The 56,119-nt window shown below is 57.1% G+C and carries 59 protein-coding genes and 1 tRNA gene (2 of these 60 cut by a window edge); 14 read left to right on the top strand and 46 right to left on the bottom strand.

Annotation, left to right across the window (positions count from 1 at the left end; translation table 11 throughout):
• The 3 genes from HMPREF3169_RS09450 to HMPREF3169_RS09460 all read left to right on the top strand — a co-directional run.
• Positions 1-773 carry the 3' portion of a class II fumarate hydratase gene (locus HMPREF3169_RS09450; protein ID WP_070456253.1) on the top strand. It extends 628 nt beyond the left edge of the window, so 773 of the gene's 1,401 nt are visible here — the last part of the coding sequence; the start codon falls outside the window, past its left edge; its stop codon occupies positions 771-773.
• 207 nt (positions 774-980) lie between these two features.
• Positions 981-1,604 (top strand): TetR family transcriptional regulator, encoded by a 624-nt coding sequence (locus HMPREF3169_RS09455; RefSeq protein WP_061921879.1) that lies wholly within the window; start codon positions 981-983, stop codon positions 1,602-1,604.
• Positions 1,598-3,199, top strand: a complete 1,602-nt coding sequence (locus HMPREF3169_RS09460; protein WP_070456255.1) for an MDR family MFS transporter — start codon at positions 1,598-1,600, stop codon at positions 3,197-3,199. Before HMPREF3169_RS09455 ends, HMPREF3169_RS09460 begins: the two co-directional genes overlap by 7 nt.
• Before the next feature lie 458 nt (positions 3,200-3,657).
• On the opposite strand, the gene HMPREF3169_RS09465 is transcribed toward HMPREF3169_RS09460, so the two are convergent.
• The 4 genes from HMPREF3169_RS09465 to HMPREF3169_RS09480 all read right to left on the bottom strand — a co-directional run bounded on the left by HMPREF3169_RS09465 (position 3,658) and on the right by HMPREF3169_RS09480 (position 7,457).
• Positions 3,658-4,218, bottom strand: a complete 561-nt coding sequence (locus HMPREF3169_RS09465; protein ID WP_201040681.1) for a GNAT family N-acetyltransferase — start codon at positions 4,216-4,218, stop codon at positions 3,658-3,660.
• An 87-nt stretch (positions 4,219-4,305) separates the two neighbouring features.
• Entirely contained in the window at positions 4,306-5,664 is a 1,359-nt protein-coding gene (locus tag HMPREF3169_RS09470; RefSeq protein WP_062041396.1) for a PhoH family protein, read from the bottom strand.
• 215 nt (positions 5,665-5,879) lie between these two features.
• Positions 5,880-6,542 carry an LGFP repeat-containing protein gene (locus HMPREF3169_RS09475; RefSeq protein WP_070433417.1) on the bottom strand — a complete coding sequence of 221 codons (663 nt, stop codon included), beginning with the start codon at positions 6,540-6,542 and terminating at the stop codon, positions 5,880-5,882.
• A 120-nt stretch (positions 6,543-6,662) separates the two neighbouring features.
• Entirely contained in the window at positions 6,663-7,457 is a 795-nt protein-coding gene (locus tag HMPREF3169_RS09480; RefSeq protein ID WP_070456257.1) for a LysR family transcriptional regulator substrate-binding protein, read from the bottom strand.
• A gap of 101 nt (positions 7,458-7,558) precedes the next feature.
• Here HMPREF3169_RS09480 and HMPREF3169_RS09485 point away from each other — a divergent pair, with 101 nt between their 5' ends.
• Positions 7,559-7,945, top strand: coding sequence for a DUF5997 family protein (locus tag HMPREF3169_RS09485; RefSeq protein ID WP_210386662.1), 387 nt, complete (start codon positions 7,559-7,561; stop codon positions 7,943-7,945).
• A 45-nt stretch (positions 7,946-7,990) separates the two neighbouring features.
• On the opposite strand, the gene HMPREF3169_RS09490 is transcribed toward HMPREF3169_RS09485, so the two are convergent.
• From HMPREF3169_RS09490 to glyA, 3 genes are read right to left on the bottom strand one after another with little or no spacing between them, the layout of a single operon-like run.
• Positions 7,991-8,674: an aminotransferase class IV gene (locus HMPREF3169_RS09490; protein ID WP_070456261.1), complete on the bottom strand. Its 684-nt coding sequence runs from the start codon at positions 8,672-8,674 to the stop codon at positions 7,991-7,993.
• Complete coding sequence (locus tag HMPREF3169_RS09495; protein ID WP_070456263.1) at positions 8,661-10,613, bottom strand: chorismate-binding protein; 1,953 nt, start codon at positions 10,611-10,613, stop codon at positions 8,661-8,663. Before HMPREF3169_RS09495 ends, HMPREF3169_RS09490 begins: the two co-directional genes overlap by 14 nt.
• A gap of 48 nt (positions 10,614-10,661) precedes the next feature.
• Complete coding sequence (gene glyA / locus HMPREF3169_RS09500; RefSeq protein ID WP_061921596.1) at positions 10,662-11,963, bottom strand: serine hydroxymethyltransferase; 1,302 nt, start codon at positions 11,961-11,963, stop codon at positions 10,662-10,664.
• A 148-nt stretch (positions 11,964-12,111) separates the two neighbouring features.
• Between glyA and coaA the strand changes: the two genes are divergently transcribed.
• On the top strand, positions 12,112-13,038 hold the full coding sequence (gene coaA / locus HMPREF3169_RS09505; RefSeq protein ID WP_070456265.1) for a type I pantothenate kinase: 927 nt from the start codon (positions 12,112-12,114) through the stop codon (positions 13,036-13,038).
• Positions 13,039-13,071: 33 nt separating this feature from the next.
• Here coaA and HMPREF3169_RS09510 read toward each other — a convergent pair whose 3' ends face one another.
• Genes HMPREF3169_RS09510 through mca form a run of 3 tightly spaced genes read right to left on the bottom strand, consistent with a single transcriptional unit; the run spans position 13,072 to position 15,104 of the window.
• Positions 13,072-13,842 carry an isoprenyl transferase gene (locus HMPREF3169_RS09510; protein ID WP_062035523.1) on the bottom strand — a complete coding sequence of 257 codons (771 nt, stop codon included), beginning with the start codon at positions 13,840-13,842 and terminating at the stop codon, positions 13,072-13,074.
• Between the two features lie 49 nt (positions 13,843-13,891).
• On the bottom strand, positions 13,892-14,206 hold the full coding sequence (locus HMPREF3169_RS09515; protein ID WP_061921590.1) for a hypothetical protein: 315 nt from the start codon (positions 14,204-14,206) through the stop codon (positions 13,892-13,894).
• A gap of 4 nt (positions 14,207-14,210) precedes the next feature.
• The gene (gene mca, locus HMPREF3169_RS09520) at positions 14,211-15,104 is read right to left on the bottom strand and encodes a mycothiol conjugate amidase Mca (protein ID WP_062041415.1); all 894 of its coding nucleotides are present in this window, start codon (positions 15,102-15,104) and stop codon (positions 14,211-14,213) included.
• A 94-nt stretch (positions 15,105-15,198) separates the two neighbouring features.
• Between mca and HMPREF3169_RS09525 the strand changes: the two genes are divergently transcribed.
• From HMPREF3169_RS09525 to HMPREF3169_RS09535, 3 genes are all read left to right on the top strand, one after another.
• Positions 15,199-15,684, top strand: coding sequence for a DUF4307 domain-containing protein (locus tag HMPREF3169_RS09525; RefSeq protein WP_061921584.1), 486 nt, complete (start codon positions 15,199-15,201; stop codon positions 15,682-15,684).
• A gap of 267 nt (positions 15,685-15,951) precedes the next feature.
• Complete coding sequence (gene greA / locus HMPREF3169_RS09530) at positions 15,952-16,473, top strand: transcription elongation factor GreA (RefSeq protein WP_061921580.1); 522 nt, start codon at positions 15,952-15,954, stop codon at positions 16,471-16,473.
• Positions 16,474-16,517: 44 nt separating this feature from the next.
• On the top strand, positions 16,518-16,823 hold the full coding sequence (locus tag HMPREF3169_RS09535; protein ID WP_070433411.1) for a hypothetical protein: 306 nt from the start codon (positions 16,518-16,520) through the stop codon (positions 16,821-16,823).
• Between the two features lie 103 nt (positions 16,824-16,926).
• Here the strand turns inward: HMPREF3169_RS09535 and HMPREF3169_RS09540 are convergent, their stop codons facing one another.
• From HMPREF3169_RS09540 to HMPREF3169_RS09555, 4 genes are all read right to left on the bottom strand, one after another.
• The gene (locus tag HMPREF3169_RS09540) at positions 16,927-18,675 is read right to left on the bottom strand and encodes a hypothetical protein (RefSeq protein ID WP_246815624.1); all 1,749 of its coding nucleotides are present in this window, start codon (positions 18,673-18,675) and stop codon (positions 16,927-16,929) included.
• A 135-nt stretch (positions 18,676-18,810) separates the two neighbouring features.
• On the bottom strand, positions 18,811-19,533 hold the full coding sequence (locus HMPREF3169_RS09545) for a DUF3558 domain-containing protein (protein WP_070456267.1): 723 nt from the start codon (positions 19,531-19,533) through the stop codon (positions 18,811-18,813).
• Positions 19,534-19,932: 399 nt separating this feature from the next.
• Complete coding sequence (locus HMPREF3169_RS09550) at positions 19,933-20,760, bottom strand: Bax inhibitor-1/YccA family protein (protein ID WP_061921565.1); 828 nt, start codon at positions 20,758-20,760, stop codon at positions 19,933-19,935.
• 226 nt (positions 20,761-20,986) lie between these two features.
• Complete coding sequence (locus tag HMPREF3169_RS09555) at positions 20,987-21,361, bottom strand: PH domain-containing protein (protein ID WP_061921563.1); 375 nt, start codon at positions 21,359-21,361, stop codon at positions 20,987-20,989.
• A gap of 571 nt (positions 21,362-21,932) precedes the next feature.
• Between HMPREF3169_RS09555 and HMPREF3169_RS09560 the strand changes: the two genes are divergently transcribed.
• Complete coding sequence (locus HMPREF3169_RS09560) at positions 21,933-22,214, top strand: hypothetical protein (RefSeq protein ID WP_061921560.1); 282 nt, start codon at positions 21,933-21,935, stop codon at positions 22,212-22,214.
• Between the two features lie 297 nt (positions 22,215-22,511).
• Here the strand turns inward: HMPREF3169_RS09560 and HMPREF3169_RS09565 are convergent.
• The 6 genes from HMPREF3169_RS09565 to HMPREF3169_RS09590 form a co-directional block, all read right to left on the bottom strand.
• Positions 22,512-22,585 (bottom strand) — tRNA-Leu (locus HMPREF3169_RS09565).
• 69 nt (positions 22,586-22,654) lie between these two features.
• Entirely contained in the window at positions 22,655-23,611 is a 957-nt protein-coding gene (locus tag HMPREF3169_RS09570) for a Ppx/GppA phosphatase family protein (RefSeq protein WP_061921557.1), read from the bottom strand.
• A 40-nt stretch (positions 23,612-23,651) separates the two neighbouring features.
• Positions 23,652-24,200, bottom strand: a complete 549-nt coding sequence (locus HMPREF3169_RS09575) for a DUF501 domain-containing protein (protein WP_061921554.1) — start codon at positions 24,198-24,200, stop codon at positions 23,652-23,654.
• 93 nt (positions 24,201-24,293) lie between these two features.
• Positions 24,294-24,887: a septum formation initiator family protein gene (locus HMPREF3169_RS09580; RefSeq protein WP_070432742.1), complete on the bottom strand. Its 594-nt coding sequence runs from the start codon at positions 24,885-24,887 to the stop codon at positions 24,294-24,296.
• A 176-nt stretch (positions 24,888-25,063) separates the two neighbouring features.
• On the bottom strand, positions 25,064-26,341 hold the full coding sequence (gene eno, locus HMPREF3169_RS09585; RefSeq protein WP_061921551.1) for a phosphopyruvate hydratase: 1,278 nt from the start codon (positions 26,339-26,341) through the stop codon (positions 25,064-25,066).
• A gap of 142 nt (positions 26,342-26,483) precedes the next feature.
• On the bottom strand, positions 26,484-27,275 hold the full coding sequence (locus HMPREF3169_RS09590; RefSeq protein ID WP_061921548.1) for a lysozyme family protein: 792 nt from the start codon (positions 27,273-27,275) through the stop codon (positions 26,484-26,486).
• A 203-nt stretch (positions 27,276-27,478) separates the two neighbouring features.
• Here HMPREF3169_RS09590 and HMPREF3169_RS09595 point away from each other — a divergent pair, with 203 nt between their 5' ends.
• Positions 27,479-27,922: a hypothetical protein gene (locus HMPREF3169_RS09595; RefSeq protein WP_070456269.1), complete on the top strand. Its 444-nt coding sequence runs from the start codon at positions 27,479-27,481 to the stop codon at positions 27,920-27,922.
• Positions 27,923-27,944: 22 nt separating this feature from the next.
• Here the strand turns inward: HMPREF3169_RS09595 and HMPREF3169_RS09600 are convergent, their stop codons facing one another.
• Entirely contained in the window at positions 27,945-28,571 is a 627-nt protein-coding gene (locus HMPREF3169_RS09600) for a MazG nucleotide pyrophosphohydrolase domain-containing protein (protein ID WP_070456271.1), read from the bottom strand.
• An 82-nt stretch (positions 28,572-28,653) separates the two neighbouring features.
• Between HMPREF3169_RS09600 and HMPREF3169_RS09605 the strand changes: the two genes are divergently transcribed.
• Positions 28,654-30,153, top strand: coding sequence for an amino acid permease (locus tag HMPREF3169_RS09605; protein ID WP_061921540.1), 1,500 nt, complete (start codon positions 28,654-28,656; stop codon positions 30,151-30,153).
• A 102-nt stretch (positions 30,154-30,255) separates the two neighbouring features.
• On the opposite strand, the gene mfd is transcribed toward HMPREF3169_RS09605, so the two are convergent.
• Both mfd and HMPREF3169_RS09615 read right to left on the bottom strand, forming a co-directional pair.
• Entirely contained in the window at positions 30,256-33,900 is a 3,645-nt protein-coding gene (gene mfd / locus HMPREF3169_RS09610) for a transcription-repair coupling factor (protein ID WP_061921568.1), read from the bottom strand.
• Between the two features lie 12 nt (positions 33,901-33,912).
• Positions 33,913-34,521, bottom strand: coding sequence for a TetR/AcrR family transcriptional regulator (locus tag HMPREF3169_RS09615; protein WP_061921571.1), 609 nt, complete (start codon positions 34,519-34,521; stop codon positions 33,913-33,915).
• 453 nt (positions 34,522-34,974) lie between these two features.
• Here HMPREF3169_RS09615 and HMPREF3169_RS09620 point away from each other — a divergent pair, with 453 nt between their 5' ends.
• Genes HMPREF3169_RS09620 through HMPREF3169_RS13620 form a run of 3 tightly spaced genes read left to right on the top strand, consistent with a single transcriptional unit; the run spans position 34,975 to position 36,403 of the window.
• Positions 34,975-35,316, top strand: a complete 342-nt coding sequence (locus HMPREF3169_RS09620) for a hypothetical protein (protein ID WP_070456273.1) — start codon at positions 34,975-34,977, stop codon at positions 35,314-35,316.
• Between the two features lie 32 nt (positions 35,317-35,348).
• Positions 35,349-35,753: a hypothetical protein gene (locus HMPREF3169_RS09625; protein WP_070456275.1), complete on the top strand. Its 405-nt coding sequence runs from the start codon at positions 35,349-35,351 to the stop codon at positions 35,751-35,753.
• On the top strand, positions 35,750-36,403 hold the full coding sequence (locus tag HMPREF3169_RS13620) for a MucR family transcriptional regulator (protein WP_070456277.1): 654 nt from the start codon (positions 35,750-35,752) through the stop codon (positions 36,401-36,403). Before HMPREF3169_RS09625 ends, HMPREF3169_RS13620 begins: the two co-directional genes overlap by 4 nt.
• A 41-nt stretch (positions 36,404-36,444) precedes the next feature.
• Here the strand turns inward: HMPREF3169_RS13620 and HMPREF3169_RS09635 are convergent, their stop codons facing one another.
• The 23 genes from HMPREF3169_RS09635 to HMPREF3169_RS09740 all read right to left on the bottom strand — a co-directional run.
• Entirely contained in the window at positions 36,445-36,789 is a 345-nt protein-coding gene (locus tag HMPREF3169_RS09635; RefSeq protein WP_061921527.1) for a hypothetical protein, read from the bottom strand.
• Between the two features lie 4 nt (positions 36,790-36,793).
• Positions 36,794-37,201: a hypothetical protein gene (locus tag HMPREF3169_RS09640; RefSeq protein WP_141741005.1), complete on the bottom strand. Its 408-nt coding sequence runs from the start codon at positions 37,199-37,201 to the stop codon at positions 36,794-36,796.
• The gene (locus HMPREF3169_RS09645) at positions 37,198-37,569 is read right to left on the bottom strand and encodes a hypothetical protein (RefSeq protein ID WP_070456279.1); all 372 of its coding nucleotides are present in this window, start codon (positions 37,567-37,569) and stop codon (positions 37,198-37,200) included. Before HMPREF3169_RS09645 ends, HMPREF3169_RS09640 begins: the two co-directional genes overlap by 4 nt.
• Positions 37,570-39,051 (bottom strand): peptidoglycan DD-metalloendopeptidase family protein, encoded by a 1,482-nt coding sequence (locus HMPREF3169_RS09650; RefSeq protein WP_083286109.1) that lies wholly within the window; start codon positions 39,049-39,051, stop codon positions 37,570-37,572. It lies immediately after the preceding gene.
• Positions 39,052-39,123: 72 nt separating this feature from the next.
• Positions 39,124-39,696 (bottom strand): hypothetical protein, encoded by a 573-nt coding sequence (locus HMPREF3169_RS09655; RefSeq protein WP_070456281.1) that lies wholly within the window; start codon positions 39,694-39,696, stop codon positions 39,124-39,126.
• A 334-nt stretch (positions 39,697-40,030) separates the two neighbouring features.
• Positions 40,031-40,300, bottom strand: a complete 270-nt coding sequence (locus tag HMPREF3169_RS09660) for a hypothetical protein (protein WP_070456283.1) — start codon at positions 40,298-40,300, stop codon at positions 40,031-40,033.
• Between the two features lie 51 nt (positions 40,301-40,351).
• Complete coding sequence (locus tag HMPREF3169_RS09665; protein WP_070456285.1) at positions 40,352-41,179, bottom strand: hypothetical protein; 828 nt, start codon at positions 41,177-41,179, stop codon at positions 40,352-40,354.
• Positions 41,180-41,188: 9 nt separating this feature from the next.
• Positions 41,189-43,171, bottom strand: coding sequence for a hypothetical protein (locus HMPREF3169_RS09670; protein WP_070456287.1), 1,983 nt, complete (start codon positions 43,169-43,171; stop codon positions 41,189-41,191).
• 1 nt (position 43,172) lies between these two features.
• Positions 43,173-44,048, bottom strand: a complete 876-nt coding sequence (locus tag HMPREF3169_RS09675) for a hypothetical protein (RefSeq protein ID WP_070456289.1) — start codon at positions 44,046-44,048, stop codon at positions 43,173-43,175.
• Positions 44,039-44,773 carry a hypothetical protein gene (locus HMPREF3169_RS09680; protein ID WP_070456291.1) on the bottom strand — a complete coding sequence of 245 codons (735 nt, stop codon included), beginning with the start codon at positions 44,771-44,773 and terminating at the stop codon, positions 44,039-44,041. The genes HMPREF3169_RS09675 and HMPREF3169_RS09680 overlap by 10 nt, the downstream gene beginning before the upstream one ends.
• Positions 44,774-44,790: 17 nt before the next feature.
• A complete protein-coding gene (locus HMPREF3169_RS09685; RefSeq protein ID WP_070456292.1) occupies positions 44,791-50,499 on the bottom strand; it encodes a phage tail protein in 5,709 nt (1,902 codons plus the stop codon).
• A 25-nt stretch (positions 50,500-50,524) separates the two neighbouring features.
• Positions 50,525-50,851 (bottom strand): hypothetical protein, encoded by a 327-nt coding sequence (locus HMPREF3169_RS09690; protein WP_148132118.1) that lies wholly within the window; start codon positions 50,849-50,851, stop codon positions 50,525-50,527.
• Between the two features lie 104 nt (positions 50,852-50,955).
• Complete coding sequence (locus HMPREF3169_RS09695; RefSeq protein WP_070456297.1) at positions 50,956-51,252, bottom strand: hypothetical protein; 297 nt, start codon at positions 51,250-51,252, stop codon at positions 50,956-50,958.
• 94 nt (positions 51,253-51,346) lie between these two features.
• Positions 51,347-51,973 (bottom strand): phage tail tube protein, encoded by a 627-nt coding sequence (locus HMPREF3169_RS09700; protein ID WP_070456299.1) that lies wholly within the window; start codon positions 51,971-51,973, stop codon positions 51,347-51,349.
• 50 nt (positions 51,974-52,023) lie between these two features.
• Positions 52,024-52,305, bottom strand: coding sequence for a hypothetical protein (locus HMPREF3169_RS09705; RefSeq protein WP_148132119.1), 282 nt, complete (start codon positions 52,303-52,305; stop codon positions 52,024-52,026).
• Positions 52,306-52,394: 89 nt separating this feature from the next.
• A complete protein-coding gene (locus HMPREF3169_RS09710) occupies positions 52,395-52,670 on the bottom strand; it encodes a hypothetical protein (protein WP_070456304.1) in 276 nt (91 codons plus the stop codon).
• The gene (locus HMPREF3169_RS09715) at positions 52,671-53,015 is read right to left on the bottom strand and encodes a hypothetical protein (protein WP_070456306.1); all 345 of its coding nucleotides are present in this window, start codon (positions 53,013-53,015) and stop codon (positions 52,671-52,673) included.
• A 9-nt stretch (positions 53,016-53,024) separates the two neighbouring features.
• Positions 53,025-53,396 (bottom strand): hypothetical protein, encoded by a 372-nt coding sequence (locus HMPREF3169_RS09720; RefSeq protein ID WP_083286110.1) that lies wholly within the window; start codon positions 53,394-53,396, stop codon positions 53,025-53,027.
• On the bottom strand, positions 53,338-53,532 hold the full coding sequence (locus HMPREF3169_RS13175; protein WP_168162632.1) for a hypothetical protein: 195 nt from the start codon (positions 53,530-53,532) through the stop codon (positions 53,338-53,340). The genes HMPREF3169_RS09720 and HMPREF3169_RS13175 overlap by 59 nt, the downstream gene beginning before the upstream one ends.
• Positions 53,522-54,544 carry a major capsid protein gene (locus HMPREF3169_RS09725; protein WP_070456307.1) on the bottom strand — a complete coding sequence of 341 codons (1,023 nt, stop codon included), beginning with the start codon at positions 54,542-54,544 and terminating at the stop codon, positions 53,522-53,524. The genes HMPREF3169_RS13175 and HMPREF3169_RS09725 overlap by 11 nt, the downstream gene beginning before the upstream one ends.
• A 3-nt stretch (positions 54,545-54,547) precedes the next feature.
• Complete coding sequence (locus HMPREF3169_RS09730) at positions 54,548-54,925, bottom strand: hypothetical protein (protein ID WP_070456309.1); 378 nt, start codon at positions 54,923-54,925, stop codon at positions 54,548-54,550.
• A 5-nt stretch (positions 54,926-54,930) separates the two neighbouring features.
• Positions 54,931-55,506 (bottom strand): hypothetical protein, encoded by a 576-nt coding sequence (locus tag HMPREF3169_RS09735; protein WP_070456311.1) that lies wholly within the window; start codon positions 55,504-55,506, stop codon positions 54,931-54,933.
• A gap of 101 nt (positions 55,507-55,607) precedes the next feature.
• Positions 55,608-56,119: the 3' portion of a VG15 protein gene (locus tag HMPREF3169_RS09740; RefSeq protein WP_083286111.1), read on the bottom strand. The gene runs 298 nt beyond the window's last position; only the last 512 of its 810 coding nucleotides appear in the window; its start codon lies beyond the right edge, outside the window; its stop codon occupies positions 55,608-55,610.

A 56,119-nucleotide genomic window follows, 5' to 3' on the forward strand; every position in this document is an offset into this window, starting at 1 on the left:
CCACCCTGCCACGCCTGGGCGAGCTGGCTATCGGCGGCACCGCAACCGGCACCGGCCTGAACACCTCCGCTGACTTCGGTGCAAAGGTCACCGAAGAGCTCAAGAAGCTCACCGGCGTTGAGCAGCTCAAGGAAGCAGAGAACCACTTCGAGGCTCAGGCGGCGCGCGACGGACTCGTTGAGTTCTCCGGAGCAATGCGCACCGTTGCGGTATCCCTGAACAAGATTGCCAATGATATCCGCATGATGGGCTCCGGCCCACTGACCGGCCTGGCAGAAATCCACCTGAAGGATCTGCAGCCAGGTTCCTCCATCATGCCGGGCAAGGTTAACCCGGTTCTGTGCGAGGCAGCCACCATGGTTTCCGCACAGGTCATCGGCAACGACGCTGCCGTTGCATTCGGCGGCGCCAACGGCCACTTCGAGCTGAACGTGTTCATCCCGGTCATGGCACGCAACGTCCTTGAGTCCGCTCGCCTGCTGGCTAACGTCTCCCGCATCTTCGCTGAGAAGTGCGTCGACGGCATCGAGGCTAACGAGGAGCGCATGAAGAAGTTTGCTGAGTCCTCTACCTCCATCGTTACCCCGCTGAATTCCAAGATCGGCTACGAGAATGCAGCAAAGGCTGCTAAGCACGCACTGCACGAGAAGATCACCGTCCGCGAGGCCGTCATTGACCTGGGCTTCGTCGACGGCGAGAACCTCACCGAGGAAGAGCTGGATGAGCGCCTCAACGTCTTGTCCATGACCAACCGCGAGCGTGATAGCTTCTAAGCTTTCTACCTAGCGGTACTTTCAAGCAGCACTTTTCAGCCTCCCACTGCCTTGCCGCTCGGGCACCCACCCGAGTGCATGACAGCGGGAGGCTTTTCGCTACCCCAAAAGCATTTGTGACCAAGCGCACTGAAGGTACCTCAGGGACTCAAAAATCACGAAGTTTGCACTTGGTGCAAACTTGCACCGGGTGTAATGTTGCACAGCGTGCAAGAAGAAATGTCACTACGCGAGCAGAAGCGACTCAAGACGCGACTGCGTATCGAAGACGCCGCCACTTCCCTAGTGGACAAGCGAGGCTTCGCCGCAGTCACCATTGAGGAGATCTGCGAAAAAGCCGGGATTTCAAGGCGCACATTCTTTAACTACTTCGATTCCAAAGACTCCGCAGTCTTAGGCGCCCCTAGCGCACTATTTTCCCAAGACCAACGAGCATATTTCCTTGACACTCCAACTGAAAACCTCCTGCGTTTGACCGTGGAACTCGTCATTTCCCATTTGGACGGGCACCACGCCGACAAAACAATTGCAGCAAGGCGGCGCCGCATAGCAAGCGACCCAGATGCTGCCGCGGCGTCGTTTAGCCGCAAACGCGCAAAGTCAACCGAGATTGCAGAACTCATTACGCTTCGCCTCAAGCAAGAACCGCAGCTCCAGCTCATGCCAGAAGTTGCGCCAGAGACAGAAGCATTACTCATCGGAGCCACCGTTAGAGAAGCGCTTTGGATTGCCACCGCTTCCCCCGAAATCAGCTGCGAACAACCATTTGAGCAAAAGTTCAATGATGCACTCGCACTCGTTATCACTTTCACGAAAGGACTAAAATGGTAGATACCGCCAAGTCGCCGACGAACAACGTCGGCGAGGCGCAGCCAGCGCAAGCTGGCGGAAACGAAAAGAAAGAAAACAACGTAGCTCTCGTTTTCTCCGCCCTCGTTCTCACCATGTTGATGAGCTCCTTGGGCCAAATGATTTTCTCTTCGGCCCTGCCTACTATCGTGGGCGAGCTCGGCGGCGTCGACCACATGAGCTGGGTTATCTCCGCTTTCTTGGTCACCATGACCATCGCTATGCCAATCTCTGGCAAGCTGGGCGACATGATGGGCCGCAAGTGGCTCTACATCGGCGGCATCGCAGTCTTCGTCGTCGGCTCTGCCATCGGTGGCTTCGCAAATGACATGAACTGGCTCATTTTGGGCCGCGCTGTCCAGGGCTTCGGCGCTGGCTTCATGATGATTTCCTCCCAGTCCATCATCGCGGAGGTCACCACTGCTCGTGAGCGCGGCAAGTTCATGGGCATCATGGGCGGCGTCTTCGGCCTTTCTTCCGTTCTCGGCCCAGTCCTCGGCGGCTGGTTCACCGACGGCCCGGGCTGGCGCTGGGGTCTGTGGATTAATATTCCACTTGGTATGCTCGCCATTACCGTGTGCACCATCGTGCTGCACCTGCGCGTTGGCGATACTGACCTGCGTAAGTTCGACGCTCTTGGCGCTACTTTCATCGCTATCACCACCGCTTCCCTCATCCTCATGACTACTTGGGGCGGCACGCAGTACGAGTGGTCTGACCCAATCATCATTGGCTTGGGCATCACCGTTGTCGTCGGCGCTATTATCACCGTGATCGTCGAGGCAAAGGCCAAGGAGCCGCTGATTCCGGTTCACCTCTTTAAGAACCGCAACATGGTTCTGACCACCGCAGCCGGTACTGTCCTCGGTCTGGCAATGTTCGGTGTGCTTGGCTACATGCCAACCTACCTGCAGATGGTTCATACCTTGACCCCAACCAAGGCGGGCCTCATGATGATTCCGATGATGGTAGGCCTCATCGGCACCTCGACTGCTGTTGGCTTCATCATCGCCCGCACGGGCCATTACAAGATTTACCCAATCATCGGCCTTATCATCACCGCCGGTGCTTTGTTCTGGATGTCCAAGCTGACCGTGGATACAACCCTAGTTCAGCTCGGTGCTGAGTTCTTCGTCTTCGGCGTGGGCCTGGGTTTTGTGCAGCAGGTTCTGGTTCTCATCGTGCAAAACTCCTTCCCTATCGCGCTGGTCGGTACCGCAACGGCTGCCAACAACTTCTTCCGCCAGATTGGTTCCGCAGTGGGCGCTTCCCTCGTTGGATCCCTGTTCATCCACAACATGAAGGATGAGATGGCAGCCAACATGCCAGCTGCAATCAAGGCCATGGGCCCTGAGGGCGCGCAGTACGCTGAGCAGTTCGCTTCCGCAACGGGCGGTTCTTCCCGCCTGACCCCGAACATGGTTGCGCACCTTCCGGATGCAATTCAGTCCGTCATCCTCAACGCCTACAACGATGGCCTCACCCCAGTCATCCTGCTGATGGTTCCTATGGCCACCGTTGCCCTTCTTTTGGTTCTTCCCGTCACGGAAGAGCACCTTAAGGAAGAGATCTCTTAAATATCACTCACCAGACAAAGAATCGAAGGCTACTAGCGAGGAGCGCTGTGAGCTCCAGTCCCGCATTGCGCTAGACGACGCCACCATAGAGAACAACCTTGTCTATCCCCCCGGGCTTGCTCAAGGAAGTCTTGGCTCTAAATGTTAACTCGGTCGACGTGTGGCGCACTCGCGACTATCTGGTCGCACTCGCTGAGAAAGAAGGAATTGAAATTCCAGCTTTTATCCGCCTTTTGCTCTATCTCTCAGGGTTCCATCATCAATGATACCGGCGGCAATTGTCAGCATAGAAAATTCCCGGTCTGAAATAGGAAGCGATTTCAGACCGGGAGTTCTCTTATGTCTTCAGCAATTGCGCCAACCTCAACGCCGCGACATTGACGAGGTCATGAGGACAATAATGCGCGGTACATTCCCCGCCGCCGAGTTTTTCTAGCTCTATTGCCTAGCTAAAAGTCCTAATTATTGTTGCCTCGCTCCCGCTCATCGGGCTTCGGAAGCAGTAGCTCGTAGACGTCGGTGTCGCGCCACTGACCAGCCATCTCGCCGTAGGTCATCTTCGCCATGTGGGAGTAGGTACCGACCTTGACGAAGCCGCGAGACTTATGCAGGCCTGCGGAACCCTGGTTTTCTGGGAAGATCCACGCGTGGATTGCCCATTTGTGGAGGTCCTTGCAGGTTTCGATGAGCTTATCGAGCAGGGCACCGGCGATGCCACGGCCTTGAGCCTCCGCGCTGATGTAGATGGAATCTTCCACCACACCATGGAAGACTGAGCGGGAGGAAATCTGCGCTGCAGAAACCCAGCCCAATACCTTGGAATCATCGTCTTCCTCAACCGCAACGAAGACCGAGGACATGATCTTTGCACGGGTAAACTGCTCCAGCGTCAAAGAACGCGTTTCATACGTGGCGTGACCGGTGTTTAGGCCCTCTTCATAAATTGTCCGCATCTGGGGATAGTCGGCCGTAACAAAAGGTCGAATCTTAAAGTTCTTCGCGGGTTTGTTTTCTGCCATGTGATTCATTATTACAAGACAACTACCTGTACGGCTATATAAACCGGAAAAAGTTAGCTAGCCGCGATCAAGGAAGACGGTTTAACCTTAAGCCTCGCTTTCGAGTAAGTCCGTGACAAGCTCGGCGATTGCAGAACGCTCTGAGCGCTGGAGGGTCACGTGTGCAAATAGCTCATGCCCTTTGAGCTTTTCAATGACAGCCTGCACACCGTCATGGCGGCCCACGCGCAGATTGTCACGCTGGGCGACGTCGTGCGTCAACACCACGCGCGAGCCCTTGCCCAAGCGAGACAGGACGGTGAGCAAGACGTTGCGCTCAAGCGACTGCGCTTCATCGACGATGACGAAGGAATCATGCAAGCTCCGACCACGGATGTGGGTCAGCGGCAGAACCTCAAGGAGGCCGCGGTCATGGACTTCCTCCATGACGTTGTCAGAGACAAGGCCTTCGAGGGTATCGAAGACGGCCTGGGCCCAGGGATTCATCTTCTCGGACTCGCTACCTGGAAGGTATCCCAGCGACTGCCCGCCCACTGCATACATGGGGCGGAAAACCACGATGCGGCGGTGCTCACCGCGCTCCAGGACTGCTTCAAGGCCCGCGCACAGCGCCAGCGCAGACTTACCAGTGCCGGCACGGCCGCCCAGGGACATGATGCCCACGGAGGGATCTGACAAAAGGTCAAGTGCCACGCGCTGCTCCGCGGAACGGCCCTGCAGTCCAAACGCATTGACATCACCGCGTACGAGCTGGATGGTGCCCTCTGCCGTCATGCGGCCAAGCGCGGACTGCCCTGCCGCGTCCAGCTTGATGCCGCAGTGAACTGGAAGCTCTTCGATAGCAGTGCCATCTTCAGTCAGTACGCCGTCTACCATGACTTCCCCATCACGGTAGAGAGCATCGATGACTTCAGCAGAAGTATGAACCACAGCCATGCCGGTATAGCCGGTAAGAACTACGTCCTGCGCGTGGTACTCGTCGGCTTGCAAGCCAACTGCACCAGCCTTGACACGCAGTGGGACATCCTTAGTCACAAGCACGGTGTCTTTGCCCTCATGCGCCAGGTTGAGTGCGCAAGCGAGAATGCGGTGGTCACCTTCGGGACCCCGGAAGGAGGATGGCAGCAAAGACTGATCCTGATGATTTAGCTCAACGCGTAAGGTTCCGCCCTCAACGTTGACCGGAACCGCTTGGTCTAGGCCGTCGTATGCACCACGCAGGTCCTCCAAAAAGCGAAGAGCTTGGCGGGCGAACCAGCCAAGCTCAGGGTGATGACGTTTTCCTTCCAATTCGGAGATGACGACGATGGGAAGGATGACCTCGTGCTCTGCGAACTTGCGCAGGGCCCATGGGTCAGAAAGGAGGACTGAGGTATCAATAACGTAGGTCTTAGTGGCCACTGCACTGGGGCTCATAGGCTCGGTCAGAACAGAAGGATTGGTCATGATTGCGGGGTTCTCCCTTTAGATCGTGTTGCTTGATCTCTTCCCAAGCTAAGCGCCAAAGGTTGAAATTACATGGGTGAAAGATGAACATTGCGAAAACGCAAGGTTCATACCAGCCAAAAGCTCGTGAATTGGTACTGCGACCATGAGGACCACCAGTGATCACAAAAGCGGGCTAGGTAGAAACCTAGCCCGCTTTATTAAATTAGCGAGATTTACTCAACGGTAGCCTCGTACTGGCCGGACTCACCCTTCATCCACTTGATGGTGCCGTTGGTGAACTCCTGAACCCAGCCGTTACCTTCAGCCTGCTCTGGAGCGGAAGGCAGGCCAACCTTATTTGCCAGGCCGCCCTCGCCCTTCCAGGTCTCAGCGATCTTGCCAATGATTGGCTGTGCGCCAGACTCTTCGTTGAAGGCAAGCAGCTTGTCCTCAGCGAAGGTAGCCAGGAAGCCATTCTCGGAGTTTTCTACATCCTGAACGTCGCCCCACTCAGCGGACTTCTCGTCGATTGCGGAAGCCAGAGCGGCCGGAACCTCAACCTCGCCAGCTGCGGTATTAATCTTCTTCATCTCACCGGAAGCTGCGCCGTCCTTGGAATTATCGGAGCTCATCTTATCGGAAGCATCAGCGGCAGTATCGCCGGCCTTGTCCTTGGCATCGTTGGCAGCGTCGCCAGCTTTGTCGGTAGCCTCGCCGGCCTTATCCTTGGCGTCCTTAGCAGCGTCACCGGCCTTGTCGGTTGCCTGGCTTGCTGCGTCCTTTGCGGCATCGCCAGCGTTGTTTGCTGCATCCTCAGCGTCGGAGCAAGCAACAACTGCCAGGGACAGGGAAGCTGCGGTCAGGCCAGCGGCGAAACGACGGGAAATCTTGTTCATGATTAATAATCCTTTTCTAAATATGTGAATTTCTTCTGCCTTGCGGCAACTCAATTAACGCTATAGACGGATCACTCACAGCAGCCACCCAGTTTTCAACAATTTAGGCGAAAAATATCGTTATTTGCGTCGTTTTCCCCGCTGAGAGGATTTCTTACTTTTTGGTAACGGATTGGTTTTTCGGCCTTGAACAGCCCGCTTGTTACCGGACCGTGACCTAGAACTTGTCGTTTTCTGGCCACTTTGCTGACCTTTTCCTTGGCCACCTTGGCCCTTGGCCGCGGCTTCCCGGCGCGCTTGCTTAGCCTTAGATTTCTCGCGGGCGCTAAGCTTCACCGCAGTACCGCGGGAGGAGTTTTTGGTTCGTCCTTTAGCTACCCCGACAAATGCTTGGATGTCCTCGCCATCGCGGTCCTTTCGCCAGACCAAAGCAATGGCAGTGCGCGCCACTGTCGGATCATTGAACGCCAAAGGCACTACTTGCTTTTTGCTGAGCACCTTCAGCAATGGGCGCGGGGCAATGACAATACCCACGTTGGCGCCCACCACCTGAAGACCTGTACGCACTGCTTCGACGTCGACCTGGGCGTCATCGCCAATGCGGTAGTTCAGATGCTCCTCAGAAACATCGGAGGGCTCAATCTCTTCGCCTACCTCTGCATAAACAGAATCCTTGGGAACGGCAATTCCCGGGGCTTCTTCATATAGACGCACTAGATGGAAGGAATCATCGATGCGCGGATCCGCGCCCTCTGCGGGGATTCGGGTCAAGGCAAGGTCGGCTTCGCCTTCGAGCAAAGTTGCAAGAGTATCATCAGCGTCTAAAGTGACTAGCTCCCCATAATCCGGGTTGGAGCGGTATCGTTCAAACCATTTTCCTGGTTCGGTGCCCGTGGCAAAGACTAGTCGCAGCATGCAGCCAATAGTACTGTCTTGCTTGCTCAGTACTAGTTCCTGCACTTTATGGGCAGTGACACCTCCCCCGCCGTGCTGCTACCGTAGGGAGAGTGAATGAGATGAATAAACAGCCTTCTGGCACCGCGATGCGTGCGCAAACCGCAGCGAAGAAGCTCGGCATCTACTTGCCCGCTACCCCGGAGGAATTCCAGAACTCCGCTGTCAGCCATGCAGAGCTACGCGAGCTGCAAGACAACCCACCACAGTGGTTGGTCGACCTGCGCCTGAACGGCCCACACCCACGCCCCGTCGTGGCACAGAAGCTCGGTATCTCCGTTACTTCTCTAAAGAAGAACGAACTTGACCGCCCGATGACCACTCCAGAGATCAAGGAACTCTTGGTAGAAATGCCGGAGTGGCTGGCTGCTGCGCGCAAGGCACATGCCGAAAACCGTGACGGCAATGGGCAGCCTGCCTATGAAGACTCTCCTGCTAACGAGTCTTAAATCTTAAGGCCCTAGCGCCACCTCAGAACCAAGGGCTGAGAAAATCTAGGAATAGTCTTCTGCCAGTGGCACGGCGGACTGCCACAACTGTTCGTTGAGCTCCGCAGCGCTTTGACATTGTTTGCCCAATGCTGGGTGCTCTGCTCCGGCAAGCGTTTCACCGCCGATGAGCCACTTCGTTACCGGCGTCCAACCATGCAGTGCACTGGCACACCAGGCTGGCAGCTGAAGAGCTTCCTCCACTGAAAGTTCCACTCGGCGCGGTTGATCAATAAGCCCCGCCTCGACGGTGGCGCGCACGGTGGTCGAGAGCAGAACAGAACCATGTGGGCCCATCACGAGACCCTTCTCATCTTTGAACACGATTGCCGCATTTGCGGCCTCATGGACAACCCCACGGGCCGAATGCAAAACCGCATCATCCGCACCATGGTCGCGGGCCTTTTGTCTTAGCTCCGCGAGCTTAGGCAAATCCGGGCCTTTAAGCAATGGATGCTCCCGCGGATCCACAGTCTCTGGAACCCACAACGTCGAGTGGGTGCGCAGGGCTGGGGCTAGACGCCATTCCACAGCATTTTCTGTAATTCGCGGAAACCATTGCCCCTCCTGCGGGATTTCGCCGAGTACTGGATAACCATCGCCGAAGCGTTTGCGGTGGAGGTCGGGGCGGATAGCGCGCCCTTCGCGGACCAGAAAAGAATCCACCAGGCGGCAATCAACGTGATTCATCTAAGGTCTCCGAGCTTTCAGCATGTGGTTCCTTCCGCGCGTGAAGATCGCTTGGAGTCATGCCCAATTGATTAAACAGCGGGCGCGCTTTGACCATGGTTTCTTCCCACTCCGCGGAAGGCTCGCTTACAGCCAGCACTGCCCCGCCCACACCGTAATAAGCGCCGCGTTCGTTGCTGACCACTGAGCGAATCACCATGGAAAAATCCGCCGTACCGGTCAGCGAAAGGTAGCCAAAGGCGCCAGAGTAGACGCCGCGCCAGGTGTCCTCAAGCTCGTCAATTATCTGCATCGTGCGTTCTTTCGGCGCACCGGTCATGGAACCGCCGGGAAACGCGGCCTCAATCGCATCTATGGGGCTAGACTGCTGCTTCAGGCGCCCGGTTACCTCACACATGAGTTGATGCACCGTAGAATAAGAGTGCACCTGAAAACCATGGGGCACCCGCACATCGTCGCAGGCGCGAGCTACGTCGTGACGGACCATGTCCACCACCATGAGCAGTTCCGACGTGGTCTTTTCGCCCCGGAGACTACGCGCATTCGCCGCATCTATTTCTGGGTCCGTATCGCGCGGGCTCGTTCCTTTAATTGGCGTCGAGGAAACGTTTCGCCATGCGTCAATACTTAAGAATTGCTCCGGCGACGTCGATAGCAGCGCGTTGCCGGCAAACCCCAGGAAGCCGGTGCGCTTGCTCGGATTAGCCGCGCGCAGTTGGAGGAAGGTCGCCAAGGGATTTGGCACAGGTTCCAACTCAATGCGATTGGTCAGACACACCTCATAGGACTCGCCGCGCACCATATAGTCCTGAGCGGCAGCGATACGTTCTAGATATTCTTGTTCGCCGTGAACCAGCCGGCCAGGGCTTTGCCAGGGAGCTTGCGGTACCGAATCCGTGGCGAGCTTAAGCTGCCACTTGCTGTCGTCGGCGAAGCTTAAGAGGTGAGTTCTGCGCTGTTCATGGTCCACCACTATCGCCCGGTCGCAGAAAATAAACTCTGCGTCTGGCCCCGGTGACCTATGTCTTTGGGACTGGGCGAAGCGCTGCTTTTCGACGCCGACTTCATAGCCGAGGTAGCCCACCCACCCTAGGGCGAAGTCGCAACCGGGAATCGGAGCTCCAACGCGCGCGGGGAGAACGTGGCGTTCATACTCGCGTTTAGCCACTTCGAAGAAGTCTTTGCCCGGCTGACAGTTATAGCTGAGATGTCGGGCCCTGTGACCAGAGTCATCGCCAAGAATGCTAAAGCGGCCAAAGTCGAGCCAAAAGGCATTTCCGGTCAGCGCACGAGCTGCATCTTCAAGTGAGACTTCTTTATCCACAGTGCGTACGCAGAAATACTGGCGTGCATAATAGCGTCTGGCAAGGCCGAGGAAATTCTCGATGAGCTGCGGGCCAGAATCAGTAAGCAGTGACTCCGGGTGGAATTGCACGCCCCACTGGGGTTTTGTGCGGTGTGCGATGGCCATTGTGAGCGTCGTGCCAAAAGTGTCGGCGCAGGTGGCGGTCACATCGAAGCATTCGGGAACACGGTGGGCTACCAGCGAGTGGTAACGCACCACGCGATGTGGGCTGACAAGGCCTTCGAAGAGCCCAGAGCCATCGTGGTCTACTTCGGTAACAATACCGTGTGCCGGGGCGGAAGCTAGGCCCACTTCCCCACCTGCAAGGTGCACCATAGCTTGCATGCCAAGGCACACGCCGAGGATTGGGCCGGTGAATTCACGCAGCACATTGGCACTAATTCCCAAGTCGGCCGGATTGGCCGGGCTACCAGGCCCCGGCGAGATGATAGCGGCGTCGTAAAGCGCCAGATCAATGCGAGCCCACGGGATGTCATTCGGGACAACCGTGGGCTCGCACCCGGTTACCCGCCGAACGTAGTCCACGAGATTGAAGGTGAAAGAATCGTGGTTATCTACGATCAGCAGGTTCATAACCGGAATTTTATAGGCGGCGGATGCGCGGGGTAGCGCTTGGCTGCCTTAGACCATCTTCCAATCCTCAAGACCGTCGTAGAGCGGGTACTGCTCAGCGATCTTGGAAACGCGACCGCGCAGGGACTCAACATCAGCGTTCTTGCCCTGTGCGAGTGCGGTACCGATGATGTCAGCGACCTCTTCGAAGGCTGCTGCATCGAGGCCACGGGTGGCCAGCGCAGGGGTTCCGATACGCAGGCCGGAGGTGACCATTGGTGGGCGTGGATCGTTCGGCACAGCGTTGCGGTTGACGGTGATGCCAACCTCGTGCAGCAGATCCTCAGCCTGCTGGCCATCGAGCTCAGAGTTGCGCAGGTCTGCCAGAACCAGGTGAACATCGGTGCCGCCGGTCAGCACGTCAACGCCGGCTGCCTTGGCATCGGATGCGGTCAGGCGCTCAGCAAGGATGCGTGCGCCCTCAAGGGTGCGCTCCTGACGGTTCTTGAACTCCTCCGAAGCTGCGATCTTCAAAGCGATTGCCTTTGCAGCGATGACGTGCATCAGAGGGCCACCCTGCTGACCTGGGAAGACGCTGGAGTTGAGCTTCTTAGCGTAGTCCTGCTTCGCCAGGATGAGGCCGGAGCGTGGGCCGCCCAGGGTCTTGTGAACCGTGGTGGAAACGACGTCAGCGTGCGGTACCGGAGAAGGATGCAGACCAGCAGCAACCAGACCTGCAAAGTGAGCCATATCGACCCACAGCTTTGCGCCGACCTCGTCCGCGATGGAGCGGAAAGCAGCGAAATCGAGAGTACGTGGGTACGCGGACCAACCGGCGATGATGACCTTCGGCTGCTCCTTGATAGCCTGCTCACGCAGCTTATCCATGTCGATACGCATGGTCTCTGGGTCGACCTCGTAAGCTGCGACGTCGTAAAGCTTGCCGGAGAAGTTCAGCTTCATGCCGTGGGTGAGGTGGCCGCCGTGCGCCAGGGACAGGCCCAGAATTTTGTCGCCCGGCTCGGCGAGGCTGGACAGTACCGCAGCGTTAGCCTGAGCGCCGGAGTGTGGCTGCACGTTGGCGAAGTCAGCGCCGAAGAGGCTCTTGGCACGCTCACGTGCCAGATCTTCGATGACATCAACGTGCTCGCAGCCACCGTAGTAACGGCGGCCTGGGTAGCCCTCTGCGTACTTGTTGGTCAGAACGGAGCCCTGTGCCTGCAGAACGGCACGCGGAACAAAGTTCTCAGAGGCGATCATCTCGAGAGTCTCGCGCTGACGGGCGATTTCGCCGTTGATGGCGTTGAATACGTCCGGATCCAGCTCGCGCATCTCCTGATAGCGCACGTCTGCGGAATTATTGGCAGTCATGGAAGCGTTGATTCCCTTCTCGGTTGCTTAACTGGTCGTTTCAAACCTGCCCTACATATTAACTGCCACGCCCCCACGCGGGGGACGAAAGTACCATTTCATCCCCCAAGGTTTTCCCCAGAAAGAAATAAGGTGCGACAATGTGGCCATGGCGCGTGCAACCGATTCCAGTCCATACCTTGACTTCGACCGTGAAACCTGGCGCCAAAGGCGCTTGTCGATGCCCCAGGTTCTCACCGCTGCAGAAGTCGAGGCGCTTCGTGGTATCGGTGATCGCATCGACTTAGACGAGGTCGCTGACGTTTACTTGCCATTATCGCGTCTTATCCATCTGCAGGTAGCAGCCCGCCAGGAGCTCACGGCTGCTACGGAGGAATTCCTGGGAAACAGCGCAAACCACGTGCCCTTCGTCATCGGTGTCGCAGGCTCCGTTGCGGTGGGTAAGTCCACCACTGCCCGCGTTCTACAGTTGCTTCTGCAGCGCTGGGAGACCCACCCAAAAGTAGATCTAGTGACCACTGACGGATTCTTGTATCCGGCAAAGGTGCTCCATGAGCACGGATTGATGCAGCGCAAAGGTTTTCCGGAATCCTACGACCGGCGCAAACTCATGCGTTTTGTCACCGACGTGAAATCAGGCAAAGCGGAAGTCAAAGCGCCGGTCTATTCGCATATTTCCTACGACATCCTGCCTGACGAGCATCAGGTGGTGCAAAGGCCCGACATCCTTATCCTAGAGGGCCTCAACGTCCTCCAGACTGGGCCTACCCTAATGGTCTCTGACCTTTTCGACTTCTCGGTCTACGTCGATGCGCGCGTCGATGACATTGAGCATTGGTACATCGAGCGCTTCCTGCAACTGCGGCATACCGCTTTCCGTGAGCCGGGCGCGCACTTTGCTGCCTATGCAGAGATGAACGATACGGAGGCCCGCGCGCAGGCTCGCGAGATTTGGCAGTCCATCAACCTGCCCAACTTGGTGGAAAACATTTTGCCCACCAAGCCGCGCGCTTCCCTGGTTTTGCGCAAGGGTTCCCACCACTTGGTGGAAAAGGTACGCATGCGCAAGCTCTAGTAAACGGGGGTTTCTAGGCGCGCAGATGAGGCCCTATTTGCCGAAGCGACGCGAACGCTGGGAGTAATCCCGCAGCGCGCGCAGGAAATCCACGCGGCGGAAAGCCGGCCAATAGGTATCGGTGAACCAGATTTCGGAATACGCCGCCTGCCACAGCAAGAAGCCGGAAAGACGCTGCTCACCGGAGGTACGGATGACAAGATCTGGGTCCGGAAGGCCCTTGGTATACAGGTGGCTCGTGATGGCCTCGGCGGTAACATTACCCGCGATTTCCTCCGCACTATGGCCTTTCCCGGCCTCGTCACGGATAAGGTTTTGCACCGCGTCGACGATTTCCTGACGCCCGCCATAGCCGACGGCGATGTTAACGATGACGCCCTTATTACCCTCAGTTGCCTGCGCTGCTAGGCGCATGCGCTCGGTGACCTTAGCCGGTAGGAGATCCAGATGGCCCACCAAGCGAATCTGACAGTCCAAGTCGCCCTTGGAAAGATGGGTGACAACGTCCGAGATGATGTCGAAGAGAAGCTGCACCTCTTGGGTGCTGCGCTTCAAGTTCTCCGTGGACAAAAGATAAATGGTGACGACCTCAATATCGGTGTCTTTGCACCATGAGATCATCTCGCTGATCTTCTTCGCACCTTGGCGGTGACCGTGGCTGATATCAGTGAATCCAGCCTCCCGCGCCCAGCGGCGGTTTCCGTCCGCCATGATGGCAACGTGCCGGGGCTGCGGGGTTCCCTTGATAGCGCGCGTGAGGCGAGCCTCATACAGGGGATAAAGCAACTGGCTGAGGAAGTTCACGGTTAGTCCTTAAAACACAATCCAAGACGAGGGACAGGCCGCAATTGACCTACAAGAAGGAGCGCTTGCTCTGGTCGAAGATGCCTGCTTCCTTCATCGCAGCGTCGACAGCCTGGTCATCGAAAGGGTCGATGCCGTGGTCTTGGGCGAACATGGTGCGACGACGAAAGCGCGAGTAACGACGGTGGAAATTCCACCCCGCAAACAAGACGGCTGCACCCATCAACGCCAAGATGAGAAGGCCAATTGGCGAGGCCTTGCCAAACTCAGGCCCCATCGGGCCTTCCTGGGCACCCTGGGCTAGGTAGTTAACTTGTGCGTGGACGTCACCTGCTGCAAGAATCAGCGAATCAAATGCGCTCATGCTTCTAAGACTCCCCTACTTCGGCAATTCCTGCAAATAAATCCGACTCCGGCAGCTCAGTAGCAACGCGGGTCTGCGCGAGCTCGAACTCCTCAGTGGGCCATAGGCGCTGCTGTACATCGACGCTCGTCGCCAAGAATGCTCCTGCCGGATCAATCTGGGTGGCATGCGCGCGCAGGGCATCCTCGCGATTTTGGAAGTAGTCTGCGCACTCTACCTGAGTGGTAACGCGCGCCATGATGTCCCCAAAGGCCGTATCCCAGCGTGCCAGCATCGGGCCATAGGGGCTGGTCTTTCCCTCTTCTTCCAAAAGATCATGGAAGAGCTTCATGCGCTGGTAGACAAAGCCATGCGAGTAATAGAGCTTTTGCGGCGTATAAGGTTCGCCCAGTTCTGGGTGGTAGGAAGGATCTCCGGCCTTTTCCCAGGCGATGATGGAAGCTCGATGGACCATCAGGTGGTCTGGATGCGGATAGCCGCCGATCTCGTCATAAGTGACGATGACCTGGGGACGGAACTCACGAATGGTTTTCACGAACTCTTGCGCTACTTCATCATCTGGAATAAGTGCGAAGCAACCTTCCGGCAGCAGATTCTTTAGATCCGGATCGAATGGATCACCGCCTGGCAGGCCGGAATCGACATGCCCCAGCCAGCGGTGCTCTACGCCCAAGGCTGCGGCGGCCTTCGCCATCTCTTCGCGGCGAATCTCGCCCATGTTTTCTTTCACACCCGGCTTATCCATCGCTGGGTTGATGACGTCACCGCGCTCGCCGCCGGTACAGGTCAGCACCAGAACCTCGGCACCTTCAGCCGCGTATTTCGCAGTGGTTGCAGCACCCTTGGAAGATTCGTCATCTGGGTGCGCGTGAATGGCTAGTAGGCGCTTGTCGCTCATAGTAGGGTTCATCTCCTCTAGCGCTGAATTTCGGAACAGAGGTCCATCCTAGTGGATAGTTTGAAAATCTTGACTGTTGGTTAGACTAAGATTCATGACTTCCGCCGGTACCCCTCGTTCAGGTGCTCGCTACGGTGCCCGCCCCACGGCAGACAGCTCTGCGAATAGTACCTCGAGCATCACAAATAAAGCCATCGTTTTGGTCTTCGCCGCCATGTTTATTGCCGCGATTATCTATGGCGTGCAGTACTTCCAGAAGCAGGAGAAGGTCAACGCGGACATCTCCTACGTCACCCACGAAGTTCTTTCCGACGATTCCACCCGTGTGTGGGCGGATGTCACCCGCAACCACATCGATGAAGACGCATACTGCATCGTGCAGGCCTTCGATTACTCCAAGGCAGAGGTCGGACGCCGTGAGTTCGCGGTCCCGGCCGGCGGCCCGAAAACCCAGCGCATTGCTGTCGACGTCCCCACTAATCACCGCGCAGTAGCCGGTGGCGTTTATGGTTGCTCGGGAAATATTCCTTCCTACTTGGATATGGAGCACCCTGACTACGTTGAGCAGTCCAGCAACTAAATAGATTTATCAATCTATATTGCTCAAGGTGGGCACCGTCTTCTTCTTGCTCAGTAGCTTGGCGATAGCCGCCCGCCCCGCAAATCGCCTGCGAATTCACCCCTTAAGCGCGGAGCCTTACGCGCTAGTCGACGCCGTGGCAGACGCAGCGCATGTGCTAGGATTTGTAGCGCTTAGGACAGGTCGCGGCTGCAAATCGCAGTTTTGGAGCTGACCTTATCCATATAGTTTTCATTTCTTCACCCCCGCTTTACGGAAGGTTGCACTATGGCTGAGCAGCAGAAGCAATACATCACCCCGGAGACCAAGGCCAAGCTTGAAGCTGAGCTGCAGGCTCTCATCGACCACCGCCCGGTCGTTGCTGCCGAGATTAACGAGCGCCGCGAAGAGGGTGACCTGAAGGAGAACGCAGGCTACGACGCAGCCCGCGAGATGCAGGACCAGGAAGAGGCCCGCATCAAGCAAATCTCTGAGGTTCTGGCTAACTCCACCACTGAGCGCACTGCCGTTCAGGAGGGCGTTGCAACCGTCGGCTCCGTTGTTCACGTTTACTACAACGGCGACAAGGAAGATAAGGAAACCTTCCTTATCGGTACCCGCGCTGCCGCTTCCGATAACAAGGACCTGGAGACCTACTCTGAGCAGTCCCCGCTGGGCGCTGCACTGATTGGCGCTCAGGAGGGTGAGACCCGCGAGTACACCGCACCAAATGGCAAGACCATTTCGGTCACGGTGGAATCCGCAGCGCCGTATGATTCAGCTAAGGCCGCAACTCCGCGCGAGTCCTAGTTTTCTTTTCTTTTATTTCAATTCATTCTGGAGAAAGAGCACCCATGAAGAAGTTCTCCCGCTTCGCAACTGCTGGTTTGGTTTTCGCTGCAGGCCTGTCCCTGGCAGCTTGCCACCCACCGAACCAGCAGGATTCCACCAGCGAGAAGATCGATAACGCCTCCACCTACACTGGCAAGGCTCCAAAGCCAGCTGAGTCCAGCTCCCAGTCCGAGGCTTCCGCTACCCAGGCTCCTGAGGCTGAGGCTACCGGTGCTGAGGCCACTGGTGCTGAGGCCGCCGGCTCCGAGGCTCCTGCCGCTGGCGATCCGAACGTAGTTGTTGAGACCCAGGTAGTTCCGGCTCAGTAAACGTCGCGGCTGATGCTGCGCACCAAGCAGCAGCTAGCAATCACTAGCAGTAAAGCGCCTAGGCATTCCACCTGGGCGCTTTACTCATTCTTCGACAATCGACTTAACTCTCTTCACGGGCCCACGCCCCAATGACACCCGGCAATGCTGCCGGCGGCTCGCCTAGGAGATCACGACGGTTGGGATCGCGTTCGACCTTGCTGGTCACCGATTTGATACGCCGATCTTGCCCGCCGCCCTGGCCGGTTCCTGCCATCAACGGCATCATTCGGCCCCCCATCGCACCGCGTGTATTACCCGCACCCCGGGCCGAATTAACGCCCGCTGCAGCGGTACCTGCAGTATTACCCGGACCGCCTACTCCACCAGCACCCAATGCGCCTGTGCGTGCACTCGGCGCCGCGGTTGACCCTGCCGAGCCTGCCAGCCCGGCGCCGCCAATGCCTCCCGTGCCGCCAACTCCACCGGCGCTAAAAGCTCCGCCTGGTCCAACAGCGCCAAGACGTCCCGCTCCATGGCCGCCGGCGTTAGATACTCCAAGGCCCAGCCCTTGTCCACGACCAAGGCTTTGCCCCTTCGCTGAAGCACTACCTGCAAGAGCCGGTGCGCCGCCAAGGGCTCCCATCATCGGACCAGTACCTGCACCAGAACCAAGACCACCGGTAGCTCCCGCACCTGCGGTCATAGTCGCTGGGTTTAAGGTCGCACCGCTACCCGAAGCCAGCGATGGCGCCCCGCCAAGAGCACCCGCTCCTACACCAGGGCCCATGCCCATACCGGCGCCCGCACCTCCTGGCGCAACAGGAGCAAGATTGACACTTGCTCCCCTAGTGCCGACATCACCGGCAGCGATCGGGTTGAAGCCTCCCGCGCCTAGTTCCGCAAGTGTATTCCGACCATTGGTGACCAAGTCATTATTGAACTTCTGAATGTCAGCATCGCTCATGCCTAAGCCCTCAAGGCCTTCGACCTTGCCATTTACAATCCCGAAAGAACCTGGGCCAAGCTCTCCGCGCGAGATTGCTTCAGCGATATGCTTCGGCCACGCTACGTTGGCAGTGCTATAACGCTGCCCGCTCCCGTTTACTCCGCCGAAGTCGGTGCTCACGTCTCCGCCGCCTGAAGGCGGCATCGTGGTCATCAGTGGATGCTGGAACGGCATCGCGGCGACCACTTGCGTTTGGAGTGCGCTTTGCATGAAGGCCAGGCCTGCCTGCTCGGCTGCCTTTCGTGCTGCTGGATCAGGAATCGCCATCGCGGACATGGCCAAGCCCATCGCCTTTGGCTGCGACGCCATCAGATTGGCTTGGAAGCCGAAAAGTTTCTGGCTCATCACCTCAGCATTAGCAATGAAGTGACTACCCGATTCCGCCACAGTCCGGATCTTTTGTGCTGCCCGCGCGGTTGCTTCACTATCATTTTCGGATTCCAGCGAAGAAGCCGCCTCATTCAATCCGTCCACAATCGCCGCAACTTCAGTAGACAACGTCCGCCACCGCGAGTTCGTCTCCGAAACACTCCAGATCTTGGTATTCAACAAGTCCATCGCCAGCCCGAACAAGTCAGAACCAACATTGACCACCGGCATCACGAAGCCAAAAGGGCTATAGCCCGGGTCAGGCTGATTCATCACCGGCATCGCCTCACCCGTTACCGAGCCACCTGCATCGGCGATGTCCAAACCACGACTATTAGCCAAGTCTTGAGATTCAAACCCTCGAGCTTCAGCTACCAACGTGTTAGACAACCATTCGATCTGTTCGTCGAAGCTACGCAGTGAATTGCTCGCTGAGCCTGGGTCCGTGGCAATCACCCGTTGATGAATTGTTCCAACGTCACCAACTCCGTTCACGCTCGAGAAACTACCGTCAATCGGAGAAATCGCTGTCCCAGCCGCTGATCGTAATCGTCGAGATAGATTGCCAACCTGCTCACTCACTCTGACGAAGTTATTCAATGAAATTTTCATTTTCCCCCCAATTTCAATCTAAGACAGACTAATTAATATCGATTCTGCTGAACTGCACTTTTCAGGCATCGGAGCTTTTAAGGCTTGATCCCCAAAGCTAACGCTCAAATCACCACGCACTGTTTCAACGTGGATTGCGCAATAGAGCTCGGTACCAAACTCATTTTCAAAACCAACTACAGGTAGTTTGGCGCCACGATAGATTTCTTTTCTACCTTCCGACGCTTCTACTTCTTTGAAAGAAAGTTCGCTCGAGGCTAAAGACACAACCGCGGGTTCGTCGCCTCCGTTGAACAAAAAGGAACAATGTTTGGAGTCGGGAAAGCTAAAGTCGCCTTCCAGACGTTCACCAAGACCAGCCTCCTTTAACTTCTCCTCTGGAATTTCTGTGCAAGGATCAAATAGATCGAAATCTGGGTCGGTGCGATCGAAATTGCCGAATAGTGGCAGAACGCCGTTCCCCTCCCACTCTGCGGTGATGCTGGAATCCGCACCAGCATCACCGCTGTCGCTCGTGTCATTGGAATCCTTGAAGCCCCCATCCCCGGTAGCCTCCACAGCATCCCCCGGATTGTCGGCGTCTTCTGCCGCCTTTTCCATACTTGTGCCGACGGTATCCCCAGCCTCCTGAACGGAATCTGGCTGGTTTTCCTTCGCGCTCCATGGAGCAAGGTCAATAGCGCAGGCCGTCAGCACCCCCATGCTGACAATCAGCGCTACAACAATCCCCTGCTGCTTCATGACTACCCTTCATCAGACTTCAATGACGAGCCGGAGGCCGCTGTTATGGCTGCTAGCCGCTGGCTGCCTCCCGCAAATAGGATGCACGAATCTGCGCGACCTGTCGCGCCAAGATGTGAATTGGGTCAACTTCGGGGCGTCTTCTACGGCATAAAGATGCCTTGCCTAAACCTCACAATGGGAAAATATTTCCTGCTCAAATCATATGAAAAGGCTGTAAAAGAGTTGGAAGAACCATAAACTCTCAACCATTTATTGATTCCCCCATTTCTACACCCGAATTACAAAAGTGTGAGTTATCAAACTTAAGCCTCCAGTTGCGCATAAAAGAACCCCCAGCCGTCAAGGACTCACCTTGGAGGCTGGGGGCTAAGTAAAGCTGTTTAATCCAGAACGTCGTTAGCGGTTCTGGATGTAGGACAGCAGGCGCAGAATCTCGGTGTAGAGCCAGACCAAGGTCACGGTCAGGCCAAGGGCTACACCCCAAGCGGTCTTGCTCGGTGCACCCATGCGGATCAGACGATCTGCATGGTCAAAGTCCGTCAAGAAGGACATTGCAGCCAAGACAATGCAGACCAGGGAGAAGATAATGGAGATAACGCCACCATCGCGCAGCGGGTTGAAGTCGAAGAAGATTGCGGTCAGGAAGTTGCCCAGTGCCAGAACAGCCACACCTGCAATCAGACCAAACATAATCTTGTTGAACTTCGGAGTGACCTTAACCGCGCCGGTCTTATAAACAACGAGCATGCCGATAAAGACGCCAACGGTACCCATGATTGCCTGACCGATCAGAGCCATGCCATCGGAGCCAGCAACATTGACACCAGCGAAAAGCAGCGAGAAACCGCCGACGAACAGTCCGTCGAGAACCGCGTAGGAGATGGTCAGAGGTGCAGAGCCAAACTTCTTACTGAAAGCTGCGATTAGGGTTACGACGAAGCTGCCGATGCCGCCCACGATGGTCAGAATCAGCGAAAGACCGTAGCTCACCTGAACACCGATGAAGAAGTTGACGACGGCCATGACGATCAGCACAGCAAGCGTGATGCCCGTCTTCGTAACGACGTCGTCAACAGTCATCGGACGCTCGGCAGACTGGCCACGGCCCTGCTGATCAAACGGGTTTACGTTTTGGTCGGCAGCATACGGATTGTTTCCGCCGTACTGCGAGGTCGAACCCTGACTCTTAGTCAAGGTGTTCATTACCGGATTGCTAGAACGCATTAAGTTCCCGATTCCTTTCACTGGATTAGTCGCTGGGGGCAACGGGCCCAGCCTAACAGCATCAACTAACTGATGGGCTGGAGAATTATTTGAAGATTTCACTAAGTTCAACGCTTTTGATTCGAATTAAGTTCCCGAAGCAAAGCCTTTCGCTGAACTATTCAAAAATCAGCTGTCGGTACCCAGCGGTATCTCTCCAGATGCGGTGGAATTTGAGCTCCTCCGCTTAATGCGAGCTATTTAGAACGCAATGCGCAATTAGATTATCGATACGTCGGACATCAATCTTCTTGCCCAACTTAATCTTGAGATGCCCCGCTCGCGTCCACAGCTCGACTTCCGCATTGAAATCAATTCTTCCCGCATTTTCAGTGGACCACATGTTGATAGCGGAGTAAGGAATTGAGTAGATTTCTACCTTCTTGCCGGTCAACCCCTGCGCATCGCGGATAATAAGGCGCTTTGAGGTAAAAATCGCAGAGTCGCGGAAAGTCTTATACGCAGCATGCGGCTGTTCACCCGCAATCAGCAATTCCGTAACATCGTTTGGAATTGGGACTTCTTCAAAGAAAGTCCACTCAGTAATAGGAGCGGTCTCCATTTTCTTCCTTGCTTTTGAAAGGACCAATAATTTGTGAATCGGCGGAGCTATCCCCATAAAAGGTCACGTAACCGCCTCGTCTAACTCTAATAGCGGTTACATGACATTTTCCGAGAAAACTAGTTCACCCACCGCAATTTCGTTTCCATAGCGGCACACTTGTCCCGGTGGTGACAGTCAGACAGCAAAAAGCCTATAAACGAGTCCAGCAATGCCGCGGCTGACCATCGAAATTTCGAACCAGGCGATACGCGAAATCTTCTCAAAAGTAGATGATGCGCCATATATTTTTGGCCACTACTCCTCTTTCGTGACGCCAACGTTTTCAATTGTTCTTGGCAACTAATCGCGACCGTTTCTCGCGGTCTCATTCGGGTTCACTCAAGGACTTGAGACCTTGGTTTTCTTTCTCACCCTTCTCTCCAAAGGAGTCTTGCAATGACTACTCCCGCCACTGGTCCAGAAAACACTGGATCCCAGAACAGCCCTCAGATGGCGTACCCAGCGCAAAGCGCGGCGACGCCTGCCGAGGCTCCCAAAGGCCGCAACACTCGGCATCATCGCGGTAATCATGTTCATCGCAGCGATTGGCTCCAGCATCAATGAGGCAACCGGCGGCGACACCACTGTCTCCAACAATGCGGATGGCGAGTCCGCAGATGACCGCACCGTCAACACATTCGACACCATGGCTGTTTTGGAAAACCGCTTCGACAACACCAGCCCCCTGTACCAAGGTGGCACCGCTACCGGCGATCTTGCATTCGCTGTTCCGGCTGACACGGCAGACCAGGGCGTTCTCGCAGTTCGCCCGGACATGCTCGCAGGCAAGGAATTCATCGCACTGCAGTAGTGTCCATACCGTCACGGGTTTGAGTGAACCCTAGCTTTAGGCTCGGCCTTTCAAGGCTGGGCCTTTCGCGTTCTTTCTGGGATTCCAGATGGCAAATCCGCTTGTTATGAACTGTGACAGCTGTAAACGTCGCTGCCAGCTGAGGAATGGAGTTTGCCATCTAGTTTTACCGTCTGGGTATGTGCCGTCAGCGGCCCTTGAGCGTGTGTCTGCAGCTGCCGCAAGCCCACGACCAAGGCATAAATAAAAGCCTCAAAACACCATCCAAAAGGAATGCTGCCTCGAGACTTCACACGGTGCCCCCACTGGGACTCGAACCCAGACTGAATTGATTTTAAGTCAACTGCCTCTGCCGATTGGGCTATGGGGGCTTGGTGCGGTTCTATTTTAAGCCACCCCGTCAGCACTGCTGCGCAATGGGGTGGCTTCAATGCGAATCGCTAGAGGTCAGCGGCGATGCCTGCGACGATTCCGTCGAGGATATCTTTCTCGCTGATAAAGAATGAAGAGGCGTCGCTGTTGCGCTCAATCATCTTGATGATGCCCTCGACAGCCACCGAGCCACCGCCGATAACGTCAGCGCGGCCCGGGTGGATGACTGGATTGAGCGCACGGGTAGACGAAGGCTTCCCCATCAGCTGGCGCGTGAGCACTCGCAGCGCATCAAAACGCAGCTCCGAGCCATGGATTGCATCGGGGTCATAGCTTTCCAAGCCTTGTGCCAAAGCAGACAGCGTGGTGAAGGTACCTGCGCAGCCAACGAAAGTCTTGGCCGAGGAAATCGGCACAATCTTTTCAACTTCCTGCATGCGCTCTTCCACGTAATCTTCCGCGATTTCGATCTCAGAATCCGTTGGAGGATCTGTGCGCATGATGCGCTCTGTCAGGCGCACGCAGCCCATCTGTGCGGAATGCGCGCCGAGAATGTCACCGTCGATAGTTCCGACGACGAATTCCGTCGAGCCGCCGCCCAAGTCGATAACGCAGTATGGCCCACGCTCAGAACGCAGGTCCGCCACTGCCCCCTTGAAGGACAGCAGAGCTTCTTCTTCACCAGTGATGACCTCAGCCTTGGCACCGGATTCGATCTGGCTCAGCAACTGCGCCGTCATTTCGAAGAACTCGTCTTGGTTCTTCGCATCGCGGGTAGCAGACGTTGCCACCATGCGCACGTGCTGAACCTTCTCAAACTTCATCTGCTTTACGTAGCCCTCCAGCGCCACGCGGGTGCGCACAAGGGCCTCTGGTGCAAACTCGCCCGTGGCATCTACGCCCTGCCCCAGACGCACGATTTCCATGGTGCGGACGATATCGCGAATCTTGCCGTCAGCTTGTACTTCACTAATGAGCAAACGAATCGAGTTGGTGCCGCAATCCACCGCAGCGACGCGAGTCATGTAATACCTGCCTTCTTGGTCTCAGCCTTACCTGGAAAAACTATTCAGCGTTAGAGAAATCGAATTGGCTCAGATCAATGCCCAGGTCGTTGACGCTCGGCCAATCCTCCGGAATTGCGGTGCCGCGCAAGCGGCCATGGTCCGCAGCCATCGCCACCGCTTCGGTGCCTAGACGGAAATGCTGTGGCCCTTCAGCCAGCGCATAAGCAATCAGCACGTGCAGGCACTTCACGCGATCTGGCATACCACCACCTGAGAAAGTGGTGCCTAGGTCTTCAATAGCGTTGCGCTTTTCCAAGAAGTACTCATGGGCACGCTTGTAATCTTCTGCCAGCTCCTTATCTTCAGCTAGGCGGGCTTCCATCCACTTCATCACGTGCGCGACCTCAAGCCGGGAGGCCTCAGCGGTTAGGCGTGGGTCGGTCAGGTAGTACAACGTAGGAAATGGAGTTCCATCCGGTAGCTTCGGCGCCGTCTTCACCACAGCCGGCTGGCCATCTGGAGTGCGGTAAGCGATGTCGAGCACGCCGCGGGGCGCGCGGCCGAGTTGCTCTTTAACGATTTCTAGGTCTGCATCATTGACGGTCATGGCAGCTATTGTCTCATGCCGCAGCGCATTTGCGGTGCATAGGATTCACCGCGCCTTCATCAAGGCTATTAGCCGGGCTAATTACGGTACGCGTTACTGGGCAGCTGGCGGGTTTTCAGGGCCCGCGCTTGGCGACGCCGGGGTTACCGGCAGGCTGCCCGGGTCTGAGTTGGTCGAGCCCGTGGCGCTGACGTCTTCATCTTCTGCGATGGAGCCCCACAGGATTTCGTACCACGGACGCTCATCGACGTCGTCAAGCTTGTTCGTGGTGACCGTGCTGTCCGGATTCATTCGGCGATCCATGATGCGATAAGCGGTCTCGCCCTCCGCGATGACGCCGAAACGGCGGCGCGCTTCCTGCTCGAGGTAATCCTCCGACTTGTATTTATCAATCTCGTTGAGAAGCTCTTCTTTTTGGGCCTGCTTAGCAGCGATGGATTGTTGCAGGCGCGCAGTTTCAGAGCGCACGTGGTAGTAATTGCGCAGCGGCACCGCGATGGTCAGCAACACGATGAGGACCACCACGAGGATGACGCTGAGACCAACAATGTCCATGCGGCCCATGCGTTCGCCGCGTGCCTTCTGCGTTTTCTTGGCTTTGGCTGCAGCCTCTCGCTGGGTAGCAGCACGCGAGACCACGGGGACGGTGGTCCGGGATTTCTTTGAAGGGTGGTTCTCGCGTGCCATAGGGTTTCTATCCTAGCGGCGCGAGCTTATTGAAACGGGTGACGCGCGTGTGAATGAAGTAAATTCTCACAAATTAAAAGGCCGCCTTCCCAAAGCCCTGCTGCCTTCCTTTGAAAACCAAGGGTAGGTAGCGAGGGGCCTTGAAGAGGCGACCTAACTAAAACCAGCGCGGGGGTTTAGCCCTGGAAACGCGGGAACGCGGAGCGGCCTGCGTAGACCGCGCCGGAGCCCAGCTCCTGCTCGATGCGCAGCAGCTGGTTGTACTTAGCAACGCGCTCGGAACGAGCCGGAGCACCGGTCTTGATCTGGCCACAGTTCAGAGCAACTGCGAGGTCAGCAATCGTGGTGTCCTCGGTCTCGCCGGAGCGGTGGGACATCATGGTGCGGTAGCCGTTGCGGTGCGCGAGCTCGACTGCGTCGAAGGTCTCGGTCAGAGTACCAATCTGGTTGACCTTAACGAGCAGTGCGTTAGCAGCCTTCTTCTCGATGCCCTCAGCCAGGCGTGCCGGGTTGGTGACGAAGAAGTCGTCGCCAACAATCTGGACCTTGTCACCGATGGTCTCGGTGAGCTTGGTGTAGCCCTCCCAGTCATCTTCCTGCAGCGGATCCTCGATGGAGACGATTGGGTACTCGGAGATGAGCTCCTCGTAGACCTTGGCCATCTCCTCGGCGGTGTGCTCGCCGCCTTCGAAGTGGTACTTGCCATCCTTGAAGAACTCAGAGGAAGCAACGTCAAGAGCCAGGGCGATATCCTTGCCTGGCTCGAAGCCAGCCTTCTTGATTGCCTCGACAATGAGATCGAGTGCAGCCTTGGTGGACTCAGCCTCCGGAGCGAAGCCGCCCTCGTCGCCCAGGCCGGTGGATAGGCCCTTGGACTTAATAACGGACTTCAGGGAGTGGTAAACCTCAGCACCCATGCGCAGTGCCTCAGCGAAGGACTCGGCGCCGATAGGTGCAATCATGAACTCCTGTACGTCAACACCGGAGTCAGCGTGTGCGCCGCCGTTGACGATGTTCATCATCGGAACCGGCAGGACGTGTGCGTTCGGGCCGCCGATGTAGCGGTAGAGCGGCAGGCCGGCGGACTCTGCAGCTGCCTTCGCGGTAGCGATGGAAACACCGAGGATTGCGTTTGCACCAAGGCGGGACTTGTTTTCGGTTCCATCGAGCGCGATAAGCGCCTGGTCGAGCAGGCGCTGATCGTCTGCCTCGAAGCCGGCGATCTCATCGACGATTTCCTCGTTGATGTTTTCAACAGCCTTGAGAACGCCCTTGCCCAGGTAGCGGTCACCACCATCACGAAGCTCATGAGCCTCGTGCACACCGGTAGAAGCACCGGAAGGAACGCCGGCTACGCCGCGTGCTCCGTCATCAAGGAAAACCTCGGCCTCGACGGTCGGGTTACCGCGAGAATCAAGAATCTCTCGAGCAAATACGTGGATGATGTCAGCCATGCTGCTTTCACTCCTATTGAGCCAAATTGATTTGATATGAGATTCGGGTTCCTTGCCCCAAATCACCTGAAGACAATTGTTCCAGAAAACTTCGGGCTGCGTCGGGCACTATGTCACATACTTGCCTAAAAAGTTGGCTTTTCTAAGAAGAAGCAGGCTGCGGAATCGAATATGAGTTGGCAGCAGCGGCAACGCGTTCCAGATAGTCCCTGGACTGGTTGTAATTAAGGATGCCAGCCTCCCAGTCTTCAGACTTGTCCATGTTGCGCCCGCCGAAGCAAAGCAAGGCCGCTGCGCCGAGGGCGGCATCATCGATCTGATTGGGATCTGCCACTCCATCACCGTTGGCATCGCGGCCCACGTGGGACCACGAGGAAGGAATGAACTGCAACGGCCCGACGGCGCGATCAAACTCAGCGTCGCCATCGATTTGGCCGCCATCCGTGTCAGGGGTATGTGCGGTACCATTCGAGCCGTCGAGAGCAATGCCGGTAATCGGCGGATCTGGGTACCCATTTTCATCCAGCTTGGAGGGGCGCAGCCAATTGCCGTTGTAGGTGCCATGGCGGGTTTCTACCCAACCCAGACCGGCCAGAGTATTCCATCGCAGGTTGCATTCGGGCCACGCATCGCGGGCGATGAGCTCGGCGTTTCCGTAGGCACGTAATGCTTGGCCGGAGATTCCTGTCTGCGATTCCAGCTGCGAGGACCAGTAGGTCAGCTTGTCCGCGGTGCGCCCTTCCGAATGAACGTCAATATTAGGAACTTCCATGCCAGCAATCGGCGGCATCGCCTGCGGAACCGGCTGCAGCGGCTTCAAGGTTGCAGGCTTGCCTAGAGCAGAAAGCACCCAGCCCACAAGGGAAACCACAACGACGACAGCGAGGACTGCGGCCAGGCCGCAGCCCCCGAGTTTCCGCAGCCGCTTAGTCATGAATGCCAATCATAATGACTCCCCTTGCCACTTCCCGAACTGACACTGCGGCCCCCACTTCCCTTTCAGAGATTTAACAGTAAGCAACAAGAAGCTATGTCAGATCTTTCACTACTGCACCATATTTAACATTTTGCGCTACAGTAACGAGGTCAGGTTTCACGCCTGTCCCTGCACCGCACACCTTAAAAAGGAGCCTTTCTATGTCCCTTCGCCATTACGCCGCTACCGCCGTCGCAGCGCTTAGCCTTTCCCTCGCCGCCCCAGCTGCCGCACAGGCTCAAGACCTCAGCTTCTTGGGCGACCTTAACAATGTCGCCACGCAGCTCATTAGCGGCGCCGACTGCGGCACCGTTCGCACCACGCTGACCGTCATCGATCAAAACACCGAGGGCGTGCTCTTTAACGAGAACACCACCCGCAACCAGCTCGCTCACAACCTGCAGAACCTTGGCGGCAACGCGAACGCACAGGTCTCCCCGCTGACCATCGCTGCCGTGAAGTACTCCGGGCTAACCGCAGACCGCGCCCTAGCCTGCGGCATCGTCAAGCAGGACAACATCCTCACTGGCGGTACTGGCTTGTCCTCCAAGATCTCGGACTACGCTCCGATGCTCTCTTCCATGCTGAACCTACCGAAGCTCTAAGGAACTTCAGAAGAATTTCCGGCTAGTCCAAGGCCTGCGACTCTTCGCGGGCCTTTCCTTCTGCCCACAGCTGCTCCTGCCGCTCAATCGCAACAAGCTCATTCGTTCCATCAAAGAGATAGGGCGCGCGGGAGCGCAGCTTCGCCACGAAGGAATCCGCGACGTCGTCAAGCGTGAATGCTCCGCGCCGCGAGGCTAGCTCGGCGTGGAAGAGAACTTGTAGCAGGACGTCGCCAAGCTCGCCGCGCATATGCTCATCGCCGGCCTGGGAGCGCACCGATTCGGCAAATTCGGCGGATTCTTCGGCGAGATAAGGCAACAGACTTTCGTGAGTTTGGGCACGTTCCCACTCGCCAATCCGCACCGCTTGGGTCATTGCAGTACGCGCCTGAAACATCGGATCTTTGCGCGACTCTGCTTCGATGAGACGCTCGCCAGCTTCCAGCCTTGCAACGACTTCCGGCTCGTGCGCATCAGTGGAAACCAGCAGGCCAACGCCCAATGGGTCCTCTCCTTTTAGGAGATCGCTAAAGTTCCATCGCACGCGCACTGGAACCTCACCGGTGAAGCTAACAGGGCCCAAAAGCGCCCCATGTGCCTCCATCGGAATCAGCGTGGGCCAGCGTTCATCGAGCAACAGAACAGTCATGGCCACAAAGTATAGGGCAGTTTAGTAATCAGGTTTTAAATGCTGACTTCGCTCCGTGGCTTTTGCGGGGTATTTTAGTCGCATGACTTCCACTACTTCCTCCCCGGCGAACGCCGAGTCATCGAGTACTCACAAGGTGACTCTGTGGACTCTCGTCGCCTTGATTATCGGCTCCACCGTGGGCAGTGGAATATTCTCGCTCCCTCAAAACATCGCCTCGGTTGCAGGTCCCGGCGCAATGCTTATCGGTTGGCTCATCGCCGGCGTGGGCATGCTCTCTGTCGCGTTCGTGTTCCAGTACTTGGCGCACCGCAAGCCGCACCTCGACTCCGGCGTGTACTCCTACGCCCGCGCGGGCCTGGGTGATTTCATCGGCTTTACCGCAGGATGGGGTTACTGGATTGGCTCCGTAATCGCGCAGGTGGGGTATGCCACGCTCTTCTTTAACACCGTGGGCCACTATGTGCCGCTTTTCGACGCCGATCATCGCTGGGCCTCCGCCATCGCAGTGTCGGTAATGTCATGGGCCATTTTTGCAGTTTTGGCGCGCGGCATTAAGCAGGCCGCTGTGATGAACATGGTGACCTCGATTGCCAAGATCGTCCCTATCTTGGCTTTCGTAGTCTTCATCGTGTTCCTCGGCTTTAGCTGGGACAAGTTCACCTTTGATTTCTGGGGCAAGGACTCCGGCTCAACCGTCTCTGAGCAGATTCAGGGCATCATGCTCTACACCGTGTGGGTATTCATCGGTGTGGAGGGCGCCTCCGTCTACTCCAAGCAGGCCCGCTCCCGCAAGGACGTCGGCCGTGCCACCGTCATCGGTTTCTTCTCCGTGCTGGCGCTTTTGGTTTCGGTCTCCACCTTGTCATTCGGCGTGCTCTCCCAAGCTGAACTGGCAGTATTGCCGGATAACTCCATGGCTTCCGTATTAGAAGCTGTCGTCGGCCCATGGGGCGCGGCTTTTATCTCCATCGGCCTCTGCCTTTCGGTGCTGGGCGCTTACGTGTCTTGGCAGATGCTGTGTGCTGAGCCCATCGTAATGATGGCTACCGACGGCCTGCTGCCTCGCAAGATCGGCACCATCAACGTGGCCGGCGCCCCATGGGTAGCGCAGCTTATCTCCACCTCTGTTATCCAGGTCTTCATCATCGTCTTCTTCTTCAATGAGACTTCATATAACGCCATGGTGCAGCTGGCCACCATCATGTACCTGCTGCCTTATATCTTCACCTCGCTCTACCTACTTTTACTGGGTATCCGCGGCACGGGCCTTTCGCACCCGCACGCAGGTGTGAAGTTCGATCTTTCGGGCCCGGAAATCTCGAAGCGGGAAAACCGCCGTCACATCGTCATTGGCGCCATCGCATTCGTTTACTCGCTGTGGCTTATCTACGCCGCCGACCTGGTTTATGTCTTGCTCGGTGCGCTCGCTGTTATTCCAGGTCTTATCCCTTACGTGGGAACGCGCCTGTACAAGAAGGAGCGAGTCTTCAACTCCTTCGAGTGGTGTGTCGTGGCCATCGTCTTCATCGGCGCAATCGCCGCTCTGTGGGGACTAGCAAGCGGCAAGCTCTCTCTTTAAGGATAACTGCATAGATAAAGACTCCCTACCGGCTCGGCTTCACGCTGGGCCCGTAGGGAGTACTTTTCTGCTAGGACAGTGCTCTGCAGGTGAAATAGGGTCTTACTGGCTTACAGAGATCACATTCTTCCCGCCGACCTTTGCGCCGGTGACATCGATCTTGTCCAGTTCGAACATGGCGGAAAAGAAATCCGCCATCCACTGCAGCAGCTCGATATCCCGCAACTTCGGGGAGGTGACGTTGCGGCCCGCCTTGGGGAACCCCAGCTGAATAGCCTTCGCCGCGGCGCGGTAATTGGAGCCCGGGTAAAGGCGCTTCAAGCGCACCTGCTTCGAATCCGCCAAATCCACCGGGTGGACCTTAATGCGCGTTCCCTGCACCGCGATATCGCCCACGCCTGCCCGGCGCGCCTGGTGACGCAGTCGAGCGACGGCCAGCAAACGGGTCACTGGCTCCGGCAGTGGGCCGTAGCGGTCCTCCATTTCTTCTACAGCTAACTGCAGATCGTTATTGTCCTTCGAGGCCGCGAGCTTGCGGTAAACCTCCAGGCGCAGGCGCTCGGAGTTGATGTAATCCTCAGGGATGTGGGCGTCGACTGGCAGGTCGATGCGGATCTCCTTCGGTCCCTCGTCGGTGGCCTTCGGAACCTCGCCACGGGCAAGGGCCTTGAAAGTCTCCACTGCCTCCCCGACCAAGCGGACATAAAGGTCGAAGCCGACACCCGCGATGTGGCCGGATTGCTGCGCGCCCAAGACGTTGCCGGCACCGCGCATCTCCAAGTCCTTCATCGCCACGGCCATGCCGGCGCCCAGATCATTGTTCTGGGCGATGGTAGCCAGGCGGTCATAGGAGGTCTCGGTCAGCGTGGCGCCCTTCGGATACAGGAAGTAAGCATAGCCGCGCTCACGGGAACGCCCCACGCGCCCGCGCAGCTGGTGGAGCTGAGACAGGCCCATGTGGTGCGCGTTTTCCACGATGAGCGTATTCGCATTAGCGATGTCCAGGCCGGTTTCCACGATCGTGGTACAAACCAGGACGTCGTACTCACGGTCCCAGAAGCCCTGCACGGTCCGTTCGAGGGCTTCCTCGTTCATCTGGCCGTGCGCCACGACGATGCGCGCCTCCGGCACGAGATCGCGGAGCTCGCGGGCCTTCTTTTCAATGTCAGAGACCTTGTTGTGGATGAAGAAGGTCTGGCCGTCTCGCAGCAGCTCGCGGCGGATCGCCGCAGCAATCTGCTTGTCCTCATAAGCACCCACGTAAGTCAGGACCGGATGGCGGTCTTCCGGCGGGGTCAGGATGGTAGACATCTCGCGGATGCCCGCCATGGACATCTCGAGGGTGCGCGGAATTGGGGTCGCAGACATCGTCAGCACGTCAACGGAGGCTTTAAGCGCCTTGATATGTTCCTTATGCTCCACGCCAAAGCGCTGCTCCTCGTCTACAACGATTAGCCCTAGGTTCTTCCAATGCACACCTGTTTGCAGCAGGCGATGCGTTCCGATGACGATATCGACGGAACCGTCTGCCAAGCCGGAGACAATCTCCTTGGCTTCCTTGGTAGAAGTAAAGCGCGAAAGCACCTGAATATTGACCGGGAAACCGGTCATGCGCTCGCGGAAGGTATCGGCATGCTGTTGCGCCAGCAAGGTGGTCGGCACCAGAACCGCCACCTGCATTCCGTCCTGCACTGCCTTGAAGGCTGCGCGCACCGCTACCTCGGTCTTGCCATAGCCCACATCGCCGACGACGACGCGGTCCATCGGCACGCTGGATTCCATATCCTGCTTCACAGAGTCGATGGCCATCATCTGATCTTCAGTCTCGACGTACGGGAAGTTATCTTCCATCTCCGCCTGCCACGGGTTATCCGGCGCAAACTGGTGTCCCGGCGCGGCTTGGCGCTTGGCATAAAGCTCCACCAGCTCGCCCGCGATTTCGCGGACTGCGGCGCGGGCTTTCTTCTTGGTGTTCTTCCAGTCCGAGCCGCCCATCTTGGACAGCGTCGGCTTCTCGCCGCCGGTGTACTTGGAGAGCAGATCCAGCGAGTCCATCGGGACCCAGAGCTGATCGGCCGGCTGACCGCGCTTCGAGGAGGCGTACTCCAGCACGATGTACTCACGTCGGGAGGTTTCATCACCCGACTGAATCGTGCGCTCGGCCATCTTGAGGAAGCGGCCGATGCCGTGGGTTTCATGCACCACGTAGTCGCCCTGTTTGAGCGCCAGCGGATCGACGCGGTTGCGGCGCTTTGCTGGGCGTCGCTTTGCGCCGGCGATATCGCCCACGCGATTACCCGTCAGGTCGGTCTCCGTAATGACAACCAACGGGAGCTGTTCCTTCTGCGATCCGCCGGCACTGCGGGCCTTCGGGAATACCAAGCCCGCATGTGAAAGCGCCTGATACAAAGTGACCTCGCCAGGCGTCGGCTCCCAGCCAGGAGTCGCGACCTTGGTGCGGATGCCCTTTTCCGCAAAACGCTCAACCATGCGCTTGATGGCACCCTGAGCCGGCGCGATAAACGCCGCACGGCCGCCGTCGCGGGTATGCGCGAGCAGCTGCGCCATCATGGCGTCGATTTCCTTAATGTCACCACGCGGCGTCGGGCCCGGTTCATACTCGAGCGGCAAGGTCTGCGCCTCGTCGGCCATGAACATTCCAGGGGGCGCAAAGGTCCACAGCGGCAAACTCGCGTTAGCGCACGTTGCTTCCAAAGACTCGTAGGAACGGTAGCTAGCGGCCTCGGTGTCCAGGCCTTCAGCGGTCAAAGGACCATCCGCCCCCATGGCAGCGGCTTCCCAACCGGCAGCCAAGAATTCCGCGTCCGTGGACTCTAGATCCGCAATACGGGTGCGAATCTTTTCCGGCGCGACCAGCAGCACGTGGGTACCCTCAGGCATGAATTCGGGAAGGGTGACCAGCGGGGCGTCGCTAAGCACCGCCAGCAGCGCCTCCATGCCGTCGGCCGGAATATGCTCACCGACCTTGGTCAAAAGCTCCACGAGGGCAGCATTGCCCGGGTGCTGCAGGGCAAGGTCTTGGGCACGCTTGGCGACGTCGTCAGTAATCGGAAGCTCACGCGCCGGGAAGATGTCCACCGCGCCGACCTCAATCTCTAGAATCGCGCGCTGATCAGCCACGGAAAATTGCCTGATATCGGTAATTTCATCGCCCCAGAATTCCACACGCACCGGGTAATCGAGCGTCGTGGGAAAGACGTCCAAGATGCCGCCGCGAACGGCATACTCGCCGCGCTTGGCCACCATGTCCACGTGCTTGTAGGCACGAAACTCCAGCTGGGAGACGATGGCCTCGAGCTCGATTTCCATGTCCTCGGCCAGGCTGATCGGACTGCGGCCTTCCACGTTTTTCAAGATCGGTTGGCTATATCCACGCGCTGCCGTGACGACGACGCGCAGCTTGCCTTCTGCAATGCGGTGCAGCACCTGCGCGCGGCGGCCCACGATATCCGCGCCGGGCGAAAGGCGTTCGTGTGGAAGGGTTTCCCAGGCCGGGAACTGGGCAACCTTGTCCCCCATCATCGCGGTTAACTCCGCGGTGAGGTCCTCGGCCTCACGGCCGGTGGCGGTAACGACGAGAACGGGCGCCTGATTCGCCAGCGTGCCGATAGCCCAGGGGCGCGCTTGGTCGATGCCGGTGATGTGCAGGTGTGGCTCGCCTACCTGGGTGGCAAGCCCTTTGAGTTTCGGGTCGGAAGCCGCGACCTTGAGTAGTCCGGCGAGCATCGGCGTTGCCACTTAGTTAGTTCCTCTCAGTTTTGGCTTAGCTTCCATTCCAGACAGCCCATTCCAGCACAAGTTTACGATGTGCGCAGCCACCACTTCCTTTGCCGGCTGGCGGGTATCCAGCCACCATTGGGCGGTCATCGAGACCATGCCGACTAGCGCTTGGGCATAAAGTCCTGCCAGTTTCGCGTCGAGGCCGCGGCGCTCGAAGGCGGCGCCCAGGATATAGGAAACCTGCCCCACGGAGGAATTAAGCAAAGTGGAATAAGAGCGTTCGTCGCCGGGCTTGGAGTCACGTACGAGGATTAGGAATCCATCGGTTTCTTGCTCCACGTAGTTTAAAAGTGCGACAGTGGCTTTCTCGATGCGCTCGCGCCAGGTTCCTTCGCTAAGCGAATGCGTGATCACCTTCTCCAGGGCGAGCATCTCGCGGTCCACGATGACCGCGTAGAGGCCTTCTTTTCCCCCGAAGTGCTCGTAGACCACAGGCTTGGACACGCCAGCTCGCGCCGCAATCTCCTCTACGCTGGCTCTGTCGAAGCCCAGCTCGGCAAATGCCGCTCGGCCAATCACGATCAATTGCTCGCGACGTTCGCGTCCAGTCATCCTCTGTCGAACCATGCGATCAAGCTTAGTGGGTGGCATTTGTAATTAAGGCATATGCGTCAGGTACTATTAGCAACGCACGCCTTGAGCGTGCGGTTATTCCCCATGGTGTAATCGGCAACACTACGGTTTTTGGTACCGTCATTCTAGGTTCGAGTCCTGGTGGGGAAGCTTCTTCCGGCCCCTACTGACCACTATAAATGCTGGTCGGTGGGGGTTTCTAGTTTTTGCAATAAGGCGGTATGGGGCGGTTTATGGCGGTTTATGGTGGTGCGTGCAGTCAAAATGCAGTCAAATTTTAGGTCTACCTAGAGGTGTCGCAGAGCGCTAAGGGAATTAAAGAAATCCACCATTCACCCTCAAGACGGCAGGGCTTTCGCCATGCCTAAAACATTCTTTGCAACTCGGGTTGACACTGCAACCGGGGTGGCATATAATGGGGTTGTAAGCAAGAAAAGGAGCAAAAAAATGACCACCTACTACCGCATCCAGTCCCAGGACCGCCCCGACATCCTTGACCCGGAAAACCAGTTCTCCTACTCCTGGAACGACCTGGGCGCAGACCCACGCCACGGCATCAGCGTCATGGACGATCGCGAAGCCCTGGCAGAGTACATCGCCCAGACCGGCATCCAGTGGGACGAGACCTGGGAGCTTCTCGAGGTCGAGGGCACCACCTCCGAGGATGAGGACGAGGACGCTCACATGGGCGCTCGCCTCATCATCCCCACCGCCATCATCTCCCGCGAGCCACTCACCGACGGCTTCATGGAGGAAATCTTCGATGCCTTCGAGCAGCTCGCCGCCTAACCCCCCCACCACCAAAGAAAGGACCCATCACAATGACCACCCAGACCTTTACCCTCCGAGATGTAGCCATCGCCGCCCACACTAAGCACGGAATGGACACCACGGCCGCTGAGGACATCGCCCGCACCTACCTTGACCAGATTGAGAAGCTAGAAGATCGCAGCATCGACGAGGACGAGCTCACCCAAGATGATTTCGATTTCCTGCTAGGTGCTATCGATTCCGCACGCCGCGCCGGAGACCTCGGACTCCACGAGCTAGACACTGTGACCGAGGCAGCACAGGACATGGAGAATAAAGCCCAGGCGCTAGAGCACGCCCGTGATGAGCGTGACGACGCTATCCGCGCCGCCGTACACGCCGGGGCACGCGTACAGGATGTGGCCACCGCTGCGGGTATCTCCCGCCAGGCAGTAGACAAAATCATCCGCGCATGAAACCCGGCGACAAAGACGGGTATGGCCGGTACGGCTACCTCGATGGTGATGATGAGCGCATTATCTGCCATGAGTGCGGGGGGCTGTACCGGGCACTAGCCCCGCACCTCATTAAAGCCCACGACATGACCGCAGCAGAGTACAAACAAGCGTACGGTTTGCCACGCGGCATGGGATTAGTAGCCCCTGCGACGCGGCGCGCCAAGTCACGCCAAGCCCTAAGCCATGTGGGTACACCGGAGTGGGATCGGATGGTAGAAAAGCGCGACCCCACAGCCGCGTCACACGCCCGCACAGAAGAGTCTTTCGTCCCCCGTGGTGTAGTTGCTGAGCAGAAAGCAGCGACGGCGCGGGCAAATATCAAAGGCGCGAAAAAGCCTGTCACCCGCCGCTGCGTAATATGCGGAAAGCGGCTTACTGAGGTGCGCGGGCGCGCCACATGTAGCGACCGGTGCTACCGCATTCAGCTGTATGAGCGGACCGCGAAGCCAGGCGCGAGGGCGTGGATGGAGCGCCGAGACGCGGGCGAATCACTATCGGAGATAGGACGTAGTGCGGGCGTATCTCATGTGGCGGTGCGGGTGCGGATTGAAAGATTCCGGGCTTATCTCAAGCTTTGCGAAGAGCTTGGGCGCACACCTATAGAGTAAAACGCAGAAAAAGACCCCCACCACTAGGGTGAGGGTCAGTTTTAGATGTCGTGCGCAATTTCTTCCGGGGCGGGCACAGTCTCCCGCGAGTCTGGGTAGTGTAAATGCAGCTGCCTAATGTGGTTCACTGCCACCCAGTAGCGACTTTTGAGCTGGTCGATGCGCTCCCTTAGAGTTTCCACCTGGGATTCAAGCGAGCTAATCTTTTTATCCTGCTTATCCAGGTTGGTGCGCATTTCCTCCGTGAAAGCTTTCCAATCAGGCCCAGATTGTTCAATTTGCTTCGTTTCTTTTTGTGAGCGGCCTGCGACCTTTTGACCGTAGACCGTGCCGATGGTCGTAATGAGAGCGACGAGAGCAGCGCTGAGAAGTGAAGCTAGAGACATGCGCTCACCTCATCTCTGGTATCTGGATTCGCTCCCTGCCATAGGCGTACAAGGCCAGAAAAATAACGCCGAGATAATTCAGGGCGCTAACCCAGGCACGCGGAGCATCCCCCAAGATTGTGCCCATGAGAAAGCTCATCGCCCATGCCGCATGAAGCCCCACCGCGAGCCCCACCGCTGCCGGTAGAAGCTTGGGGATGAATGTCGCGGCGAGGCAAAACACGCCCACAGTGACCCAAATGCCCGCCCATACGGTGGGGCTTGCCCATCCCTCCAAATAGTGGGCAGGCGTGCGGTCTGGATTAATCAGGGGCGGCACGTAGGAAAGCCCACGAATGATCGTCAGCAGCGCAAGAATAGTCAGCCCGGCTTCGTCCGTTTTAAACCACGATGCTAGCTTGTGCTTCATCATGCCTCGTTTGTTGTGGGGCCGTTGTAGACGGGCAGAGTGGGGGTTTGTGGTGCTGCTTGTTGCTCCCGGTATTCTGCTTGCGCTGCAAGACGCGGCGCCATAGACGGCGTGACACCATCAACAGTCAGGCGGTTAACCAGCGCGGTGATGAAATAACCGATGGCACCTGCAGCAAAAATCGTCCACGCCGGGGCGTCAGCCAGCATGACCGGCAGCGCGCCAGCCACCCACGCTAGGGCCTGCAAAGCAAGCATGATAGAACCCTTGTAGCGCAGCCACCACGGCTGCTCCTGTAGCTCCACCGCCACGGCATCCGCAATCTGCTCAGACACGGAATTAAGAACCGCCTGATTATAATGCTTACCCATTTACTTCTTCCTCCGCTTCAATTCGTCTACTTCTGCCTGAATCTCCACGAGTTGGTGACGGATACTCGCCACCGCATCCGCGAGCGTGAGATTACGGCCTTGGCTATCTTGACCTAGTTGTTCCCAGCCGGGGTAGGACGCCTCAACGTCTACGGTGCCGTCCCTGCGAAGGATCTTGTCGCGCCCGCCGGTTAGCTGCTGCCGAATATCTTTCACATCCGAACCAATGGGGTCGGTGATGCGAATATCGACGTAACGCTTAGTCTCTTCGGTTTTCCGGTCGATGTGGTCGAGTATTTTTTGGATGTCGGCCATGCTTAGCTCCTCCTTGGGTGTGTGTCCGGTGAATAGGGCCTTTAGTTCCGCCTTAGTGCCCCGGTAGGCGTTGATGTCTACATTGGGGCGGCCTGCGACGGTGCCACGAGACCCGTACTGCAAAAGGTCTGGCTTGCGGTCGCCTAGTGGGTAGTCCCAGCCGGGGTGACGGTCGCCGCCCTCGCTGGCGTACAGGCTGCGCGGGTCACCGGCCCCGTTATTCACCCCGTAGTTAGAGGCCCACAGGTTGCCGAGGCCGTTCATGGAGGGTTCTCCGCCGCGCATGTTCTCCCAGTACCAGCGGCCCGTATAGATGCCGGGCACGTGATATCCGCGCCTTTCCAGTTCCCGTTTCGCATCCCACACGTCTTTCTCCACGAGGAGGTAGCGGCGCGGGTCGCTGGCGGGATAATTCATATCGACGGATTCCACGTCTATCCACACGGGCAGGTCACGGCGACCTCCCATTTGCTGGTCGATTACATCGACCTGCTGGGCGATGCTGGTGCCCTCGGATGGGGCGCGCAGATACCAATAAGTGGAAACAAGCATTCCGGCCTGCTCGGCGTCTGCCAAGTGCGAGTGAAACACCCTATCCACGTGGGTACCGTCGCACAGGCGGATGATTGCGAACTCTACGCCCTCCTGCTTGGCCCTAACGCAGCTAAGCCCGTCGTTATGCTCACTAATGTCAATGCCGTAGATGGTGCCGCCCTGCTTCCCCACAGGACGAGCAACAGACTCGCCGGGCTGCACCGCGTTAGCGAGATACGGGGCGGGGTCTTGATGAGCACCACCTAGGCGACCCGGCGACCCCCACACCTCGAAGTGTAGGTGAGGCCCGGTGGACTGGCCCTCGTTACCTACAACACCAATCTGCTGGCCGGCGCGTACACGGTCACCAGCCTTAACCAGAATGCCGTCATGCTTTACATGGCCATAAATGAAATCCTTGCCGACGCTGTCCTGGCAGTCGAGCCAAATCCAGCTGCCGAAGCCGGACACGTTGTAACGCTCTTTGCCCTCCACCACGACACCATCCGCCGCCGCATAGATTGGCGTGCCGATTGGTGCCGCGAAATCCAGGCCAGCATGGAACGTGCCCCAGCGTGGCCCATACCCACTAGACACCTGATAGGTACCCTGCTTCATCGGGTGAGTAACCATATTTCGCCCTCCTTTCGGGCATAATTAAAGCCCCGTGACCTGTGCGGTCAACGGAGCTAGGGTTTGGGCTGGTTAGAGTTTCTTCCAGCCTTGTGGGTACGCTTCGGGGCTGTACGCATTGGTGTTGATAAGGGATTCGTACACCTCGCCGTTAAAGGTAACCTTGTCGCCTTGCTTGTAGACGTCGTGAGCGCCGGTGGGCTGCTTGAATGCTGGGGCGGCGGGCTGCTCGGTAGTCTCCGAAGTCTCCGGTTCGTCGGTAGTCTCCAAAATCTCCCAGATACGCCCATCAAAAGCAAGGGCGCCTGGCTCCCAACTGTTGAGGCCCGCGTGTGTGGAGCGCACCAGCTTGCCCTGGTGGCGTACCACGTCGCCCTGGTGATACATACGGGAATGGTCGGTTCCCGGGTCTTGCCACTCCGGCACCGCATCCACATTCGCCTTAGCCTGCTCCTCGGTCGCAACCTCCGGCTTCTCCAGCTTGCCCGACTCCTGCAACTCGGTCACAATGTCGGCCTGGGCTTTATCAATCGCGGGTTGTGCTGCGCGGCGTTCACGCTCGGGGGTGACTACCCACGACAACAGTTCCTGAAACTCAGCATCGTCGAGTTGCTTAATCTGGTCTTGTAATTCCTGTACGGTCATGGTTTCTCCTTATTCGAGTTTGAAGATTACGAGTGGTTGGTCGTTGCCGGTCTTGGCGAGCACGTACCACATCCAGCTATTTCCGGTCACTGCGCTACCGTTAAATTGGATAGAGGGGCCCATGGATCCACCTGAACGTGCTGTTGCATAAATGGCACCCCCACCAGGCGCGTGAATGAGATAGTTCCCACCTAGGAGTCTGAGTCTGCTATCTCCAGCATCTTCTGCCCACACAGTGATGGGCAGTAACCATTTCCCGTTCGAGAAATTGGCTGTGATGTAGCGCGGAGTGTTTACTAGCCGTAGTGCCATTACGCACCACCCCCAACCAGGTTTAGGGGTTGAGGTAGGTGACTGTTCCGTAGTAATTCCCGTCGATGAAAGGAGTCACGACGCCGGTGCTTGAGTTGATGATGGCACGCCCCGACTGGCCTGTAAGCCCGGTGATCACCATTTGGATATTGGTGTTCGGTCGGAACTCGTTGGGCAGTGTTATGGGTGTGGTGGGGGCATTGAGTACGAGTGTTGTTACCCCGCCTTTTTTGCTGGCTTCCCAGCCTTGCCCGCTGACGGTGGATATTTGCGTGATGAGCTTTAGTGCCATGCCGCCACCGCCTTGTGGGGGGTAACGAAGTTCAGGATATTAGTCATTTGTTTACACCACCTGGTAGATGTTTCCGGTTTGGGCGACTTGGATAAAGTCGCCTTTTTGGCAGCTAGATTCTTTCGTCTTGGCGGCGTCTTCGGTTTCCACCATCCAGACCATGCCGACGGTGCGGGCCTGCTCGGCTGCGATAGCCGTATCCAGCTGGGCCTTAGACACGTCGCCGGGGTCACCCTTAGGGCCAGTCAGGGGTGGGGAAATCATGCCGTTGACGGCGAGTCTGTCGCCTTGCCAGAACGTGTTGTCGAGGGTGTTGGCGATTTTGTCCGCGTCTTGTTTAGCGCTCGTGGCGGATCTGGCTGCGTTCTGCTCCGACGTGGCCGCCTTGGACGCGCTCGTTGATGCCGACGTGGCGGAGGACTTAGCCCCGCTAGCAAACGAGGCCGCGTTGGTCTCCGAGGTCTTGGCGTTTCCTGCTGCTTTCTCGGCGCGGGTGGCTCCGTCTTGGGCTTTCTTCGCGTTCGCTACCGACGAGTCCACGAGCTCGACGGCTTGGGCGGCAAGCTTCTCAATCTCCCGCCGTGTGGCATCATCCGCGACTTTGGCGGCGCTCACAACCTGCTGCAACGATTGCGACGCGCCCGAGCCCACAAGGATAGGGATGGTTTCTACAGGCCGCCCCGCCTCCACAAGCGTCAACACCGCAGGGCCAGGCGAAACCGTAAACGACACCACGCCGCCAGTCACCGGCACACGGTCAGCGCTACTCGTAATCACACCACCAGCCTCCGCACGCACCTCCGGGGCACGCACCAACACCTCACTAACCGCCGCCGCACGCAACGTCACATACTTCAAACTGCCAGAAACACTAGGCATACTTACTCCTTAAAGCTGCTCAACTAATCTCACCGGGCGCGTATCACCAGACACCGGCGTAATCCCCGTAAACGCCATTCCATCAACAGTTCCACTTTGAGGAAGCACGGCCCCCGCCCGATAAAACTTCCTCGTCGCCCCATTATCAGGCGAAGAAAAGACATCGCGACTAGCTACATACGGCTTTCCACGAACCCACCAGACCAACATAATCCCACGGTTCAACAAAGATTTACTAATGCCTCCATAGATAGAATCCTCATACGGCGGCTTCTGCCACCCACCTGAACCATTCGGGACGAAAACAAACTCCATCGGCGCGTTAGGCCACCACTGCTCAATCGTGACGTGCATCCTATTCACGCCGTAATTAGCTACTTCTGGTTCCACAATCAACCGGCGGTTACCCGGACTAACCTCATAGGTGAAGAAATCAATACGTGAATTATTCCCCCACGCATCCGTCATGCGAGCTTCAACCATGACGCGGCCAGCCCAATTACCCACGAAATCCATCCGCATCTTTCGCTGCAAATCAACAGGAGTAATCGTCATAACATCGTCATACGTATCAGTAGTGGTCATGCTGTACTTATAAAACACCCTGGTACGGTGGACTTCTTGCCAAAAGATCGCATTACCCTGAACAAGCTGCGTATCCTCAAGCATCTGCTGGGCTTTCACCAGACCAGTCGATACTTGCAACGATTTATCCGACGCGGTCTTTGCGGAAGCTGCGGAAGACTTCGCATCCGACGCAGTCTGCTGGGCAGCCGCAGTCGCCGCAGCCTGCGCCGTATTAATTTCCGACTGCTGCCGGTTAATATTCGCCTGCGTCGCGTTAACCTGCTGCTGCGACTGATTAACCAGCTGCTGCTTGTTATTAACGTCAGCCTGAACTTCATTAACCTGCCGCTGCTTCGCATTCACATCAGACTGAGCATCCAACGTCTTCTGAATACCCACATTCCAAGCTGACTGCTTGTCATTTACCATCGCCTGAAACTCAGTGAACTTCGCCACGCCCTTGCGGAACTCACCATCGGGGGCATTAATCAACGACGAGACTTCACCAGACGCCCGCTTAGCGTCCGCCGCCGCCGACTCCACCGCCGACTGAATCACCTTCGAATTAGCCACCAGCGATGCGTACCGCTCTGTGTCCACCTTGGCTGCAGCCACAGAAGACGCATACGACTCGGCCGCCTGGCGCATATCATCAGCAGCCTGCGAATTAACCACAACATCAGCATCGAATTTAGCCACCAACCGGCGATACTCCGCCAGCTTAGACTCAATCGTTCCATCAGCGTCCGTAGCGGCCTTAAGCGCCTTATCAGACTTCGAGTTAGCAGAATTAGCCGTAGCCACCGCAGTCGAAGCCTTAGAAACAGCCCGGTCAACAGCCTTAGCCCGCTCCCTGCGCTCCTGCACAATCGCCCGCATCAAATCATCATTCGACCGCAAACGCGCAGCATCATCCACCAACAACGAGCCACCAACATGAACACGCCAATCAACAACGCCACCAAGCTGAGAAACAGCCTCAATCGACGTAACCGGCGCATCAAGAACACGCCCCCAAATCTGCACCGGGACTACATCATCAACATCGAAATCAACATAAGGAACTAGCGAACCCAAGCCAGCGCGTTCAATATCCTGCTCGAAAAAAGCCTCACCATCAGTACGCGAAGCAGCCTCATCAAGCACCTGCTCCACATCCGAAGAACCCGTATACTCAACACGCACCCCCTCCGGGGTGTATTCAGCAGCATTAATGCTCACATCCGAGCGTACAAACCTACGCCCCATGCGCCCCGGCTCAGACTTCAACCTTGCCGCGTACCCAAAATCACGATCATCATCCAACTTCGGACGCTGATCTTCCGGAACAGTGTCCGGCCAGTCAACTTTCCACTGCCCATAAGAAAAAGCAGCAAGCGACCGCAAAACAGTCAACTCGCCACCATCAGCAATAAGCGGATACAAATTACTCCCCCTTAACGTGAGACACACGCACAATCTGGACCGGATGCGGCCACGACTTAAACCCAAAAGCCCGCGGGTCACGGCTTGTGCGAACACGCACCGCATCATCCCCAGGCCACCAAAGGATCACCTCTATGCCCACACCAGCGGAGCGCGCATGCTCCGCCACAGTATCCAATACAGGATCATCATTAACCCGGATAAAAACCTCCGGTGACTCATCCACCCCCGCCGGATACTCAACCACCGCGTGCGGATTATCAGCCCAGCCATACAGCGAATTTACGGCATCGAAAGAATCCTGGATAAGGTCACGGATAACACTGACAGCCGCGCCACGTTTCGTATAGCCATCCGCATTAGTAGCAAACTGCAATTGCGCCAAACGCCGCGAAGACGCGTACTTCTCGCCACTAGCGTCAGTATCCCAATCCGTAAACTGAGCCCGCCCCCACTCAACAGGAATAGAAGGGCAAGGCCACCACGACAAACCATTAACCAAATCAACCGCATGCACAGTCAGCGTTGACGGCGCGGACACACCGCCAGCAACCGTATGAGTCACTGTTCCCACACGGCGCTCACCTGGCCGCGCCAGCATCAACAAACGAGTCGGACCAGACGCGGGCACCAGCCGCCCAGCCGCGTCCTGCACACCCAACCCCTCGCCCACCAAATCATCCAGCACCGTATCTCCTGCAGACACGGGAACAACGACCTCGGCAGATGAAGCATCCAAATGCGCCTCGGGAAACGACACTGAAGAATAAGCCGGCAACTCATAAAGCGGTAGGCCGTTCTCATCAAGGATTCCTAACCACTGGCCCTCATCTTTAACGACATAGTCAATATGCTTTCGCCATGAGGTTAAATCCATGGGTCGAGTACTCCAATCTTCCAATTAAGGCGCGCACTTGTTGGGGTGATGAAGGTCCGGGTCTCGTCCACGGGGACTGACTCGCCCACTGCGTCGGTAGCCAAGGTCGCACCAGTGGAAGTGTTTACCGCTTTGCCGGATGCGTTGCGCGCCAGCGGCAGCCGATGTTCACTAGTAACCGCCGGGAGTGTGAATTTCGCGCCAGAAGGTAACGTTACCGGCCCACCGGCGCCATTCCACACAATTTCTGGCCATACAGGAACATCACCCCAATTCGTCACTGTGACACTATTTAACGTGGACGATAGGGTGCATTCCCAAACACCCGCATCAGAAATCAAAGCAACTTCAAGACGCTGACCAGCCTCGGGAACCACACCCGGCGGCGGTAACACCGTCGAGCACCGAACCGGCAACTCGAACCGTTCCTCCGACTCCAACACCAGAGTCCCGTGCCGTCGTGGAGAAAAATCACGCCGTGCCTGCTCCCACTGCTCCGCATCAAAAACAACCAAAGTGAAAGACCCCTCCAGCTGTTTTACAACACGATCGCGGAAATCAACACGGGCACCAGGAACACCCACCGACTCAATTGGCGTGTCCTCAAACACACCAACCAGGCCAGACAACGTGTCGTACTCAATAAACGGCGTGCCAGCCCCACCATTAAGCAACTCATAAGAATTACCATCCGGCGAGACATACCGCATACCCCAACCAGGCATCCACTATTTCCTTTCAACTAGCGACGCGACGCAATAACAGCCGCAGCCGACGGGCGCGGATTCTCCAACCGCTCCACACGAACCCCCAACTCCGCCATCGCAGCCTCCAACTGCTCACGCGAGAACGTATCCCCAGAAATCTGCACAACCTTGTTAGGCTCCGCAGCCATCTGCTTCAACTCAGCGGCAGAATCCGCCTGGAAACCAGCCAAATCAGCCAAAGCCTTACGAACATGCTCATCAGCCGAAGCCCAATACTCCGCCCACGTCTCATGCGAAGCCTTCTCCGATTCAAGACCCTTAATCAGCGTCTCCAACGGGTCAGCCTGCTTCCGGTAATCAATCTCAGCGCGCTGCTTCTCAATCGACTGGCGCAGCTTCTCCTGCTGCGCCTTGAGATCAATCAGAGAATTCTCAAACTTAATCTCATCCAAAGCACGGCCAGCGTCACCCAAAACAGAATTCTTAATCATGTCAGAGACCTTGTCACCGGCACCAAGGAATCCCATCCAACCAGCAGAATTAACCGCCTTATCAATTTCTGCCTTAGTGTCAGAATCCAAACCTGCAAAGTCAGGATGCTGCTCCAGGCGCTTTAGCTGCTCATCAATCTGAGCCATACGGCGCTTATTGCCCGGCATGGTAGTAAACCAATTCACAGGATTAATCCACGTGCCAATGGAAGCATTGTCAGCCTTCAGCTTCGCCTTCTCCGCCATCAAGGAGGCGTAACGCTCCGCAACAGTAGCACCAACCTCATCCATACCAAACGACTTGGAGGAAGCAACAGCCAACTTCTCCGCTGCAAACTGCAACGACGTAGTTACCTCCTGCAGCGACAACACCGCAAGCGTGTGCTTATACGCTGCTTCAAGGTTATCCGCCTGGGCCTTCTTCTCAAGAATCTGCTGACCAACCTGAGCAGCCAACAGCTTCGAATACAGTTCATGCGACTTATCCGACCACGCGGCCATAGAGTCCATAACCTCTTCGTTCGCCCCAACCATTCCCCAACGGAAACGATCGAATGCAAGCGAAAGGTCATCATAGTTAGCGCGTGCAGCGGCCATATCGGCCTTACGCTGCGCCTCAAACTCGGCCTGCGCCTCGGCCACGGTGACAGCCCCTTTAAGCTGCGCTGCCATACCGTCCATCTGAGTAATCCGCAGATTACGATACGCGGCCGCCAGCTCAATCAGGGCCATCGCCTGATCCAACGCCAGCCCGGTAACCTCACCACGCAAATCACGCACGGTATCAGTCAGCTTGGCCATAGAACCAAATGCGTCACCAACAGCGTCCCAAGCGGATGAAATACCCTTAAAGACAGATTGGACTCTCTCATCGATGAAACCAATTATCTTCTTCACCAGTTTGATAGCCGTGGAAGCAAGCTCAATAGCCGTAGCAATTTCTAGCCGGCCGGTAGCTGCCGCAGTAGTCGCCGCAGTCTCACGGGCTTCACTAAGGCCCTTTTCGGCCTCAGCAATCTTGCCAGCGTCACCGTCCATGCGGGCAGCCTTAAGCGTTGCTTCAGCCGCATACAACGCGGAATTAGCCTCAGCCTGCTCCTCATAGGACTTCTTTAGCTTTGCGGTTGCTCCGAGCGCACTGGATACAGAATCAGAAATATCCGAAACCAGCTGGCCAAAGCCGCCCAGGATAGGCCCAAGCTCCTTGAGCAAATCGCCAAGGTCGCCAACAGTCGATGCGTAATCCGCCAGCGTTCCGTGGTTCAAGAAGGACATGATGTTGGCGCCATTATCGAAGCCCTTGACCAGCGATGCTTTACGGGCCGCGGCGACCGTCTTCTCAGCCGCCGCCAGTTCTTCCGCGTATTCTCCAGTAGAACCGGCAGCGTTCTTGCGGGCATCTGCTAGTTCAAGTTCAGCTTTACGAACCTTCTTGTTGGCTGCCTCCTGGGCAGAAGCGTTCTTCTTGGCTTCATCAGCCTTCCCCTTATTCGACTCACGGGCAACCTTCAGGTCACGCTCCGTACTCTCTCGAACCTTGGCTAGCTTTTCTTCTGCCTTCTTCACGTCGGCGTTTTCAGCGGTGGCCTTCTTACGAACCTCCGCAAGGCCCTTTTCGGCGTCTTCCAGGAGTTTCGTTTTTGCGGTCCAGCCGCCCAGGGCACCGCCGGTAGCTTCTTTAATCAGCTCGGAACTGCGCTGCCCGAACAGCTTAGCTATCCCGTTATAGCTAAGGTTTTCGATCCCCTTACGCAGAGACAGAATAGCGTCAACTAGACGATCATCTTCTTCAAGCCCGCGACCGCCCGCGCCAACAAAATCACCCGTTGCTGCAAGGTGTGCAAGCTGCTTCCCAGCAACAGAAAGACTCTTTGTAGCGGCCAAAAAGTCGCGCATGGAATTGTTGGTGAAAACGTACTCGTTCTTACCGGACAAGTTCATGCCCAGCATCCCGGACTTCCACACGCCACCCGTATCGAACAGGCGCACGCCCCTCTTCGCCAACTCAAAGATGCCCTCAGCAGAGCCCCAAGAAACACTCTTGGTCTCTCCGTCAGTGGTCTTAACATCTACACCGTCAACGGAGGTGTTAAGAACCTTATCGGCAGTGCCACTAGCGCCAGCCTTAAGCGGGTGCCACCAAATATCTGTGAACTGGGAATTACGGGAGCCTGCAGCTGGTCCGCCAAGCTGCCCGTCGCCGCGGCCACCGCCCATCTCCACGTTTGTGGATTCGCCATTCGGGCCATACAACGTTCCGGCAGTGTGGCCGCCGTAAGGCCCACCGTTGAAGTACGCGGTCTCAAATGCGTTTTTCCCGCTAGAGCGTCCACGCTTAAATCCATGCGCACCCAACCAAGAACCCTGAGACATGGTCGCAAACTTACGACCCGTGGCGTCCACGCCAGATACCAAAGAAGCAATAGCAGACTGTAGACCGGAGCAATCACCCCAATTAGAATCCAGCCCGCCGCCCCACACATATGGAGTTCCATCCAACGGGCGCGGAACAGGGTTACCGTTAACAGTCGAACCCTTAAGCCACCTGATTACGTCAGAGTAGCCAACTACTCCACCATCAGCGTAGCCGGGTAGGCCGAGGTCGCCCATCTTGCCGTTAAGCTTGCCGCCGTTGATAGCAGCCAGTAGGCGACCGTATTTCTTGGTCGCCTCACGGTTGACGATGAACTCGCCCGGCTCCACGCGGGCGATAGGCTGTTTGCGCTCAGTAGACCAACCCAGAATCGGGTCACGCTCCGAACGCGGCACACCAGGCACATCAGGCAGCACACCACCACGCGCAAACGCAGGCACCACACCACCCAGGTACAGGCCCGGCACGAAACGCTCAATTTTATCCGGGATGACAGCACGAACCGCATTCTCCACCATGCCAGCAGCAGAACGAACACCATCAGCAAGACCACGGATAATGCTGCGACCAGCATCCATCAGCCACGAACCAGCACCAGCAAACGCAGCCCGAATCTTGCCCGGCATCGCACGGAACCCGGCAACCATCTCCTCAATCTTGCCCTTAACAGCGGACACCATACCGGCAACCACGCCACGGAACTGGTTGATAACAGCCTTCGCCACCTCAACAGCCGCGGACACACCGGCCTTCATCAAATCCCACGCCACCTGAAGCGGCCCAGAAACAACACCCCTAATGTGGTCACCCAGGGACGAGAACCGGTTCCCCAGATTAGAGAAGTTACCGGTGAGAATGTCCGCCACGATGCCAAACGTGTCACGCATCGCACCCCACGCGGGCTTAATCATGTTCTCCCACACAGACTTAACCGCCGTGGCAAACACGTTAAACGCCTGCACCAGCACAGTTTGAAGAATCGGGGCAATGAAGGCCGCAGCCTCCTGCACCACGGTTTTCATAAAGTCGAACACGGGCTTAAGCACACCATCCCACACAATCTGGAATGCCTGCGCCAAGACCTCCCACGCCTGCTGAACTAGCTCAAAACTCTGCTTGACGCCTTCCCACCAAAGACCAGCAGCCGCCTTGAACAGCTCAAACACTGGCGCTACCCACGTGTCGTAGAACTGGCCAAAGCCCACCGTGAACTCGGCCCACTTCTCCTGCATCAGACCCCACGCCTCGATAGCAAAGTCCTTCAGCACGACCAGCTTGTCGCGGAAGAACTCTAGAGCCGTGAAAATCGGGGAATCAGGATTCAACCCCAGAGCAGCAGCATAATCAGTGGAGTCACCGGTCTTCCAGAAGTTCAGAGCGCCAGAAACAATCTCTTTAATCTTGCCGAAAACAGCAGAGACCTTTTCCGTAACACCATCCCAAATGCCGATGGCTTTTTCCTTGATGGCCTCAAACGTCGGGCCGAAATTCGTCTTAACCCACTCAATACCGGCCTTAAACTTCTCAACGACCCAATCCCAGCCCTTACCAAGAGCCTCAGTAAACGACGCCCACAGCTTGCGGCCAGTCTCCGTCTTCGTAAAGAACAACACCAGGCCAGCAACAACAGCGGCGATACCAGCAACAATGAGGCCAACCGGCCCCATAAGCACAGCCATCGCAGCCTTGAGGCCCGTCATCGCTTTCCCCGCCACGGCAGCAATCTTCGCCATGCCACCAAGCGCAGTAACAGCCGACGCTACAGTCGAAATGCCAACAATGGCAGCGGCCACCGTGCCCACTGCGCCAGCTAACGTCAAAAACAGCTTAGGGTGCTTGCCGACCTGCGCAGAAACTTTCGCAAAGGCTTCAGTTACCAACGCCATCACCGGCAACAGTGCAGTGCCGATAGTTTCCTTAGCGTCATCAAGTTTGGCCTTCGCAACCTGCGTTTTATGCGCAGCGGTATCCGTTTCACGCGCAAACTGGCCTTGTGCCGACGCGGACTGCTCCGTCAACAGCGCCAGCGTGGCCTGAGCCTTAGCCTGCTTCTCAGCCTCACCAGTCAGGCCATCCAGCCCCATCTCGGCCATCTTGGCTTTAATATCAGCCTGCTTAATCGAAATGCCGTAGCGCTCAATCGGGTCAGTCTCGCCACGCAGCACCGCGCCCAACGCAGACACTGCATCAGACGTAGGGCCACCAAACGTGGCAGCAAGGTCAGCACCCATCGCGACCAGGTCAGCAGACTTCCCGCCAAGCTCCTCCATCGGAGTGCCTAAGTTCTTCAGCATCGCACCCATATAGGATGCCTGCTCACGATACTCACGCCCCGACAGGCCAACAGAGTCGGCAGCCGTCTTAGACAGGTTATTAATCTTTGCAGAGTGCTCACCAAAGATGGATTCCACCGCGCCATAGGACTGCTCGGCCTCAGCCGCGTAATCAGCCGCACCCTTACCAAGCGCAGTCAAACCACCCAGCGCAACACCAGCATGAACCCTAAACTTGTTGGAAAAGTCCACCACCGACGACCCGGCCTTACCCACCGCCGACGACAGTTTCTGGCCGAAAGACTTACCCGCCTTCTCCGCCTCACTGTTCAGGGCTTTCGACACGTCGTCGCCAATAATCTTGCCGACCTTCGTGCCCTCACCCTTCACGGCGCGGCCCATGGCATCGGTAATCTCCTTACCAAGGTCACCGCCCGCGTCCTTGCCCTTACCCTTCAGGGCGTTGGACATGCCGTCGGCTAGCTTCTTACCGGCATCCTTACCATCCGAATCCAGGCCGGAGAGGGACTTCTTAATACCCTCTGCCAGCTTCGACGTATCCGGCATGATGGTGATATAAGCAGAAGCCAGATTCATAGTCGGCATAACAAGTCCTTCCTAAAGCAGTGTTCTAAGCCCAGCCCAGGGCCTTCGCAGTCTCAGCGGTAGACCACACCTCACCGGTGACGCGGCCACTAGAATTACGGTCATTGAGGTCAACTTCCTCAGCCGCAAACTCAGGCACCTCAGAACCACCAGAAGGCGAAGAACCGCCAGCGTGGCGGTAAATCGGGGGCGGCGGCTTATCACCCTGCTGACCCACCAGGGCAAAATGAATCCACCCCAACCGATCAGCGATAATCGCCGCCAAATCCTCCCCAAGACCCCACACAGCGTCCTCCCCCAGCACGACACGAGACAGTGCAGAATCCCGCGACGATGAATCAATAAACGCCACCAAATCCTGCAACTGATAATCAGGATCGCCAGTAAAAAACCAGCGTAAGCGCAAACCAGCGCGCACCAAATCCCCCTCCAGGGCGCGCCGCTGCGCAGGGTCCTCTAGGAGTCCGCAGACTCTTCCGATTCCCCCACCGTTACACCTGCATCCTTCTGCCATGCGGTGACTAGGTCAACCACATCTTCGGCATACATCTCATCAATGATGTCTAGGGTTTCTGGGTCATTCTTGGTGACGAGTTCCAGCAGGCTGTAAAACTGTTCCTCGTCGGCAAGCTTGCGGATTTTGCGGATGATACCGAACGGGAAATTACCGAACTTCGGCAGACTAATGGTCTTGCCCTCGTAGGTGTAAGTAAAAGTATTGGCCTTCGACTTCTTGGTCGTCTTGGTAGTCATGGGAGACCTCCTATTGAAATATGAAATGAAAGATTATGGGAGACGTTTAGGTGGGCTAGGGGCGTCTCCCTACTCCCCTAGCCCGGCGCGACCGCTAGTGGTTATCCCCAGCCGGGGAGACCCCCTCAGACGTGGCGACCTCTTCAGATGGCACCTCAAAGTGCGCGATGAACTTCTTGTTATCCACTGCGAAGCACTCAATTTCGACCTCGTACTTGATGACGTCATCCTTCTTAAAGGTGATGTCACCGACAGACGTGACCTGGCCATCCGGGACGAAAATACGGGCCTTCTTGCCCTCGCCACCATTCATCTCAGCAACAAGCGAGAAGTGTGGAAGCTCGCCAGCAGCATCAGCTACCGTGATGTTCTTCCCCTCGATGGTGACGTTGTCCTTGCCGTAAACCGCCTTAAGAACATTCGCGTTCGCAGACTCAAGGAACGTGAACTTAAGCACCACAGAGTGATCAGTCTCCAGAACAATGACGGTGTCCTTGTTCCAGTCCTTAATCTTCTCCGTGGAGCGGTCAACGGTCTTTGTCAGACCCTCCTCGCCAATAAATCCAGCTGGCTTCGCATTAAGACCAGTGGGAAGCGCAGTGGATGCGTCCTTCGGGAAATTAGTGGCGGTCTTCTGGACGTCACCAATAAGCAGGCCGCCAGATGCCTTCACATCAGGTGCGCCAACGAGCACATTTGAGCGATTACGTGCATCAGCCATTTTTGAGTCTCCTAACTCATGTAATTTGGGCATGAAAAAAGCACCCACCACTAGGCGAGTGCTTGGTACGCATGGCCAGCTAACTGCCAGCGCGTATGCGTTTCTTCAATATCAGGGTCATTTAATTCATGCGGCCCACTCATCTCATCCCACCCAACAATCGCCGGGTACTCGGTAGAGATCGTGAACCGCAGATAGTCACGGCACTGGTACACAGTGCTCAGGACTGCCTCCATGTCTTGCCAACGCCCATAGACCTCAACAATCATGAAGACCTTGTCATACGTAGGGGAATACGCCTCCGGGGCAGACGGCTCCACACGGATAAACACCGGAGGGGGCTTCGGAGGTACACGCGTCGACGCCGGCACCCCAGTCAGGTCACGCAATCCGGCCAACACGTGCTCAACAGCGGTCAGCATCACGCACCACCCAAAGCCTTCAACAGGGTGTTGTGCTTCTTCTGCGAATGCGAGGCCGCATAGTCTGCCGAGCGCACATACACGCGGTAACGAGACTTACCGTTAGCAGTCGTTACGCGACCGTTCGCCTGATAGCGGCGCACCTCCGGCGACGGGGACACAGCCTCAGCACGCTGCCGCACCTTATCGGCAGCACCATCAACCGCAGCCCTAGTAGCAGGCATCGTACGGATCTCCTCAAAAGCGGCCATATTCCACTTAATCGGCTTACCCAACTAGCCCACCACCTTCCTGCAATCAACAACCACCAAACCAGGAGACCAACCATGCCAACCATGATTGAAATCCTGCACATGCCCCTGCACCTGCCACACCTGACCATCCGGGGTACGCACCTGCCCATCAGCAGGCGGCGCATCCCCAGGACGCATGTGAACATGCAGCATGTCCACGGTGCGCAGCACAGAATCACCGTGTTCTTCTTGGCTCATATCTACCCACCACGACGCAACCGGATATTCCACCCAATCACCCGCGGTGGGCCGCTCATTACCAAACCGGTCCACGGTCTTACCAGGCACCATGAACTCCAACGACTGCTTCAGCGGGATAAAGCTCACAACCGCCCCCTAATACGGCCACACCGTGAACACGCGCCCCCGGTAACCACGTAGGCGCTGCTTGTCATTAGCCGACAGCCACACACCATTAGTGGTAGCTCCGGACTCAAACCCAAACGAGCGCGAAAACGGGCCAGCGGACACAGACGTGGACGAGGCGCCTTCAGGCACCGCGCCTTCCTTTTCGGAATAAGCACGCGCCACCATACGGGCAACCACACGCCGCACACGGTCAGGCACAGGCGTATCAAAAGCCGTTCGGCAGTACGCCTCCACCAGGTCGCCAGCCTCTTCAATCAGGGCGGTTACATACTCAGCTTCATCACTCGGAATCTGCTGGTCGGGAAGCAGCCTTTGAACGTCGCTTAGTTCCGCGAGCACTAGCAGCCTCCTTCCCCTCGACAAGACGATCATCAACAGTCGCACCCTCCGGCACCTCATCACCGGCACGCAAGTAAATTGCGCCACCAGCGACGTGGACCAGGATGGTGCCCTCAATGTCAGACTTAACCCGCAAAGTTCAACACCTGCGCAACCATAGAGGCGTTCGGGTTAGTCATCACCGGCAAGGCAAGGCCATTGACGCGTACCCAGTAGGCGTACGGGTCCCACTCCACATTTACGCCGGCAATCAGGCCCGGCGCGTCAGCCGGGGCGATGCCGTACTCGGGGGCGTTCGCCTCGGCGGTGGTGCCAAACACGGTCTGTCCAAGCTCATTGGTGCCAGCAGCCGGCAGCATGAACACCTTATCTGGGGACAGAATCGGCTTCCGCTTACCCGCAATGTTTACGGCACGGGTGAAGCGGGTGAATCCCGGTAGGCCGTAGGAGCCGAGGACAGCGTTGAGCTCATCCAGGGTGGCAACGTTGCGGACAGCGGTGCCACCGATGGCGTCACGAACCTGCTTGTTGCGCTGGAATGCGGAAATCACCTTGTTGGAGGCCAGGATAGTGCCGGGCAGAACACCGTTCTCGTCCTCGTACTTCTCGCCCCATGCAATGAGGTCATCCAGCGGAGTGCCGGTGTCGGCGTCCCACTGGTTAGCGGCCTTGGTGGTCATGTCGGCCTTGCGGCCAAGGTCTTCGTCGGCGTAGAAACCGTTCTCCTTGATGGTGACACGGCCAGTCTCCAGCACGGTACCGCGCAGTGCCTCAATACGGCTCAGGACGGCGTTAGTGGTGTCCACAGTGACCTGACCAATCTTTTCCTCAGCCTGGGTGTTGCCGCCACGTGCGCGAATCTGGTCCAGCTCACCAATACGGTTCTTCTGGGATACCGGCGGCAGCTGCAAAGCTACCTGGCGTCCACCACGCGCACCACCAATAGTGGATTCGGCGTCATAGGAACGGTACTCAGCCGCGTTGACGAGGCCGCCATCAGTGATGGTGTACTTCGCAACATCCGAATCCGTCGGCGTGTCTGGGAAGAACTGCGACAGGGAAATATTGCGGGCGTTAATGTCCTGCTGAGTGCGTCGAGCAAAAACAGTCAGCTCAGACGCGTGAATAACATCATTAGAAAGTGCCATGGTTTAGGCCTCCACCTCTTCCTTAGTAGCGAATACGAACGACGCCGGTACCTGAGTGAGGGTGGTGACGTCAAACGCCTTTTCCGGCAGGAATGCCGGGCGAATACGGCCATGCCACACCATGGGGGCCACCTGGTGGTCGCCGCGTGCTGGCTGGTCAGTGAGCAGGAAACCGGCGAGCTTATCCTCAGCGGCGGCTACCGGCTCATACAGGCCCTTAGCGTCCTGCTTGAGGGGAACGCCGGCGGGGATGAGGTCACCGAAGGCCTTAAAGGCTTCCACCTTGAGGGTGACGGTCTGGGCCTCGTTAGTAGCGTGGGCGGAGCCGAGCCACTTCTGGTTCGAGCCGCCCACCTTCTCATTATCAACAATCAAAGACATGTTCTTTACTTCTCCTTATTCTTGGGGAACATGCGGTCATACAGGTCAGCGCCTGCCGAACTGCCACCGGGGACCTCCACCCCGCGTGGGGCGTAGGCAACACCGGATCGCTTCTCAACGATTTCTTTCAGCTTCTTGTCGAAGTCGTCGGATTCGCGGTCCAGTGCTTGGTAGGCGTCACGGAAGGCGATGGAGTCAGCAAGCTGGGATACCGGCACCTGCGTGCCAATCTCAATCTCCAACGCAAACAGGTCACGGAACATGTTGAGTTCAGACTCAGCGGCCTCACGGCGCTGGTTAGCGTCCCTTGCCTGGTTTAGAGCCTTCTCAACTTCGTCACTCGTGTCTGGTGCGTCATCAACTTTCTTTTGCCAAGACTTGGCACGCTTCTCCCATTCACGGGAGTGCTTTTTCCAGTCCTGAATTTCCGACTTAACCTCTTCTGGGGTCTTGTCGGGGAATACGTCACCCCACGCCTCTGACGTGTCATCAGGGCTTGTAGTGGGCGTCTCACTGGTGTGCTGCACTACCTCTTCGCCGGCGTTCTGCTCTTCTACCGGGGTGTTATTCTCTTTAGCCATTTTGCTGTCTCCTTCTTCCTTTTCGGATTACATGTGGGGGTGAGCGCGACCACCCCACACGTGAGGCGCTCCCGCGCTACTAACTCGGCCATTCCGGCTATTTACGCAGCGATGCCCTGCTCTCGCATCGCCTTAGTGATTAGTTTCATGGTCATTGGCTCCCCCGGGTACTTCTCGGCGGCGTACAACCTGGCCGCCTCATACTCCTCTTCAAAATCAGACATATACCCAGGAAAATTTGCGTCCACCCCGTCGGGAACCGGGGCGGCGACACATTTACAGTGGTCGTGGTACTTCGATCCTGCCGACTGCAAACCGCGCACACGGCCCTTCTTAAGCCGAGTGCCCTTGTCCTTGCCATCGGAATAATGCTTCTTCACACCGGACATGCCGACGAACAGGGCCGATGACTCCGACCCGTACACGGCGCCACGAGACGCCAGAATCCGGCAGAATGAACACGCCCCGGGCTGCGCAACCCTGGCGTACTTCACACCCGTGTTTAGCGCATTCAGGTCAACAGTGTTTCGGCTCGCGCCAAAAATGTGTTTTTGAAGTAGCAGCGCCATGCGTGACGTCGGGTCAATGCGCCCGACCTCATTTGTTGCCATGC

Origin of the sequence: Corynebacterium sp. HMSC08C04 (assembly GCF_001807495.1) — a bacterium.
GTDB classification, from domain to species: Bacteria; Actinomycetota; Actinomycetes; order Mycobacteriales; family Mycobacteriaceae; genus Corynebacterium; species Corynebacterium simulans.

Excerpts from the sequence above, each read along its gene's own strand:
- HMPREF3169_RS09460 (WP_070456255.1), top strand. The coding sequence starts at position 1,598 with ATGGTAGATACCGCCAAGTCGCCGACGAACAACGTCGGCGAGGCGCAG.
- HMPREF3169_RS09465 (WP_201040681.1), bottom strand. The coding sequence starts at position 4,218 with ATGGCAGAAAACAAACCCGCGAAGAACTTTAAGATTCGACCTTTTGTT.
- HMPREF3169_RS09470 (WP_062041396.1), bottom strand. The coding sequence starts at position 5,664 with ATGACCAATCCTTCTGTTCTGACCGAGCCTATGAGCCCCAGTGCAGTG.
- HMPREF3169_RS09475 (WP_070433417.1), bottom strand. The coding sequence starts at position 6,542 with ATGAACAAGATTTCCCGTCGTTTCGCCGCTGGCCTGACCGCAGCTTCC.
- HMPREF3169_RS09480 (WP_070456257.1), bottom strand. The coding sequence starts at position 7,457 with ATGCTGCGACTAGTCTTTGCCACGGGCACCGAACCAGGAAAATGGTTT.
- HMPREF3169_RS09485 (WP_210386662.1), top strand. The coding sequence starts at position 7,559 with ATGAATAAACAGCCTTCTGGCACCGCGATGCGTGCGCAAACCGCAGCG.
- HMPREF3169_RS09490 (WP_070456261.1), bottom strand. The coding sequence starts at position 8,674 with ATGAATCACGTTGATTGCCGCCTGGTGGATTCTTTTCTGGTCCGCGAA.
- HMPREF3169_RS09495 (WP_070456263.1), bottom strand. The coding sequence starts at position 10,613 with ATGAACCTGCTGATCGTAGATAACCACGATTCTTTCACCTTCAATCTC.
- glyA (WP_061921596.1), bottom strand. The coding sequence starts at position 11,963 with ATGACTGCCAATAATTCCGCAGACGTGCGCTATCAGGAGATGCGCGAG.
- coaA (WP_070456265.1), top strand. The coding sequence starts at position 12,112 with ATGGCGCGTGCAACCGATTCCAGTCCATACCTTGACTTCGACCGTGAA.
- HMPREF3169_RS09515 (WP_061921590.1), bottom strand. The coding sequence starts at position 14,206 with ATGAGCGCATTTGATTCGCTGATTCTTGCAGCAGGTGACGTCCACGCA.
- mca (WP_062041415.1), bottom strand. The coding sequence starts at position 15,104 with ATGAGCGACAAGCGCCTACTAGCCATTCACGCGCACCCAGATGACGAA.
- HMPREF3169_RS09525 (WP_061921584.1), top strand. The coding sequence starts at position 15,199 with ATGACTTCCGCCGGTACCCCTCGTTCAGGTGCTCGCTACGGTGCCCGC.
- greA (WP_061921580.1), top strand. The coding sequence starts at position 15,952 with ATGGCTGAGCAGCAGAAGCAATACATCACCCCGGAGACCAAGGCCAAG.
- HMPREF3169_RS09535 (WP_070433411.1), top strand. The coding sequence starts at position 16,518 with ATGAAGAAGTTCTCCCGCTTCGCAACTGCTGGTTTGGTTTTCGCTGCA.
- HMPREF3169_RS09545 (WP_070456267.1), bottom strand. The coding sequence starts at position 19,533 with ATGAAGCAGCAGGGGATTGTTGTAGCGCTGATTGTCAGCATGGGGGTG.
- HMPREF3169_RS09550 (WP_061921565.1), bottom strand. The coding sequence starts at position 20,760 with ATGCGTTCTAGCAATCCGGTAATGAACACCTTGACTAAGAGTCAGGGT.
- HMPREF3169_RS09555 (WP_061921563.1), bottom strand. The coding sequence starts at position 21,361 with ATGGAGACCGCTCCTATTACTGAGTGGACTTTCTTTGAAGAAGTCCCA.
- HMPREF3169_RS09560 (WP_061921560.1), top strand. The coding sequence starts at position 21,933 with ATGTTCATCGCAGCGATTGGCTCCAGCATCAATGAGGCAACCGGCGGC.
- HMPREF3169_RS09570 (WP_061921557.1), bottom strand. The coding sequence starts at position 23,611 with ATGACTCGCGTCGCTGCGGTGGATTGCGGCACCAACTCGATTCGTTTG.
- HMPREF3169_RS09575 (WP_061921554.1), bottom strand. The coding sequence starts at position 24,200 with ATGACCGTCAATGATGCAGACCTAGAAATCGTTAAAGAGCAACTCGGC.
- HMPREF3169_RS09580 (WP_070432742.1), bottom strand. The coding sequence starts at position 24,887 with ATGGCACGCGAGAACCACCCTTCAAAGAAATCCCGGACCACCGTCCCC.
- eno (WP_061921551.1), bottom strand. The coding sequence starts at position 26,341 with ATGGCTGACATCATCCACGTATTTGCTCGAGAGATTCTTGATTCTCGC.
- HMPREF3169_RS09590 (WP_061921548.1), bottom strand. The coding sequence starts at position 27,275 with ATGACTAAGCGGCTGCGGAAACTCGGGGGCTGCGGCCTGGCCGCAGTC.
- HMPREF3169_RS09595 (WP_070456269.1), top strand. The coding sequence starts at position 27,479 with ATGTCCCTTCGCCATTACGCCGCTACCGCCGTCGCAGCGCTTAGCCTT.
- HMPREF3169_RS09600 (WP_070456271.1), bottom strand. The coding sequence starts at position 28,571 with ATGACTGTTCTGTTGCTCGATGAACGCTGGCCCACGCTGATTCCGATG.
- HMPREF3169_RS09605 (WP_061921540.1), top strand. The coding sequence starts at position 28,654 with ATGACTTCCACTACTTCCTCCCCGGCGAACGCCGAGTCATCGAGTACT.
- mfd (WP_061921568.1), bottom strand. The coding sequence starts at position 33,900 with ATGCTCGCCGGACTACTCAAGGTCGCGGCTTCCGACCCGAAACTCAAA.
- HMPREF3169_RS09615 (WP_061921571.1), bottom strand. The coding sequence starts at position 34,521 with ATGGTTCGACAGAGGATGACTGGACGCGAACGTCGCGAGCAATTGATC.
- HMPREF3169_RS09620 (WP_070456273.1), top strand. The coding sequence starts at position 34,975 with ATGACCACCTACTACCGCATCCAGTCCCAGGACCGCCCCGACATCCTT.
- HMPREF3169_RS09625 (WP_070456275.1), top strand. The coding sequence starts at position 35,349 with ATGACCACCCAGACCTTTACCCTCCGAGATGTAGCCATCGCCGCCCAC.
- HMPREF3169_RS13620 (WP_070456277.1), top strand. The coding sequence starts at position 35,750 with ATGAAACCCGGCGACAAAGACGGGTATGGCCGGTACGGCTACCTCGAT.
- HMPREF3169_RS09635 (WP_061921527.1), bottom strand. The coding sequence starts at position 36,789 with ATGTCTCTAGCTTCACTTCTCAGCGCTGCTCTCGTCGCTCTCATTACG.
- HMPREF3169_RS09640 (WP_141741005.1), bottom strand. The coding sequence starts at position 37,201 with ATGATGAAGCACAAGCTAGCATCGTGGTTTAAAACGGACGAAGCCGGG.
- HMPREF3169_RS09645 (WP_070456279.1), bottom strand. The coding sequence starts at position 37,569 with ATGGGTAAGCATTATAATCAGGCGGTTCTTAATTCCGTGTCTGAGCAG.
- HMPREF3169_RS09650 (WP_083286109.1), bottom strand. The coding sequence starts at position 39,051 with ATGGTTACTCACCCGATGAAGCAGGGTACCTATCAGGTGTCTAGTGGG.
- HMPREF3169_RS09655 (WP_070456281.1), bottom strand. The coding sequence starts at position 39,696 with ATGACCGTACAGGAATTACAAGACCAGATTAAGCAACTCGACGATGCT.
- HMPREF3169_RS09660 (WP_070456283.1), bottom strand. The coding sequence starts at position 40,300 with ATGGCACTAAAGCTCATCACGCAAATATCCACCGTCAGCGGGCAAGGC.
- HMPREF3169_RS09665 (WP_070456285.1), bottom strand. The coding sequence starts at position 41,179 with ATGCCTAGTGTTTCTGGCAGTTTGAAGTATGTGACGTTGCGTGCGGCG.
- HMPREF3169_RS09675 (WP_070456289.1), bottom strand. The coding sequence starts at position 44,048 with ATGGATTTAACCTCATGGCGAAAGCATATTGACTATGTCGTTAAAGAT.
- HMPREF3169_RS09680 (WP_070456291.1), bottom strand. The coding sequence starts at position 44,773 with ATGCCTGGTTGGGGTATGCGGTATGTCTCGCCGGATGGTAATTCTTAT.
- HMPREF3169_RS09685 (WP_070456292.1), bottom strand. The coding sequence starts at position 50,499 with ATGCCGACTATGAATCTGGCTTCTGCTTATATCACCATCATGCCGGAT.
- HMPREF3169_RS09695 (WP_070456297.1), bottom strand. The coding sequence starts at position 51,252 with ATGACTACCAAGACGACCAAGAAGTCGAAGGCCAATACTTTTACTTAC.
- HMPREF3169_RS09700 (WP_070456299.1), bottom strand. The coding sequence starts at position 51,973 with ATGGCTGATGCACGTAATCGCTCAAATGTGCTCGTTGGCGCACCTGAT.
- HMPREF3169_RS09725 (WP_070456307.1), bottom strand. The coding sequence starts at position 54,544 with ATGGCACTTTCTAATGATGTTATTCACGCGTCTGAGCTGACTGTTTTT.
- HMPREF3169_RS09730 (WP_070456309.1), bottom strand. The coding sequence starts at position 54,925 with ATGTCTTTGATTGTTGATAATGAGAAGGTGGGCGGCTCGAACCAGAAG.
- HMPREF3169_RS09735 (WP_070456311.1), bottom strand. The coding sequence starts at position 55,506 with ATGGCTAAAGAGAATAACACCCCGGTAGAAGAGCAGAACGCCGGCGAA.